Origin of the sequence: Clostridium sp. HGF2 (assembly GCF_964240115.1) — a bacterium.
In the GTDB taxonomy this organism is placed as follows: domain Bacteria; phylum Bacillota_I; class Bacilli_A; order Erysipelotrichales; family Erysipelotrichaceae; genus Clostridium_AQ; species Clostridium_AQ innocuum.
This window is the reverse complement of sequence record NZ_CAXSSO010000005.1, coordinates 230,686-288,356: the sequence shown is the minus strand read 5'-3', so window position 1 is coordinate 288,356 and position 57,671 is coordinate 230,686. Positions and strand designations below refer to the sequence as shown.

54 protein-coding genes and 1 riboswitch (2 of these 55 only partly in view) are annotated in these 57,671 nt (G+C 42.1%); of the genes, 22 read left to right on the top strand and 32 right to left on the bottom strand.

Going from position 1 to position 57,671, the window contains the following annotated elements; all coding sequences use genetic code 11:
* A protein-coding gene (locus ACESPQ_RS11105; RefSeq protein ID WP_373144357.1) for a hypothetical protein crosses the window boundary here: on the top strand, positions 1-536 show its 3' portion. 217 nt of this gene lie to the left of the window's left edge; only the last 536 of its 753 coding nucleotides appear in the window; its start codon lies off the left edge, out of view; its stop codon occupies positions 534-536.
* Positions 530-1,222, top strand: a complete 693-nt coding sequence (locus ACESPQ_RS11100) for an ATP-binding cassette domain-containing protein (protein WP_065530331.1) — start codon at positions 530-532, stop codon at positions 1,220-1,222. The genes ACESPQ_RS11105 and ACESPQ_RS11100 overlap by 7 nt, the downstream gene beginning before the upstream one ends.
* Before the next feature lie 555 nt (positions 1,223-1,777).
* On the opposite strand, the gene purH is transcribed toward ACESPQ_RS11100, so the two are convergent.
* The 9 genes from purH to ACESPQ_RS11055 all read right to left on the bottom strand — a co-directional run bounded on the left by purH (position 1,778) and on the right by ACESPQ_RS11055 (position 13,508).
* Positions 1,778-3,313 carry a bifunctional phosphoribosylaminoimidazolecarboxamide formyltransferase/IMP cyclohydrolase gene (gene purH, locus ACESPQ_RS11095; RefSeq protein WP_373144368.1) on the bottom strand — a complete coding sequence of 512 codons (1,536 nt, stop codon included), beginning with the start codon at positions 3,311-3,313 and terminating at the stop codon, positions 1,778-1,780.
* On the bottom strand, positions 3,310-3,897 hold the full coding sequence (purN, locus tag ACESPQ_RS11090; RefSeq protein ID WP_002606746.1) for a phosphoribosylglycinamide formyltransferase: 588 nt from the start codon (positions 3,895-3,897) through the stop codon (positions 3,310-3,312). The genes purH and purN overlap by 4 nt, the downstream gene beginning before the upstream one ends.
* Positions 3,891-4,922, bottom strand: a complete 1,032-nt coding sequence (gene purM, locus ACESPQ_RS11085) for a phosphoribosylformylglycinamidine cyclo-ligase (protein WP_002606745.1) — start codon at positions 4,920-4,922, stop codon at positions 3,891-3,893. Before purM ends, purN begins: the two co-directional genes overlap by 7 nt.
* A gap of 21 nt (positions 4,923-4,943) precedes the next feature.
* A complete protein-coding gene (locus ACESPQ_RS11080; RefSeq protein WP_002606744.1) occupies positions 4,944-6,551 on the bottom strand; it encodes a flotillin family protein in 1,608 nt (535 codons plus the stop codon).
* Between the two features lie 99 nt (positions 6,552-6,650).
* Positions 6,651-10,346 (bottom strand): phosphoribosylformylglycinamidine synthase, encoded by a 3,696-nt coding sequence (locus ACESPQ_RS11075; RefSeq protein WP_373144356.1) that lies wholly within the window; start codon positions 10,344-10,346, stop codon positions 6,651-6,653.
* Between the two features lie 17 nt (positions 10,347-10,363).
* Positions 10,364-10,864 (bottom strand): 5-(carboxyamino)imidazole ribonucleotide mutase, encoded by a 501-nt coding sequence (purE, locus tag ACESPQ_RS11070; protein ID WP_002606742.1) that lies wholly within the window; start codon positions 10,862-10,864, stop codon positions 10,364-10,366.
* Between the two features lie 186 nt (positions 10,865-11,050).
* Positions 11,051-11,152, bottom strand: a riboswitch (purine riboswitch).
* A gap of 704 nt (positions 11,153-11,856) precedes the next feature.
* Positions 11,857-12,207: a hypothetical protein gene (locus ACESPQ_RS11065; RefSeq protein WP_009588965.1), complete on the bottom strand. Its 351-nt coding sequence runs from the start codon at positions 12,205-12,207 to the stop codon at positions 11,857-11,859.
* The gene (locus ACESPQ_RS11060) at positions 12,176-12,418 is read right to left on the bottom strand and encodes an AAA family ATPase (RefSeq protein ID WP_224720934.1); all 243 of its coding nucleotides are present in this window, start codon (positions 12,416-12,418) and stop codon (positions 12,176-12,178) included. Before ACESPQ_RS11060 ends, ACESPQ_RS11065 begins: the two co-directional genes overlap by 32 nt.
* 166 nt (positions 12,419-12,584) lie before the next feature.
* Positions 12,585-13,508: a DUF1848 domain-containing protein gene (locus ACESPQ_RS11055; RefSeq protein ID WP_002606740.1), complete on the bottom strand. Its 924-nt coding sequence runs from the start codon at positions 13,506-13,508 to the stop codon at positions 12,585-12,587.
* A gap of 243 nt (positions 13,509-13,751) precedes the next feature.
* Between ACESPQ_RS11055 and ACESPQ_RS11050 the strand changes: the two genes are divergently transcribed.
* Positions 13,752-13,955, top strand: a complete 204-nt coding sequence (locus ACESPQ_RS11050; RefSeq protein WP_002606739.1) for a hypothetical protein — start codon at positions 13,752-13,754, stop codon at positions 13,953-13,955.
* Positions 13,956-14,104: 149 nt separating this feature from the next.
* On the opposite strand, the gene ACESPQ_RS11045 is transcribed toward ACESPQ_RS11050, so the two are convergent.
* Positions 14,105-15,340 carry a pyridoxal phosphate-dependent aminotransferase gene (locus ACESPQ_RS11045; protein ID WP_002606738.1) on the bottom strand — a complete coding sequence of 412 codons (1,236 nt, stop codon included), beginning with the start codon at positions 15,338-15,340 and terminating at the stop codon, positions 14,105-14,107.
* Positions 15,341-15,342: 2 nt separating this feature from the next.
* Complete coding sequence (locus tag ACESPQ_RS11040; protein WP_002606737.1) at positions 15,343-16,428, bottom strand: chorismate mutase; 1,086 nt, start codon at positions 16,426-16,428, stop codon at positions 15,343-15,345.
* A 457-nt stretch (positions 16,429-16,885) separates the two neighbouring features.
* Between ACESPQ_RS11040 and aroB the strand changes: the two genes are divergently transcribed.
* The 7 genes from aroB to ACESPQ_RS11005 all read left to right on the top strand — a co-directional run bounded on the left by aroB (position 16,886) and on the right by ACESPQ_RS11005 (position 24,209).
* A complete protein-coding gene (aroB, locus tag ACESPQ_RS11035; protein ID WP_373144355.1) occupies positions 16,886-17,899 on the top strand; it encodes a 3-dehydroquinate synthase in 1,014 nt (337 codons plus the stop codon).
* Positions 17,896-18,993: a chorismate synthase gene (gene aroC, locus ACESPQ_RS11030; RefSeq protein WP_055200952.1), complete on the top strand. Its 1,098-nt coding sequence runs from the start codon at positions 17,896-17,898 to the stop codon at positions 18,991-18,993. Before aroB ends, aroC begins: the two co-directional genes overlap by 4 nt.
* A gap of 44 nt (positions 18,994-19,037) precedes the next feature.
* The gene (aroF, locus tag ACESPQ_RS11025) at positions 19,038-20,054 is read left to right on the top strand and encodes a 3-deoxy-7-phosphoheptulonate synthase (RefSeq protein WP_009588963.1); all 1,017 of its coding nucleotides are present in this window, start codon (positions 19,038-19,040) and stop codon (positions 20,052-20,054) included.
* Positions 20,055-21,317 (top strand): 3-phosphoshikimate 1-carboxyvinyltransferase, encoded by a 1,263-nt coding sequence (gene aroA, locus ACESPQ_RS11020; protein ID WP_373144354.1) that lies wholly within the window; start codon positions 20,055-20,057, stop codon positions 21,315-21,317.
* Complete coding sequence (locus tag ACESPQ_RS11015) at positions 21,314-22,162, top strand: prephenate dehydrogenase (RefSeq protein WP_002606732.1); 849 nt, start codon at positions 21,314-21,316, stop codon at positions 22,160-22,162. The genes aroA and ACESPQ_RS11015 overlap by 4 nt, the downstream gene beginning before the upstream one ends.
* Positions 22,163-22,173: 11 nt before the next feature.
* Positions 22,174-23,115 carry a CPBP family intramembrane glutamic endopeptidase gene (locus ACESPQ_RS11010; protein WP_002606731.1) on the top strand — a complete coding sequence of 314 codons (942 nt, stop codon included), beginning with the start codon at positions 22,174-22,176 and terminating at the stop codon, positions 23,113-23,115.
* 329 nt (positions 23,116-23,444) lie between these two features.
* Positions 23,445-24,209, top strand: a complete 765-nt coding sequence (locus ACESPQ_RS11005; protein WP_373144353.1) for a hypothetical protein — start codon at positions 23,445-23,447, stop codon at positions 24,207-24,209.
* Here ACESPQ_RS11005 and ACESPQ_RS11000 read toward each other — a convergent pair.
* Positions 24,163-24,930, bottom strand: coding sequence for a nucleoside/nucleotide kinase family protein (locus ACESPQ_RS11000; RefSeq protein WP_002606729.1), 768 nt, complete (start codon positions 24,928-24,930; stop codon positions 24,163-24,165). The genes ACESPQ_RS11005 and ACESPQ_RS11000 overlap by 47 nt on opposite strands.
* Before the next feature lie 263 nt (positions 24,931-25,193).
* Between ACESPQ_RS11000 and ACESPQ_RS10995 the strand changes: the two genes are divergently transcribed.
* Positions 25,194-25,589 carry a hypothetical protein gene (locus tag ACESPQ_RS10995; protein WP_233108895.1) on the top strand — a complete coding sequence of 132 codons (396 nt, stop codon included), beginning with the start codon at positions 25,194-25,196 and terminating at the stop codon, positions 25,587-25,589.
* 175 nt (positions 25,590-25,764) lie between these two features.
* Positions 25,765-27,540, top strand: coding sequence for an ABC transporter ATP-binding protein (locus tag ACESPQ_RS10990; RefSeq protein WP_373144352.1), 1,776 nt, complete (start codon positions 25,765-25,767; stop codon positions 27,538-27,540).
* A 97-nt stretch (positions 27,541-27,637) separates the two neighbouring features.
* Here ACESPQ_RS10990 and ACESPQ_RS10985 read toward each other — a convergent pair whose 3' ends face one another.
* Positions 27,638-28,006, bottom strand: a complete 369-nt coding sequence (locus ACESPQ_RS10985) for a nuclear transport factor 2 family protein (RefSeq protein ID WP_002606726.1) — start codon at positions 28,004-28,006, stop codon at positions 27,638-27,640.
* A gap of 69 nt (positions 28,007-28,075) precedes the next feature.
* A complete protein-coding gene (locus ACESPQ_RS10980; RefSeq protein ID WP_118002965.1) occupies positions 28,076-30,019 on the bottom strand; it encodes a BglG family transcription antiterminator in 1,944 nt (647 codons plus the stop codon).
* 331 nt (positions 30,020-30,350) lie between these two features.
* Here ACESPQ_RS10980 and ACESPQ_RS10975 point away from each other — a divergent pair, with 331 nt between their 5' ends.
* From ACESPQ_RS10975 to ACESPQ_RS10960, 4 genes are read left to right on the top strand one after another with little or no spacing between them, the layout of a single operon-like run.
* The gene (locus ACESPQ_RS10975; protein WP_373144351.1) at positions 30,351-32,993 is read left to right on the top strand and encodes a PTS fructose transporter subunit IIA; all 2,643 of its coding nucleotides are present in this window, start codon (positions 30,351-30,353) and stop codon (positions 32,991-32,993) included.
* A gap of 14 nt (positions 32,994-33,007) precedes the next feature.
* On the top strand, positions 33,008-33,322 hold the full coding sequence (locus ACESPQ_RS10970) for a PTS fructose transporter subunit IIB (protein ID WP_109771536.1): 315 nt from the start codon (positions 33,008-33,010) through the stop codon (positions 33,320-33,322).
* 20 nt (positions 33,323-33,342) lie between these two features.
* Positions 33,343-34,380 (top strand): PTS fructose transporter subunit IIC, encoded by a 1,038-nt coding sequence (locus ACESPQ_RS10965; RefSeq protein WP_373144350.1) that lies wholly within the window; start codon positions 33,343-33,345, stop codon positions 34,378-34,380.
* Positions 34,381-34,383: 3 nt separating this feature from the next.
* Positions 34,384-34,827: a PTS sugar transporter subunit IIA gene (locus ACESPQ_RS10960; RefSeq protein WP_002606721.1), complete on the top strand. Its 444-nt coding sequence runs from the start codon at positions 34,384-34,386 to the stop codon at positions 34,825-34,827.
* A gap of 156 nt (positions 34,828-34,983) precedes the next feature.
* On the opposite strand, the gene ACESPQ_RS10955 is transcribed toward ACESPQ_RS10960, so the two are convergent.
* From ACESPQ_RS10955 to ACESPQ_RS10935, 5 genes are all read right to left on the bottom strand, one after another.
* Positions 34,984-35,235, bottom strand: coding sequence for a hypothetical protein (locus ACESPQ_RS10955; protein WP_257327379.1), 252 nt, complete (start codon positions 35,233-35,235; stop codon positions 34,984-34,986).
* Between the two features lies 1 nt (position 35,236).
* On the bottom strand, positions 35,237-35,725 hold the full coding sequence (locus tag ACESPQ_RS10950) for a helix-turn-helix domain-containing protein (RefSeq protein WP_002606719.1): 489 nt from the start codon (positions 35,723-35,725) through the stop codon (positions 35,237-35,239).
* Between the two features lie 473 nt (positions 35,726-36,198).
* The gene (gene nrdG / locus ACESPQ_RS10945) at positions 36,199-36,747 is read right to left on the bottom strand and encodes an anaerobic ribonucleoside-triphosphate reductase activating protein (protein WP_257334070.1); all 549 of its coding nucleotides are present in this window, start codon (positions 36,745-36,747) and stop codon (positions 36,199-36,201) included.
* A complete protein-coding gene (locus ACESPQ_RS10940) occupies positions 36,740-39,085 on the bottom strand; it encodes an anaerobic ribonucleoside triphosphate reductase (protein ID WP_257334543.1) in 2,346 nt (781 codons plus the stop codon). The genes nrdG and ACESPQ_RS10940 overlap by 8 nt, the downstream gene beginning before the upstream one ends.
* Positions 39,086-39,379: 294 nt before the next feature.
* Positions 39,380-40,228 carry a transposase gene (locus tag ACESPQ_RS10935; RefSeq protein ID WP_233108894.1) on the bottom strand — a complete coding sequence of 283 codons (849 nt, stop codon included), beginning with the start codon at positions 40,226-40,228 and terminating at the stop codon, positions 39,380-39,382.
* Between ACESPQ_RS10935 and ACESPQ_RS10930 the strand changes: the two genes are divergently transcribed.
* The 5 genes from ACESPQ_RS10930 to ACESPQ_RS10910 all read left to right on the top strand — a co-directional run bounded on the left by ACESPQ_RS10930 (position 40,229) and on the right by ACESPQ_RS10910 (position 45,539).
* Complete coding sequence (locus tag ACESPQ_RS10930; protein WP_168388919.1) at positions 40,229-40,426, top strand: hypothetical protein; 198 nt, start codon at positions 40,229-40,231, stop codon at positions 40,424-40,426.
* Between the two features lie 810 nt (positions 40,427-41,236).
* Positions 41,237-41,716 carry a PTS sugar transporter subunit IIA gene (locus ACESPQ_RS10925; protein WP_002606715.1) on the top strand — a complete coding sequence of 160 codons (480 nt, stop codon included), beginning with the start codon at positions 41,237-41,239 and terminating at the stop codon, positions 41,714-41,716.
* Positions 41,717-41,737: 21 nt separating this feature from the next.
* Complete coding sequence (locus ACESPQ_RS10920) at positions 41,738-42,574, top strand: PRD domain-containing protein (RefSeq protein WP_008727902.1); 837 nt, start codon at positions 41,738-41,740, stop codon at positions 42,572-42,574.
* Between the two features lie 138 nt (positions 42,575-42,712).
* On the top strand, positions 42,713-44,092 hold the full coding sequence (locus ACESPQ_RS10915) for a PTS transporter subunit EIIC (protein WP_109770800.1): 1,380 nt from the start codon (positions 42,713-42,715) through the stop codon (positions 44,090-44,092).
* 16 nt (positions 44,093-44,108) lie between these two features.
* Positions 44,109-45,539, top strand: coding sequence for a glycoside hydrolase family 1 protein (locus ACESPQ_RS10910; protein ID WP_373144349.1), 1,431 nt, complete (start codon positions 44,109-44,111; stop codon positions 45,537-45,539).
* Between the two features lie 715 nt (positions 45,540-46,254).
* Here ACESPQ_RS10910 and ACESPQ_RS10905 read toward each other — a convergent pair.
* From ACESPQ_RS10905 to tmk, 7 genes are all read right to left on the bottom strand, one after another.
* Entirely contained in the window at positions 46,255-47,904 is a 1,650-nt protein-coding gene (locus tag ACESPQ_RS10905) for a sensor histidine kinase (protein ID WP_002606710.1), read from the bottom strand.
* A complete protein-coding gene (locus ACESPQ_RS10900) occupies positions 47,888-48,568 on the bottom strand; it encodes a response regulator transcription factor (protein ID WP_002606709.1) in 681 nt (226 codons plus the stop codon). Before ACESPQ_RS10900 ends, ACESPQ_RS10905 begins: the two co-directional genes overlap by 17 nt.
* A 64-nt stretch (positions 48,569-48,632) precedes the next feature.
* Positions 48,633-49,328 (bottom strand): GNAT family N-acetyltransferase, encoded by a 696-nt coding sequence (locus ACESPQ_RS10895; protein ID WP_109770797.1) that lies wholly within the window; start codon positions 49,326-49,328, stop codon positions 48,633-48,635.
* 109 nt (positions 49,329-49,437) lie between these two features.
* The gene (gene rsmI, locus ACESPQ_RS10890) at positions 49,438-50,295 is read right to left on the bottom strand and encodes a 16S rRNA (cytidine(1402)-2'-O)-methyltransferase (RefSeq protein ID WP_002606707.1); all 858 of its coding nucleotides are present in this window, start codon (positions 50,293-50,295) and stop codon (positions 49,438-49,440) included.
* A 9-nt stretch (positions 50,296-50,304) separates the two neighbouring features.
* Positions 50,305-51,375, bottom strand: a complete 1,071-nt coding sequence (ricT, locus tag ACESPQ_RS10885) for a regulatory iron-sulfur-containing complex subunit RicT (RefSeq protein ID WP_002606706.1) — start codon at positions 51,373-51,375, stop codon at positions 50,305-50,307.
* A complete protein-coding gene (locus tag ACESPQ_RS10880) occupies positions 51,372-52,349 on the bottom strand; it encodes a DNA polymerase III subunit delta (RefSeq protein WP_373144348.1) in 978 nt (325 codons plus the stop codon). Before ACESPQ_RS10880 ends, ricT begins: the two co-directional genes overlap by 4 nt.
* A complete protein-coding gene (gene tmk, locus ACESPQ_RS10875; protein ID WP_118001658.1) occupies positions 52,342-52,974 on the bottom strand; it encodes a dTMP kinase in 633 nt (210 codons plus the stop codon). Before tmk ends, ACESPQ_RS10880 begins: the two co-directional genes overlap by 8 nt.
* Positions 52,975-53,705: 731 nt before the next feature.
* Between tmk and ACESPQ_RS10870 the strand changes: the two genes are divergently transcribed.
* Positions 53,706-54,356, top strand: a complete 651-nt coding sequence (locus ACESPQ_RS10870) for a YggS family pyridoxal phosphate-dependent enzyme (protein WP_002606703.1) — start codon at positions 53,706-53,708, stop codon at positions 54,354-54,356.
* A gap of 181 nt (positions 54,357-54,537) precedes the next feature.
* On the opposite strand, the gene ACESPQ_RS10865 is transcribed toward ACESPQ_RS10870, so the two are convergent.
* The 6 genes from ACESPQ_RS10865 to ACESPQ_RS10840 all read right to left on the bottom strand — a co-directional run.
* Positions 54,538-55,098, bottom strand: a complete 561-nt coding sequence (locus ACESPQ_RS10865) for a DUF2812 domain-containing protein (protein WP_373144347.1) — start codon at positions 55,096-55,098, stop codon at positions 54,538-54,540.
* Positions 55,076-55,414: a PadR family transcriptional regulator gene (locus tag ACESPQ_RS10860; RefSeq protein ID WP_002606701.1), complete on the bottom strand. Its 339-nt coding sequence runs from the start codon at positions 55,412-55,414 to the stop codon at positions 55,076-55,078. The genes ACESPQ_RS10865 and ACESPQ_RS10860 overlap by 23 nt, the downstream gene beginning before the upstream one ends.
* Positions 55,415-55,729: 315 nt before the next feature.
* Positions 55,730-56,194, bottom strand: a complete 465-nt coding sequence (locus ACESPQ_RS10855) for a hypothetical protein (protein WP_002606700.1) — start codon at positions 56,192-56,194, stop codon at positions 55,730-55,732.
* Between the two features lie 162 nt (positions 56,195-56,356).
* On the bottom strand, positions 56,357-56,575 hold the full coding sequence (locus ACESPQ_RS10850) for a hypothetical protein (protein ID WP_373144346.1): 219 nt from the start codon (positions 56,573-56,575) through the stop codon (positions 56,357-56,359).
* 38 nt (positions 56,576-56,613) lie between these two features.
* Complete coding sequence (locus ACESPQ_RS10845) at positions 56,614-57,393, bottom strand: nitroreductase family protein (RefSeq protein WP_002606698.1); 780 nt, start codon at positions 57,391-57,393, stop codon at positions 56,614-56,616.
* Positions 57,383-57,671, bottom strand: partial view of a tRNA threonylcarbamoyladenosine dehydratase gene (locus ACESPQ_RS10840; RefSeq protein ID WP_002606697.1) — the end only. It continues 452 nt past the right edge of the window; only the last 289 of its 741 coding nucleotides appear in the window; the start codon falls outside the window, past its right edge; its stop codon occupies positions 57,383-57,385. The genes ACESPQ_RS10845 and ACESPQ_RS10840 overlap by 11 nt, the downstream gene beginning before the upstream one ends.

Genomic DNA, 57,671 nt, shown 5'->3' with positions numbered 1-57,671 from the left:
ACTATATCCTGCGGACACTGTTTGATTACCGTCAGGGCAAGACGCGATGGATGCTACTGGCTTATACACAAAAGCCGCGCATTGTCGCAGATGCTCTCCTGTTGGCCATCCTATTGCTTGTCTTTTATCTGATTAGTCTAACAATTTTATATTTTGGATTTCAGTATCACTTACAGCTGCTGGAAAATCAGCATCTGTTTCTCCCTGAGAAATATCAATCATTTACAACAATGCTTTCCATGCAGCTTGCTTTCCCCTTCTTATATCCTACCTCTGTTACATCTATACTGTTTCTAATCAGTTTTTATGTATCTGTTGTTACAGGCGGCACCTCTGTGATATATGCGTGCCGATCAGAAATATCCTGCATGATTGGTTGGCTGTATCCGAGCTATCTGCTGTTGATGTATCTGAGCTATACCTCATGGAAATCATATCTACTCATGCTGTTTATTTCCTTATTGTACAGTGCAATATTTATCATACAACTTAAAAAATGCTGTGATTATAAACAGCCGGGAGGTTACAAATGCTGAAGCTGGAAAACGTAAAAAAGCTGTACTCCAATAACCGGGGTCTGCGCAATACCACTATTGAATTTCAAGAAGGTGAGATTACAGGCATTCTGGGAAGAAACGGCAGCGGTAAGACTACATTGCTGAAAGGTATTCTAAACCTTCTGCCTCTGGATGATGGAATCATTACATGGAATGATAAATCCGTAGAGGAGCAGTTTGACAAGGTTGCCTTCATTACAGAGGATGGCAGTTATTTCCCCTATATGTCTTCAAAGGAATACGGAGATTTTCTATCTCTGTATTATCCTGCTTTCTCCAAAGAACGCTATTTTGAATTACTCGATCAATTTGAGGTAAGCAAAACAGATACTATACGCACGCTTTCCAAGGGTCAGCAGCTAAAGGTGGAAATCAGTGCCGGATTTGCAATGAACGCAAAGCTCATTATTCTGGATGAACCGTTTACCACACTGGATATCTATGCCAAGGAGGATACTGTCAGACAATTGATCGAGCAGGTGAAAGAAGATGTCATCATTTTGATTTCCACGCATAACATAGAAGAGATTGAAGCTGTGATTGACCGCTGTGTTGTCCTAGATGATGGAATGATCAAAGAAGATATCACAATGGATGAACTAAATGAAAGTGGTAAGGATTTACGAGCTCTGCTGGATCCTTATCGACCAGCTGTAAAGAAATAAATATATGAGGAGGTCTGTCTGTGCAAGGTAAAATATTCGCAATCCCCTATGCAGCATGGATTGCTGCATTTGTATTTGATGTCCTGATCATTATTGACAGCTATCCTGCAGCGCTGCTCCTGTTCCTGCTTTTATCATATCATAGTTATAAAAAGTTTTTTCTGAAACAGGCAGGCACCTATAAAATACTGATCTGCCTTGGTGGAGAAATTTTCTTATCACTGTTATGTATTCTCACGATAAGCACATTAAATCACCCCTTATCCACAGACCAGACCACGTTATTATTCTTTCATCCAGCCGCTTGTTGCATATTGTCAGTTTCTGCTTATCTCATTCATAAAACCTTTAAAACCATGGATCACAGTCTTTTGAAAATTGTGAAATACAGATATCTCACAGAGTCAAAAGCTGCGGACAGAAAAAAAGAAGCTGCATCACAAATTCATACACTCTTATAGAAGCTAAGAATTCAATCCGTTTATAGCATACGGCTGTTGAATTCTTTTTTCTATACGTGGAAAGAATCTGTTTTGCTAAGCCTCTTTTTATAATTTAATGCTTAAAGTGTCGTACTCCTGTATAAACCATCGCAATTCCATGCTCATTGCATACGTCAATGGATAGCTGATCCTTAATGGAACCACCAGGCTGAATGATAGCTGTAACGCCTGCTTTTACAGCCTCCTCAACGGTATCCGGCATCGGGAAGAACGCATCGGAGCTCATAATAGAGCCTTTTGCTTTTTCTCCTGCCTGTTCAATGGCAATCTTCGCAGCACCGACACGGTTCATCTGACCGGCACCGACACCAATGGTCATATTGTCCTTTACAAGAACAATGGCATTGGATTTGACATGCTTGACCACCTTCCATGCGAACAACAGCTGTTCCAGCTCTTCCTCCGTTGGCTTGCGGTTTGTCACACAGCGAAGATCCTCTGCTGTAATTTTATGATCATCAATATCCTGCACAAGCAGACCGTCATTTACATTGGTAACCTTGTATTTGGCATTTACCTCCAATGAGGTATCCAACTGCATCAGACGGATATTCTTCTTCTTGGACAAAATTTCAAATGCATCTTCATCAAATGCAGGTGCGATAATAATTTCAAGGAAGATTTTAGACAGCTTTTCTGCCACTGACGCATGAATCGGTTCATTGAAGGCAACAATACCACCGAAGATAGAAACCGGATCGGCCTCATACGCCTTATCCCATGCTTCCTCAATCGTTTTTCCGATACCGACACCGCAAGGATTCATATGCTTCAAGCCGACAACTGCCGGCTGCCCTTCAAAGTCCTTCAAAATTTCAATCGCTGCATTGCCGTCCTGTATATTATTATAGGAAAGCTCCTTGCCATGCAGCTGCTTTGCATTTGCCAGAGAATACTGTGGATTCATTCCCTTATAGAAAGCAGCACTCTGATGCGGGTTTTCTCCATAGCGAAGCTCCTGTACCTTGTCAAAGGTGATGGTAAACTTCTCCGGATATTTCTCGCCTGTTCTTTCTGTCAGATAGCTTGCAATCATCGTGTCATAGCTTGCGGTATGACGGAATACCTTCGCTGCAAGGTATTCTCTTGTTGTAAGAGAAGTTTCCCCGTTTTCACGCAGCTCCTTTACTATAGCATCATAATCTGACGGATCACAGAGAACCGGAATAAACTTATAATTTTTTGAAGCACTGCGCAGCATGCTTGGACCGCCGATATCGATATTCTCAATGATTTCCTCATGACTGACACCCGGCTTCTGTACGGTTTCCTTGAATGGATACAGATTCACACATACCAGATCGATATACTGGATTCCCAGCTCTTCAATCTGTCGTACATGATCAGGGTTATCCCTCACACAAAGCAATGCCCCGTGAACCTTTGGATGCAGTGTTTTTACACGCCCATCCATGATTTCCGGAAAATCCGTTACCTCAGAAATTCCGATTGTCTTGATACCTGCAGCTTCCAGCGCTTTTTTTGTACCACCGGTAGAGATGATTTCATATCCCAGCTCTACCAGACTAGATACAAACGGAACCAGATTTGTTTTATCAGAAACACTGACTAATGCTCGCTTCATTATGCTTCCTCGCTTTCTATCATTTTACATACATGCTTTATTACTTTTGGAAATATGTCATACTCCAGGGCATGCACATGATCTTCCAGGGTTTCCAGTGACCAGGTGGAATCGATCGTAATCTTTTCCTGATGGATGATTTCCCCCGTATCCACACCTTCATCTACAAAATGAACGGTAACCCCTGTGAAATCGACCTTTGCCTCATACGCATCCTGAATACTGTGGGCTCCCGGGAAATTGGGAAGATATGCCGGATGCAGATTGATGATGCGTCTTGGAAAGCTTTCCAGCAGGACCTTACCGATAAAACGCATATATCCGGCAAGAACAATCAGCTCCACCTGATGCTCCTTCAATATACTCAGAATTTCCTGTTCGTAAGGCTCCTTGCCTGCATATGCCTTCGGATTTACGTATACACAGGGTATATGCAGCTTTTCAGCACGCTCTTTCGCATAGGCATGCTCCTTATCGATAATCAGAACCTTGCAGACTGCATTGTTTACATGACCGTTGTTTATTTCCTGAATAATATTCTCGAAATTGGAGCCGTTTCCGCTCGCAAAAATCGCAATATTTACCATTTTACATCCACGCTTCCACTATTTGTAACTTCACCGATGACATAGGATTCCTCATGAATTTCCTTCAACAGGCTCTGTACGGTGTCCACGTCTTTTTTATCGACAGCCATCATAAAGCCGATACCCATGTTGAATACATTGCACATTTCATCCATCGGAATATTTCCATATTTCGCAATCATATCAAAGATAGGCTTGTGAGGATAAGCTGTTGTATCAATGGTAACACCCTGTCCTTCCTTCAGCATTCTAGGCACATTTTCATAGAAGCCGCCTCCGGTGATGTGACTCATTCCCTTGATATCAACCTTGCCTAGCAGATGCTTGATTGCCTTGACATAGATCTTCGTCGGTGTTAACAGCACATCTCCCAGCTTCTGATTTCCGATTTCTTCATACTCCTTATGCAGATCCAGCTTGGCATCCTTTAACAATACCTTGCGGATCAAAGAGAATCCATTGGAATGTACGCCGGTACTTGGAAGACCGATCAGTACATTGCCTTCCTCGATTTTCTGCCCGTCCAGAAGATTGCATTTATCCACGGCACCCACACAGAAGCCGGCAATATCATAATGCTTCACATCATACATATCCGGCATTTCGGCAGTTTCCCCGCCAATCAGGGCACACTCTGCCTGCACACAGCCATCCGCTACACCCTTTACCAGCTGTTCGATTTTCTTCGGTTCATTTTTGCCTACTGCCAGATAATCCAGGAAGAAGATTGGTGCTGCCCCCTGTACCAGAACATCATTGACGCACATTGCCACAGCATCAATACCAACTGTGTCATGCTTATCCATTTCAAATGCCACAAGCAGCTTTGTACCAACACCATCGGTTCCGCTTACCAGAACCGGTTCCTTCATGTTTAATACGGAAAGATCATACATACCGCCAAAGGCTCCGATGGAATCAATTGCTCCCTTCACCTTTGTTCTAGCGACATGACTCTTAATCAGACGAACGGATTCATATCCGGCTTCCAGATCGACTCCGGCTTCTCTATACTTATCACTCATACACGTTCTCGCTTTCTTCTTTTATTTTTCCCAGGACATTTTATCATTGTCCGCTTTCTTTTCAACCGGTTTTTCCTCTACCGGCTTTACCGGTTTTTCAGGCTTTTTTTCATCCTGCTTCCTTACGCTGTCCGCTGCCTGTACCACAACATTTGTATCGTTATCACTGGCTGGGATTCCGGAGAAATTCACATTTCTTGTGACCTTGGCATCATATGTATTCGCTCTGACGATTTCACCAAGATCAATACCGGTCGTTTCCTTCATGGATTCAAACAGCTTCGTCATGACACCGGGAACATTTCCGGCCACAGAATCAATGCTGCTGGAATCATTTCCGGAACCGATAACGGTGATCTTATCAATCTGTGTTAACGGCTCTGCAATCTTACCTGCCACATCCGGAAGAACCTTGATCAGCATTTCCGCCACGGCAGCTCCGGTATATTTCTGGTATGCCTCTGCTTTTTTATCCATTGCCTCTGCCTCGGCAATACCCTTTGCGCGAATTGCTTCCGCCTCCGCTTCACCAACCAGCTGAATACCCTGTGCTTCCCGTTCACGGCTGTATCGGTCCGCATCCGCTTTTGCACGCTGTGCTTCCGCTTCCTGCTGAATTTCGAACTTCTTTGCTTCTGCTTCCTTCTGACGCGTATACAGCTCTGCATCTGCTTTCTGCTGTATTGCGAATTTTTCAGCCTCCGCCTGTTTCTTGACCTCTGCCTCCAGTGCCTTTTCCTTAACCTCTGCCTCTTTTGACTTCAGAAGAACTTCCCGTTCCTGCTTCGCAATATTGGCATCCGCCGAGGTGACCTCAATCGTTTTTCTCTGATTTTCCTTTTCGATTTCATAAGCCGCATCTGCTGTCGCCTGCTTCACATCGGCAACCTTTTTCAGCTCTGCCTTCTGGATACTCAAATCATTGTTCTTGATTGCAATTTCACGCTCTGCCGCAACTCTGGCATCGTTTGCCTGACGATCGGCATCCGCCTTCGCAACAGCGATTTCCTTATCTGCTTCCGCCTTTGCGATTGCGGCTTTTTTCTTGATCTGTGAAATATTATCAATACCCAGATCGTCAATAACCCCGTTTGCATCTGTGAAGTTCTGAACATTGAAGCTGACGATATTCAGACCCATGGCCGCTAAATCCGGCATCGCATTTTCCTTTACCAGCTCAGCGAATTTCTGACGGTCACTCACCATTTCCTCCAGACGCATACGTCCAACGATTTCACGCATATTTCCCTCCAGAACCTCACGGGCAACGCGTGCCATGTAGTCACTGTTCTGATTCAGGAAGTTCTGTGCTGCAAGCTCCAGCTTATTGCTGTCACTGCCAACCTTAACATTTACTGCAGCATCTACCTGAATATTGATATAATCAGCGGTAGGTACCATACTGCTTGTTTTAACATCAATTGGAATCAGCTTCAGACTCAGCTTATCCAAACGCTCCAGAAACGGAATCTTGATACTTGCCTTTCCCACGATAATTTTCTTCCTCAAACCGGAAATGATATAGGCTGTGTCAGGCGGTGCCTTAACATAGCCTATTGTTACGATCAGAAGAAGCAAAATAATAACGATCGCCCCACCGATATAAGGCAGTAAGGATTGTATATCCATAATTGCTCCTCTTCTACGCATTTTGCGTTATCCTATATAGGTTTTGCTTCAATTGCTTCTCTTTTACGCATTTTGCCTATTCCTATATAGGTTTTGTTTTTATTTATTTCTGAAGTAGTTTACACCATTCTGGAAAATATTCTGATATTTATCCCCATCAATATTTTTAAACAATCCGTCTTCATAACGCTCACTGTGTCCCATCTTACCGAAGATTCTGCCATCCAAGGAAGTAATACCTTCAATGGCATAGCTGGAACCGTTGATATTATAAGTACCATTCATCGTTGGATTGCCATCCAGATCTACATACTGTGTAGCAACCTGTCCGTTTTCAAACAGCTGCTTAGCAACCTCATCACTAACGACAAATTTACCTTCGCCATGTGACATCGCGATGGAATGTCCCTGTCCCGGTGTAAAGCTGGACAGCCATGGTGATTTGTTGGAGGTTATTTTCGTTGTCGCCATATGGGATACATGACGATTGATATTGTTTCTGAACAGAGTTGGTGATTCCTCACTCAGCTTGGTAATATCTCCATATGGCAGCAGACCGGATTTGATCAGTGCCTGGAATCCATTACAGATACCGAGAATCAGACCATCATTTGCCAACAGTGTCTGCACAGCCTTGTTTACGGAAGGATTGCTTAAGACATTGGCGATAAATTTACCGCTTCCATCCGGTTCATCCCCACTGGAGAAGCCGCCGACAACCATCAGAATCTGAGCCGATGCAATTTTTTCACTCAGCTCCTTCAAACTGCGTTCAATGCTTTCTACATTCAGATTGTTAAAGACATAGATTTCAGCTTCCGCACCTGCGCGCTCAAACTGCTGTTTTGTATCATATTCACAGTTCTGTCCAGGGAATACCGGAATAATAACCTTAGGCTTGTCTATCGTCTTTTTCGCATGAACACGCTCGTTTGCAGTATACTCCGGTGTTTCAATAACACCCTTTTCCTGATCCACTGTCATTGGATACATGGTGTTGTAGCGCTCACACCATGCGGTGATAGCTTTATCGATTGTGATGCATTCCTCATTGATGCAGATCGTGTCGGCATCCGTCGTTTTCCCAAGTAATACAAAGGCTTCATCGTAAATCGCTTCACTGCTCTCCACAACAATGCTTCCGATACTGAGATCAAAGATATGTTCGCTTGTCTTCACCTCAACACCGATTTTATTACCGAAGCTCATCTTGCATAGTGCTTCCGCAAGTCCTCCGAATTTCACAGTTGCGGCTGAGCAAATCACGCCTTTACGAATCAGCTCACGCACCTTGGCGAAGTTTGCTTTCAGTTCTTCATAATTCGGTGTTTGATTATCGTTCGGTGTATGCTTTATGTAATAGATATGATGTCCGGCTTCCTTGAACTCCGGTGAAATAATATGCTCTGTTTTTTCCGTTGTGACCGCAAAGGTAATCAAGGTTGGCGGAACATTGATGTCGTTAAATGTTCCGGACATGGAATCCTTACCACCGATGGCTGGAGTTTCAAATGCCATTTCCGCTTCAATCAGCCCCAGCAGTGCCTGCATTGGTTTTCCCCATTTTTCAGGATCGGTATGCAGTCGCTCAAAGTACTCCTGATTTGTCAGACGGCAGGTTTCATAGTTGCCACCCATGGCAGTAACACGGGCAAGTGCTTCAACAACAGAATAGCTGGCACCAAGATACGGAGAGTATAGCGACAGCTCCGGATGATAGCCGTGTGTCATGATGGAGCACGTATTGGTAAAGCCGAATACCGGCAGCTTCTGTACACTTCCTTCAGTTTCCGTTAACTGATATTTTCCGCCAAATGGCATGAGGACGGTTGATTTTCCAATGGAAGCATCAAACATTTCCGCAAGTCCGATCTGGGATGCCACATTTGGCTGCTTCAGGTTTTCTTCCACAGAGGTCACTTCGCTGTGGAACGGGTCGGTATCACTCAAGCCTTCACGGATCAGTACATCCTGGAGTCCACGGACACCGTTGGTATCCAGAAAATCACGGGAGATGTTTACGATTTCTTCACCATGGAAGCTCATCACCAGACGGCGCTCCTCTGTAACGACTGCGACAATGCAGGAATCCAGATTCTCTTCATATGCAAGCTGCTTGAATTCCTCAAATTTATCCGCTTCAATCAAAACAGCCATACGCTCCTGTGATTCAGAAATGGCAAGCTCTGTTCCGGATAAACCACTGTATTTTACAGGAACCTTATCCAGGTCAATTCTCAATCCATCCGCAATTTCACCTACTGCGACACTCACACCGCCGGCACCGAAGTCATTTGCCTTTTTGATCAGTTTCGTTGCCTTCGGATTACGGAACAATCTCTGAAGCTTACGCTCGATTGGCGCATTTCCCTTCTGAACCTCACTGGAACATTTTGTAAGAGAGGTATCGTTATGCTCCTTACTGGAACCGGTTGCTCCACCGACACCGTCACGACCGGTTGCTCCACCAATCAGTACGACAATATCTCCGGTTTCCGGTTTTTTACGCACAACATTTTCTTTTGGTGCGGCGCCTACGACTGCACCTACCTCCATACGTTTTGCGACATAGCCGTCATTGAAGATTTCCTTTACATAGGTAGTTGCCAGACCAATCTGGTTCCCGTAGGAGGAATATCCTGCGGCAGCCCCCTTTGATATGCGGCTCTGCGGCAGCTTGTTTGGAAGTGCTTCTTTAATATCCTTTGTAATGTCTCCGGCACCTGTGATACGCATTGCCTGATATACATAGCTTCTTCCGGACAGCGGATCACGAATTGCTCCGCCGATGCACGTGCTTGCACCGCCGAACGGTTCAATCTCCGTCGGATGATTGTGTGTTTCATTTTTAAACATCAACAGCCACTGCTGATCCTCACCATCTACATCCACGGTTACTTCAATGGAACATGCATTGATTTCATCGCTGATTTCCATATCATCCAGCTTACCTGTTTTCCGCAGATATTTACCGGCTATAGTAGCCATATCCATCAGCGTCACAAATTTCTTATTATCATGTACATCTTTTCTCAGCTTCAGATACAGCTCATATGCCTTCTGTATGGTATCCTGCAGACTGCCTGCATCAATCTTTACATTCTGAAGGATCGTTTCAAAGGTTGTATGACGACAGTGATCAGACCAATAGGTATCCAGTACCTTCAGCTCTGTCAGCGTCAGATCACGCTGTTCCTCTTCCCTGAAGTATTTCTGAATATGCTGTACATCCGCCAGCGTCATAGCCAGCCCCTGTTCACTGCGCAATGCCTCCAGACCTGCTTCATCCAGATCACGGAAGCCACTCAGAACAGGTACCGGTTCAATCTCCACATCCTCCTCATACCCAAGTACGGCAAGATCCTTTTCTCTCATCTCTACCGGGTTAATCAGGTATTTCTTGACAGCCTGAATTTCTTCATCTGTAACACTGCCCTCCAGAATGACGATACGTCCGCTTTTGATTACAACATCCTGCTTGTTATTCAACAGCATCAGACACTGCTGTGCGCTGTCCGCACGCTGATCATACTGTCCTGGCAGGCATTCATATGCAATGAAGGTTTTTCCCTTCAGATCAATCTCATCAAAAACCTCATCCGTTACCTTCTCACTCAGAACCTTTTCTTTCAGAAGCTCCATGTCATGTTTATCCCCATGGAATACATCATATACGTTATACATCTGTACACCCTGCAATCCTGCAAGATTCAGATTCTGCTTCAGTTCATGAAACAAAGAAGCGGATTCCACCTGAAATGCTTCCTTTTTCTTCACAAATACGCGATAATTCATAGTATATTCACCTTTCCCTATTCCACTTCAATCACGGAATCTTTGATTACTTTTTCTGCCATGGAAGCCTTGAATGCGACCATTTTTTCAGCCATTGCTTCATCGCTTAACGCAAGCATCTGTGCTGCCAGAATAGCGGCATTCTTTGCGCCTGCTTTTCCGATTGCAACTGTTGCGACCGGTATTCCTCCAGGCATCTGGACAGTGGACAGTAAGGAATCCATTCCACCCAGTGCACTTGTTTGAATCGGAACGCCGATTACCGGCAGTGTTGTGCTGGATGCGATAACTCCACCCAAATGAGCAGCTCCGCCTGCAGCCGCAATAATAACCTTGATTCCACGATCCTTGGCACCTTCTGCCAGTTTGATAACTTCATTCGGTGTCCGATGGGCACTTAATGCGTGTGCTTCAAAAGGAATACCGAATTCCTTCAGCTGGTTGAAACAGTTCTCCATTGTTGGCAAGTCGGAACGGCTTCCCATTAAAATACTGACGACAGGTTTGATTTCACTCATTTGTTTTTCCTCCTTGAAATAAAAAAATACATATCGTTTTCACCAATATGTACACTAAAAACCGTTAAATTGTGTAATTGTTATAGCGTATCTTCTTAAGACCATAAGTAAGACCTCCTATAAAAATTATAAAGACGCACCTGCCTGCAATATAAAAAGCAAACAAGTACGTCCCAGAACAAAAAGAAAGAGTAATTGTTTGCTTGTAGCCCGTTCGTTTACGGTGAACGGCTAGAAACTCCCTGACCTTATTACAGGGTATATACAAGCATGTATGTCAATACATGTCTATTTTACTAGAAACCTGATTTTATTACAATAGATAAAGTGAATTTTCTTATCTGATTTTCTCAATTTCGGATTCCTGAGGAAACTACGGGATATGTATGCGGTTTATTCAGAATATAGGCGTATTCTTTTTCATGCTTTGTAACTATATACTTTCAAAATTATCCTATCCAATTTATTTATCATATCGTATTATATCAACTCCATACGCATCCTATATCCATAAAAAGCATTTTCTTGCATCTTTATTATGATAATTTTTGGATCATAAGACGCAATAAAGAGGTTTCAGAGAACATTATAATTTCGACTAACAAATAAGCGATGAAAAATAGCAAACAATTATTTAAAAAAACCGTGAAACCAGACTTTCTAGTTATCACAGCTTTTTTTAATGTAAAGCATTCAAATATCTTTCAAGGATGTAATTACACAGGACTTTTTATGGAATGCTATTCCATATCCTATAATATCTTCATAGCTATCTGCATACAATCCCTCTATATATTTCTGATTTTTGATTTGTTCACAAGCCTTTTCTGCCATCGGCTTTAGGTCTACAACCTGTCAAAATACCTTTTTCTAAAGCATCATTTGTTTTAAGGGCTGCACTAAACACATGCCTGAGAAAGTCTACCATTTCATCATAGTAGCCATTCAAATATGCAGTCTGTAAAGGAACATCACGCCATGGGCGGGCGCGCCTATTCATCAATCAGAATAATGACTTTTTTCTGAAAATGCAGTTGCATACAAATACTGATTTTAAACAAAGCATCCATTAAGTTGCTTATGGTTGAGGTCTCATTTTGATACTGTGTCAACAAATTTTTCTGTGCAGTATTTAACATTGGACTATTCAGCAATTCCGAATTTGCATTAACAATGTCTGAAATTATAGAACTGAATTTCTCAATCTGCATCTTATAATCAGCTCTTTTCATATCCTTTAAGGTGATAAATACAACTGGATATGCATGCTGATGAAGCAAAGCATCACAATCATTTGAAATTTCAAGATTATCAAAAAGATACGCATTCTCTTTCTCTTTCATAGAAAAGAAATAATATAGCACGCCTGGGCGGGCAGCGCCTACTCATATTTAATGTTTTTCCCGCTACTAGCGCGCCTCTTGTCGGATACCAAAGGTATCGCGATACTATTCTGTGAAACCGACGCGGTCTTGTGTACAGTGCAACTTTTTCATTAAGCACTTCCTTAATGAATAGGGTTTTATCAACATAATAATAACCTTCATCTATCATAGTTTGAAGTTCTCTATACCAATTGGCAAACAATTCATTCTCCCTTGTGTGTTTATTATACCACGCTATGAATCACGAACAAAAAGAAAATGGCATTGATAGAACAAGCTATGCAATAGAAACTTCAAGTTAGGATTTCCTTATCATACCTGAAAATATTTTCGTCCTACAGCAGTGAAATCTGACGGATATGCTTATCCTCCCGTATCGTAATCTTGTCCTCTTCATCAAGGTGTCCCAGCAGGACGCTGCTTTGCGGATCATGGAGCTTCATTCTTTCCGCAATCTGTTTTTCATTATAATTGGCATAGCAGTACCGACAGCCGTGCGGACAACAGTTATAATCACCGATATCAACCGTCGGCATGCAGCCACAGACAGATCGCACACCCTTTCCCTGAATATGATCCAAGGAATGCTGTACCAGTCTCTCAAGCTTTTTACGATCCATACAGAGTCCCTTGTGAATATGATAGGGGGAAAGATCAATATCCTCTGCACATGTTTGTACATGTACAGCATAGCGCTCAGCGACACTGCCCAGTGCCTTTCCGACATCCAGCATATCCTGTCGGCGCATTTCCTGTAGCTGCATACGCTTCTGATTGCCTGCCGTATTCTTATACATATCCACAAATGAAATGATAATTGTGTCCACATAGCTCTCCAACTGGCTGCACAGCTTTTCAAATGCCCGCCGATGGTACTCCACGGTATACTTGGGAGTAAGCAGGATCGGGTCATAGCGAACGATTATACGATCCTTTCCCAGTCGCAGTGACATTTCTCTTACCGCATTTACGATTTCCTTTTTGGATGCTACATGTTCCTCGATATCCTCATGATAAGGTGTCAGCGTAATCTGAAACTGATAGGGAAAGGGTACTTCCTCCAGTCTGTTCATCATGGGAATCGGATTTTTTGTACAAAACAGAATACCATCAATATTTTGTTCATTCAGATAAATACGACTGATTTGATGAGGATTGAACGGGTTTCTAACATCCACGAAGCCTTCCTGAAGCCGATTGAAAAACCATGTGCTGTAGAATGCCGGTATATCACAGCGTCCGCTTACAAAAAGTATCATGCTATCCCTCATTTCTTTTCTTATACTATACCATAACCTTCATTCGAACTGCACGAATTTGGTTTCTATGATGTATATTCTGATTTACATATTCCTTCGAATACTGAAAAGATGTGAAAATTGTAAAATTGAAATTATAAATGGTTGGTAAAGCTGCAAAACTACGTCATTATAAGGGTGGAAAAGTTACAGGAAGCTGAGAAGTACTGAACGATAACAATGACTCTGATGAAGGAATTATGTATGGGAATAAGCGTTCATGGTGACTTGTCCCAGACAGACAGACAACAACAGGCGTGTTTGATTTTGTCATATATAACAGCTCCGTATCTCCATGATAGTAATTCAGAAAAGCAGCAGGAAAAAAACGGCACTTTTTACAATGTCTTACCGGATTTAGAAGATGGTATTCAGGATGCAGCTTTTAAAGTCAGAATGCGAAGATAATTACAAAAAGCGATTTACCGATTATATTTTTTGAACTGAAAAAAGCTAAAAAAACGATATACAAAGTGAATACATCGGATTACGAAAAGCGTAAAAGCAGACCGCAATACCCGGTCTGCTTATCTATTTCATGCTAATGTAATATGCTTCTATTTACATGTATCAAGTATTTCCTTCATGCGCTTCGCAAGCCCTCTGCATTTCTCACTGCTTAGGGAGCACACCGCAACACGAATGCCCTTATTTACCTTTACTGTATAAATATGCTGCTTCATCAGGCTTTCGTGGAAAACATCACGCAATGCATTGTCCTCGATTCTCACAGTTACGAAGAAGCCCTCTTTATAAGGATAGTAATCCAATCCGCAGGCATCTGCTTCTTCTGTAAAGATGTCACTTCTCTTTTTCAGAAGCTCCACATACATCGCCTTTTCCTTCATATATGCATCATAATTGGTTGTTGTAACATATGTGAAATTTTCCATAGCAGCATTTGGCACATTGCTCCAGGTAGCTCTGGCCGCCTTCTCAAATACGATTTCCACATCGCGTACGGCTTCCTTTGTCTGTGCTAACAGAATAGCGGCACCACAACGCAAGCCATAGGAGGTCAGCGCCTTGCTGCAGCTGAAGGCAATTACAGCCATAACATTTTCTGAAAAATCATTAAATGTCTTTATATAATTTCGGCAATGCTCTAAATCATAAGAAAAATCAATATAAGCAATGTCATTGAGAAGCACCACCGGCACTTCCTTTCCACATTCGTTCAGGAATGCCACAATCTCCTGCCATTCCTCCATACTCATAGAGTAACCAGTTGGATTATGACATGGATCATTGATTACCAGCAGCAGCTTCTTCTGCGTTTTCATAACCTCACGGCAGGCTTCCTTTAAGGACTCTACATTGAAATGATCTCCCTCAAACAGAGAATAGGTTTTCACCTTCAGATTATCCATGGTCGCCATCAGCCTATAGCTGCCCCATGCGATTTCAGGGAGAATAACTGTTTCCCCTTCATCCAGTATTTCCTGCATGGTGATCGCTACTGCCCCGGTTCCCCCCGGTGTGGCAATCACACTGTGTGCCAGAGTTGAGCCCGTGCCGCCTACGATCCATTCATAAACCTGCTTACGGAAAGAATCATTGCCGACAAAGCTGGCCGCGTAGGCAGCCTTTGTTTCCTTTGCTATTTCGTTATAAGGTGTAAACACGCTGTCAAAGGCAACGATGTTCCCTTCTTCATTATATAAAGAGCCGATGGTCGCATCGACAACCTGCTCTGCACCGATGGCAGCCTTGGCTTCCTTTGCCTTTTTCACAATAGCGAATACTGTATCTTCGATTGGCGCCTTATTGACGTTCTGTTTCACAAAACTCATATTCATCCCTGCTTTCTTTCATCATTTTGATATGCTCCGAGTATCTTTACCTCTTCACATGCTTCCTTTAAATCGTGGATCAGATGCTGTTCCTTTGCATCCTTCAGATTTCCTTCTATTTCCACATAGAAATAGTATTCCCATGGACGTTCCTTTATCGACCTGGACTTAATACTCTGCATGTTAAATCCATACTGAGCGATAATATTCATCGCATGTACGAGTGCACCTGCCTTGTGGTGTGTTGTAAAAGCGAGCGAGAAGCGATTGCCCTGCTGTATCAGCTGTTTACTGATGATGATGAAGCGTGTCGTATTCTGTTCACTTGTATTGATATCCTCCGCAAGTATATCCAGACCATACAGCTCTGCATTTTCCTTCGCGGCAATGGCAGCCTTGGATTTATCATTTTCTTTCGCAACATACTCTGCCGCAAGCGCAGTGTTCGGATATGGTATCAGCTCATAGCCGCGTCCCTCTAGAAATTTCTTTGACTGATATATCGCCTGATCCTTGGAATACACCTGTTTGATATCCGCTAGAGATGCTCCCTTTACACCTAGCAGATTCTGTGATATCTGCAAATCGTATATATCATTGATATATACATCATAACGCATCAGAAGATCCAGTACCTCTCCCACTTCACCAGTATATGAATTTTCAAACGGAATGACTCCATAGGCCACTTCCCGCTCCGTTACTGCATGAAATACGTCTTCAAAGGAGGCATAGCTTTTCTTTCGGTGATCCAAAAACACCCGCTCAGCAGCAATATGGGAAAATGCTCCTTCTGTCCCGGAATAACCGATAAGATCCCGGTTGATGATCGATCGCTGATATTTTCTAGAGATTGCCATCATTTCACTGATAAATTCTATGTAGCTGTCCCTGTATTCCTCACGCTGGATAAATGCTGTATTATGTTCAATAACATACTGTTCTCTTGATGTATCCAAAACCTTCATCTGATGCGCCTGTTTGTAACGGATAACATCTTCAACCGCCTGCATGCGCTGTTCAAAAAGTTTTGCCATTTCCTCATCAATCGCATTGATCCGTTTTCGGGCATCATCCAATAAACTCATAAACTCACCCCTGTTTCCTCAATATTATACAATATTTCCATTTAAGTTCCTATCATAAATCCAAAACTTACATAAATTTATGAAAAGTTTTACAAATTGTGTGCAAATAGTATCATCCAAAACTCATTGTGCTGTAACGGATAGCTATATAGAGTCCTCCTATACCGTCTTAACTCTGTCATCAGCAATAGCGGCATCATGTTTTCATTACATTTTCATAAACTGAAATTATTTTCATAAATTTGTGTTTTTTTCTTGTAATTATGCATAAAGTATATTATCATATTGGTAATTGGAGTGATTTGACCATGATACAGAAAGCATACTTTTATTACTTTGAATAGTCCGTTATAAAGCCATTGAAGAAGTCATGGTTATTTTCACTTTATAACGAGCACACAAAAGCATCTGCGATACACACAGGATGCTTTTTTTTCATAAAAGGGAGGATATTGTTATGAAATTACACGTTGATTTAAAGGAGAACGGATATGACATCCTGATGGAACACGGGATACTGTATCGTTTAAATGACTATATTGATTTAAACCGCAAGGTGATGATTGTTACAGACAGCGGCGTACCGGAGGCCTATGCAAATATCGTACGGGAACAATGTAAGAAAGGGTATGTGCATGTCATAGAACAGGGGGAGGATTCCAAGGACCTTGCCGTCTTCAAGGAAATCAATGAGGATCTGCTGGCACACAAGTTTTCCAGAAAGGATTGTGTAGTCGCTCTTGGAGGAGGAGTTGTCGGTGATCTGGCAGGTTATGTGGCAGCCTCCTATATGCGGGGAATCGACTTCATACAGATACCGACAACCACACTTTCACAGATAGACTCCAGTATTGGTGGAAAGGTTGCTATCAATCTGGATGAGGTTAAAAATATCGTCGGTGCCTTCTATCAGCCGAAAATGGTCTTTATCGATCCGGAAACATTGCATACGCTTCCCAGAAGACACTATATCAACGGCCTGATGGAAGCACTGAAAGCCGGACTGATCTATGATGCCTCCCTGTTTGCATTGTTTGAGCATGGAGATATTGAAAAAGATCTGGATACGATTATTGAAAAAGCTTTGTATGTGAAAAAGAGTGTTGTCGAGCAGGATGAACGGGAACAGGGACTGCGTAAGATTCTGAACTTCGGTCATACCATCGGACATGCCATTGAAAGCTATTATCACCTGAGTGAGTATCTGCACGGGGAATGTGTTGCTTTGGGAATGCTGTATTTTATCGAGGATGAACAGCTGAAGCAGCGTGTTATAAGCGTGTATGAGCGTCTGGGTATCCCCACACATGTGGACTATGACCCGGAAGCGGTATATCAGCTTTTATGCAGAGATAAGAAAGCGGACGGTGATCATGTAACGATCGTTCATGTTCCAAAGGCAGGAACAGCGGAACTGATAGAAACCCCGCTTGATGAAGTACGTACTATATTGAAAGGAACACAAGCATGAAAAATACATTCGGACATAATTATTCTGTGACAATTTTTGGAGAAAGCCATGGGGAAGCCATCGGCTGCGTGATTGACGGTCTTGCGCCGGGAATTAAACTGGATATGGATTTTATAGCCTCCGTCATGGAAAAGCGAAAAGCAAAGGGCAGAATATCCACACAGCGAAAAGAGGCAGATGAGCTGCATATCGTCAGTGGCTATTTCAATGGTCATACAACCGGTACACCGTTGACGATTCTCATTGAAAATACAAACACAAGAAGTCATGATTACGAAAAGACGAAATATCGGCTGCGCCCTTCTCATGCAGACTATACTGCCAATGAAAAGTATATGGGCTGGCAGGACTATCGCGGTGGCGGTCATTTCAGCGGCAGAATCACTGCACCGCTGGTAGCGGCAGGTGCAATCGCTATGCAGGTACTGAAGGAAAAGGGAATTCTGATAGGAAGCCATATTCAGAAAAGCAGAACCATAGAGGATATTCCGTTTTCTGAGAATATAGAGGAATTACAGAAACAGATGGAACGTGTCAATACAATGGATTTTGCGGTACTGGATGATACAGCAGCTGCAGATATGAAAGCGATGATAGAGGAAGCGGCAAATGAAGGCGACAGTGTGGGCGGTATTCTGGAGAGCTGTATTCTGAACGTTCCGGCAGGTCTGGGAGAACCGTTCTTCGATTCGCTGGAAAGCACACTGAGTCATCTGTTATTCAGTGTTCCAGCGGTAAAGGGAATTGAATTCGGTCTGGGCTTTGGATTTTCGGATGTGTATGGAAGTGAAGCCAATGATCCGATCACCTATGACAAGGGATTTCATACCGCTACAAATAACAATGGTGGAATCAATGGCGGGATTTCCAATGGAATGCCGATTCGCATCCGTACGGTTATCAAGCCGACAGCGTCTATATATAAGGAACAGAATACGGTGGATTTAAAGACTCACGAAGCAGTGAAGCTTCAGATTCAGGGGCGTCATGATCCGGCAATTATCCATCGGGCAAGAATCGTCGTGGACAGTGTGCTTGCCATCGGCATTCTGGATCAGCTGATGGAGCGATCAGCAACCCTGACAATGAAATAAAAAAAACACCGGCACAGTAACATATATAAGAGGAGGAAGCAGATATGATTATCACAATGAAGAAAAGTGCAACAAAAGCAGATATTGAGCATGTCATGAAGCAGCTGAAGGATAAGGGACTTCAGATTCATGAGAGTATTGGTGAAAACCTTAATGTCTTCGGCGTTGTTGGAGATACATCACAGGTTGACCCGAAGCGCATTGAGGCGAACAAGCATGTGGAAAGTGTTGTCCGCGTATCATCCCCGTATAAGAAGGCAAGCCGGATGTTTCATCCGGAGGATACGATAGTAGAGGTAAACGGCATTCACATCGGTGGAAAGGAAAAAATCGTTGTCATTGGCGGTCCCTGCTCTGTTGAAGGGAAAGATATGATTTGTCATATCGCTCATGAGGTAAAGGATGCAGGAGGAGTGATGCTTCGTGGGGGAGCCTACAAGCCAAGAACAAGTCCGTATGCATTTCAGGGTATGGGAACAGAAGGAATTCTCGCGCTTGCACAGGCAAGAAAGCAAACCGGGCTTCCTGTTGTTACTGAGCTGATGAGTGCCGATAAGCTGGATGAATTTGTAGAGCATGTCGATGTCATTCAGATCGGTGCCAGAAATATGCAGAATTTTGACCTTTTAAAGGCTGTTGGAAAAACAAACAAGCCGGTACTGCTGAAACGTGGACTGGCCAATACGATTGAAGAATGGATCATGTCCGCAGAGTATATTCTTTCTGAAGGAAATACGAATGTCATGCTGTGTGAGCGCGGTATCCGCACCTTTGAACCTTATACACGAAATACCCTCGATTTGAGTGTAGTTCCTATTATCAAGAAAAAAACACATCTTCCGATTATCATTGATCCAAGTCATGCGACCGGTGATTGGGAGCTGGTGGAGGCAGCTTCGCTTGCAGCAATCGCAGCAGGGGCCGACGGACTGATTGTGGAGGTACACGATCATCCGGAATGCGCATGGAGTGATGGCGCACAGTCTCTCAAGCCGGATAACTTTAAAGAGCTGATCCGCAAGGGAAAGGCTATCGCAGGTGTAATCGGGAGGGCGATGTAAATGAAAGCCCATGTAGCACCATCCATCTGCAGTGGTCATGTTGTCATTCCGCCAAGTAAAAGCATGGCACATCGTGCGATTATCTGTGCCTCTCTGGCGAACGGCACCAGCGTCATAAAAAACGTTGCCTATTCGCAGGATATCAAAACCACGATTGCAGGCATGCAGCAGCTTGGTGCCGATATCCGCATAGAAGCAGATCAGGTTACTGTTACCGGAATCAAAGATTTTACAATAAAGAACAAAGAAGTGTTTTGCTGTGAATCCGGCTCCACTCTTCGTTTCTTCATTCCGATTTTCTCTCTCTGCAATCAGGAAATCACCTTCACCGGTCAGGGCAGACTGCTGCAGCGCCCGCAGAAGGTTTATGAGGATTTGTTCCACGCGCAGGGGATCACCTTCCGACAGGAAGCATCCGGTATCACGATCCGTGAATGTCTGAAATCCGGTGATATTACATTACAAGGTGATGTCAGCTCACAGTTTATCAGCGGATTGCTGTTCACACTGCCACTCCTGCAGGAGGATTCCACCATTCACATCCTTCCGCCCTTTGAATCCAGAAGCTATGTTGATCTCACGCTGCAAATGCTGAAAACCTATGGCATACAAGCTTCCTTCAAAGATGATCTGACCATTCATATTCCGGGCAATCAGCAGTATACAGCATGTGACTATACGATCGAAGGAGACTATTCCCAGCTTGCCTTCTTTGCTGTGCTTGCCGCATGCAATCATGATCTTACCATTACCGGTGTTCATCACGAATCCAGGCAGGGAGATAAAAAAATTCTCTCGATACTGAAGGACTTTGGTGTACGCATTGAAGAGGTAAAAAACGGCTACCATATTTATAAAAGCAGCCTGCATGGCTGTAGAATCGATCTTGCGGACTGCCCGGATCTCGGACCGATCCTAACTGTCCTTGCTATGTATTCCCCGGGAAATACCAATATCTACAATGCAGGCAGACTGCGTATCAAGGAAAGTGACCGCATTGAAGCAATGGAACAGGAGCTGCGCAAATTCGGTGTGGATATTCATTCCACAGAGGATGAAATCTTTATTACCGGCAACTCCTCCTATACCTGTGCGAGCGAGCTTTCCTCCCATAATGATCATCGTATCGTTATGGCGCTCAGTGTCGCAGCGACCTGCAGCAATACCTCCTGCATCATTGATGGTGCTCAGGCAATCCAAAAAAGCTATCCTACATTCTTTGAAGATTTACAGTCCATTGGTGGAAAGGTGGAGCTGCTATGATACAGGAGAATACACGATTTCTTATTGTCGGATTAGGTCTGATCGGTGGCAGCTATGCCATGGGCTTAAAGAAAAACGGCTATCATGTTGATGCCATTGAAATCAACCAGCTCAGCATTGACTATGCAATCAAGCATAACATCATCGATCGCGGTTCAACATTTGATATTGACTATATAAAGGAAGCTGATATCATAATAAGCGGACTATATCCAAATATGACGGTAGACTGGATAACCACCTATCAGAAATATTTCAAGCCCGGTGCTCTGATTACAGATGTAAGCTCTGTGAAAACAGGTGTTGTAGAACCCATTCAGAAAATCATTCGCAGGGATGTGGAGTTCATAAGCTCCCATCCAATGGCAGGTAAGGAAGTCAGCGGAGTAAAATTCGCAGACGATTCCATCTTCCATATCGCCAACTTCATTATTCTGCCTACAGAAAGCAATACGAAGGAAGCAGTTGCGACCATGCGCCAGTTTGCCGAAATACTCGGATTCAGTAACATCTCCGAGCTGACCGTTGCACAGCATGATGAAATGATCGGCTTTGTTTCACATCTGACACATGCTATTGCGGTTTCTCTTATGAACACCAATGACAACACCCACCTGGTAGAATACACCGGTGACTCCTTTCGTGATCTGACAAGAATTGCGAAAATCAACGAGAATCTGTGGAGTGAGGTATTCTTTCTGAATAAAGAGAACCTGATTCGGGAAATTGATGATTTCATACAGGAGGTCAATCATCTGAAAGCAACCCTGGAGCAGGATGATGTGGAGGGGCTAAAGGAGCTGTTTATTCAATCTACCGCAAGACGTAAGCTCTTTGACCGATAGGAGGTATCCGTATGGAACATGAGCCGTATCTGGAAGAGGAACATAAAGATCAGCTATGCAAAGAGGACTGTAAACGTATAGCCGGCTCTCTGCTTTTCTACTATATTTTATTATTTGCCTGTGCCTTTACCTTAGGAATCATAAGCAGTGCATACATCATGTCAGGCGCTTCGCAAACAGAGCTTGAAACAATCACAAACATCTTCAGTATGATAGCAACCTGCTTTGTAACGATTTTAACGCTTGTAATATATAAAAAGAAGCTGCATGTAACAATACCGTACTCTCTATGCAAGGAGTGGAATTTTCTTTCCATCCTTCGCTATACGATTATCGCTATGGGATTGTCTGGAGCAGCAGGAATCCTTATACAGCTGATAAATCAGATCCTCATCCATTTTGGCTGGGTCATGACAACGCCGGATTTCTCCATGAAGCCGGATATCGCCTACAATCTAAGCATTGTACTCTCCGCCTGTATCATTGCGCCGATCATGGAAGAGCTTCTCTTTCGCGGATTGATACTGCAAACGCTGAAAAGATATGGAAATGTCTTCGCTATTCTTGTGACAAGTCTGCTGTTTGCATTGCTGCATGGAAATCTTCCGCAGAGTGTCCCTGTTTTTGCTCTCAGTATGATGATTTGCTATGTTGTTTTAACGTCGGGTAGTATCCTGCCAGGTATAGCGATTCATTTTCTGAATAACGCTTTCGCAATCATGGAAGTCTCACTGCTTTCAGACAATGGCCAGATTTCTACAGTCTTTCTTATACTGGAAGCGCTGTTTCTACTGTATGCGATGTTTACTCTCTATCAGAAAAGACTGATCATACGGAATTATATAATTCATAACAGAGGTTCCCGTGTTCGTACCTTTTTCAGTAACTGGATATCGATCCTCTTTCTGGTCTTATGTGTTTTCATTATGATTACAAGCTTTCAACGAACATAAAACAAGGATGCGCCTGCCTGCACACTCACGACAGAAAGGAGCATCCCTTTTATTTCTTTCTTCGCGGACATGTGTATAACAGAATTGATAGCCGCAGTATGCTGTTATGATTTGAGTTTCTCAATTCTGCATGAACCATAAAGCGGGTATGCAGTTTATCAAGTGAAATCATGGAACGATCCCTATGTATCACAAGGGTGAACATACAGGAAGGAAAATTGCTAAGCAGTATGGAATACCTCCTGATTCAATGCTGCTTCCAGTGAAAACACTTTTTTCTATTGCAGTTTCATACTATCGTGTCCATACTATAGGCAGGAGGTGATTGCATGGAGAATTTTCTGAATGCGACGGCATGGACACTGGCTGAGCCAAAGCCCTATGGACTATTTCATATCGTTATGCTGCTAGTTGGTATCCCTGTGTCTATTGCGCTGGCATGGAAGCTGCGCAGGGTGAGTGATCGCAGCTATCACCGTATATTGTTTGCTATTGCAGTTATTTTACTGCTTTCCGAATTATACAAGCAGCTCTTTCATTTTTATGTTATGGATAACAAAACCTATGACTGGTGGATTTTCCCTTTTCAGCTATGCAGTCTTCCTATGTATCTTTGTGCAATTCTTCCCTTTATGAAAAAAAGCAGATGGCTGATTCCTCTGGAAACCTTCCTGATGGATTTCAATCTGCTTGGCGGTCTTATGGCGCTGCTGGTTCCGGATGGCCTCATGCATCCTTATATCACCTTGACGCTGCATGCCTTTGTCTGGCACTTTCTTCTTCTGTTTGTCGGCTTTTTCATCGGCTTTTCAAGACACGGTGATACCTCTCTTTCAGGGTTTATAAAAACCCTTCCGATTTTACTTATCTGCATAGGAGCTGCCACACTGCTCAATGTTTTATTTCATTCCTACGGGGATATCAATATGTTTTATATCAGTCCTTACAAAATCACTACCCAGCCTGTATTCTCTCAAATTATGAAGCGTACCGGCATATGGATAGGCAATCTCCTTTATATCACGGCAATGTGTATCGCTTCCTTTCTCATTCACAGAATGTTTGCCACGATTCGTCGAAGCTGCGAGAAATGAGCCGATACCCTCCATCTGTACAAAGCTTCCACACCTCATCACTATTCAAACGGTTATGTAAGACACGCTGTACATTGCAGCGATCACTTTTTTCATAAAAAACCTCTGCCTGCTCATTGCTTAGCCCGCCGCGGCTTTTTCTGTCAATGAGTCTGTCACGCAGCAGGTTTTCCTCCGCTTGAATAAACACACAATAGTCGCATAGTGCAGAAAGGGAGCGATAGGGTTTCTCGTCCAACAGAAGATAATTACCTTCCACAAGAAGAATACTGCCTGTAATATGCAGCCTATGCTTCAGCGGCTCATGCAGATTACGGTCATATACCGGCCACCAGGTATCGCTTCCTTTTGTTTCCTTTATCAATGCATACATTGCTTCTGCATCAAATGTTTCCGGAGCACCTTTTAGTTCCTTTAGTTTTTTTCCATCCTGAAAATGGTTATCGAGCCAGGCATTCGTATAATGAAATCCATCCATACCGGCATACTGCATATCCATACAGCCCAATTCTCTGGCGAACTGACAGAGTGCTATCGCAAGTGTGGATTTCCCTGTTGCAGGAGGAGCCGCCAGAAAGACTATGAGTCTTTTTCCTGATTCCTTTTGCAGCTGTATGACATGTTGAAGAAATGGCATAAATACTGTTTTGATATCCTCTTCCTTGTATTTTGCCTGTATGTCATACCCATTCACGTTGATTGTTAACATTCGTATGCCCATCGTATCACCCTTCTTTTCATTATAAGGGGTTTTTGATTATTTTCAAAGTAAATACTTAGATCTTTTTATATTGCATGCAGCTCTCATTTTATGCAAAAAGACTTGCCTGAAACAATCTTAATAATGCTTAAATGGAGTTTAATCCCTATAGACGGTATGCTATGATGATTACGGTTGAAATGATTACTGATGATTACACAGCTGTATACAATATATTTTCAGAGGCTGTAGATCGCAGTCAGGTATTCATAGAAAGGAAAATCATGAATTTAGAGAAAAAGTACCGTATTATTAAAATCTCTTTCATCCTCGTATCCTGCTTGTTTTTTACCGTGCTGTATGCCATAGGCACCTATGTCAGTGAACGCAAGGAAGAGCATCGATTCGCAAAAGGTATCCGTGGAACCTATACCAGTGCCGATAGCTTTACGAATATCAGTCTGGATGATGAGGATCAGCTTTATTATTTATCTGGTGATCGTGTATCTCATGGTACATATAAAAAGCTTAATGAACAGGTTTTCAAGCTGCTATCCGGGCATTTGAAGGATGCCTACATCGTTAAGGATTCCAATGGCGATATCATTCTTATCGAACAGGATACGTCTGCCGCCAGATTTAAAAAATACGATAATCATATTACCATTGTATCGGAATGAGAAATCTAAACTGCATGATTGCATGCGTATGTTTTCACAGACCGCATGCAGAAGGGAGATATCTCCTTTTTTGCTTACAGCTGTTTTTATACGATTTGGAATCAGTGGATATGAATTGTAAGCCGCTTCTAATTCGTGTATAATAATGCAGTATGCGAAACGGAGGGATTTTTGAATGGAAGTTATGAAGAAATTTATAAGCTATTATAAGCCATATAAGACTGTGTTCTTTCTTGATATGTTCTGTGCACTTGTGATAAGTGCGGTTGATCTTGCATTTCCGCAGATTCTGAGCTATCTGAATACTACATTTTATATTCAACCAAAGGATATGATTATGGACAGTCTGCTTCTGCTTGGGGCAGGACTGCTTGTGATGTATATCGTTCGTGCAATCTGCCGGTATTATGTAACAGCGCAGGGACATATTATGGGAGCACGTATGGAGAGCGATATGCGTCAGGATCTGTTTGATCAGTTTGAGCGCCTGTCCTTCTCCTATTATGACCGTAACAATACCGGGGAAATGATGAGCAAGCTGGTTTCTGATTTGTTTGATATTTCAGAATTCGCGCATCACGGACCGGAAAATGTATTTATCTCGCTATTGAAAATTATCGGTTCCTTTCTGTTGCTGCTGTACATCCACGTACCGCTGACCCTGATTCTGATTGCGGTAACGCTGGTCATGCTGATTTTCAGTATGCTTCAGAATAAGAAAATGCAGGCAACCTTTATGGATAACCGCCGTAAGATTGCCGGTGTCAATGCAAGTCTGCAGGATTCTCTGGCCGGTATCCGTGTTGTCAAATCCTTCGCCAATGAAGACATTGAGCGTGATAAATTTTCTCACAGCAATCAGCTGTTTCTGCAATCCAAGACGAATAACTATTACCGGATGGGACTGTTTCATGCAGGAAATAATTTCTTTCAGGGGATGCTGTACCTGACGATTCTGGTTGCGGGTGGATATTTTATTGCCAACGGAACACTCGATCCAATTTCTCTTGCGACCTATGCCCTGTATATCAACATCTTTGTTGCTCCGATTGAGGTGCTTGTTGAATTTACAGAGATGTTTCAAAAGGGCTATTCCGGGTTTAAACGATTCCTTGAAGTCATTGAAACAGAGCCGGATATTCAGGATGCACCGGATGCACAGGAGCTGAAGAATGTTCAGGGTGTCATAGATTATGATCATGTGACCTTCTCTTATAATGAGGAAGAGCATGTTTTGGATGATGTTTCTATACATATCGAAGCAGGCCGTTCCATTGCTCTGGTTGGACCAAGCGGCGGAGGGAAAACGACAATCTGTTCCCTGCTTCCAAGGTTTTATGATGTGAAGAACGGAGCTGTGCGTGTGGATGGTCAGGATATTCGAACGCTGACACTGGAAAGCCTTCGCAAGGCAATCGGTATCGTTCAGCAGGATGTATATCTGTTTACCGGAAGTGTAAAAGAAAACATTGCATATGGAAAACCCGGATGCACGGATGAGGAAATTTTCGAAGCAGCCAAAAAGGCAAATATTCATGATTTCATTATGGGACTGCCGGATGGCTATGATACCTATGTCGGTGAGCGTGGCACACGACTGTCCGGAGGACAGAAGCAGCGCATCAGTATTGCCCGCGTCTTCCTGAAGGATCCAAGAATATTGATTCTGGATGAGGCCACAAGTGCACTGGATAATGAAAGTGAACGGCATATTCAGAAAAGTCTGGAAGAGCTGGCAAAAAACAGAACCTGTATCACAATTGCGCACCGTCTTTCCACCATACGCAATGCAGATGAAATTATCGTTATATCTGAAAACGGCATGGAAGAAAGAGGAACACACAATGAACTGCTTGCGAAGGGCGGCACCTATGCCAGTTATTATCATATGCAGTTTGAAGGTCTGGATTTTGATGAACAGACTCGTGAAACACTACATTCCAGACAATAGAAAAAGCACGGTTGTGAAAAATCGTGCTTTTTTCTTGTTCTGCTGTTCAGCCAATATATCGATATATACGAATGTTCACAGGTGTTAACGCCATGCCTTACGGCAGTCTGGAATAATGCACATGCACCAGCTTTTTCCCCTGCGGATAGCTGCGGTAAATCTGTGTTTCCCTTCCCTTGTTCATGATATGTTCCCCGCTGTCCTTCATCGTCGCATACAGCGTCCAGTAAAAGCGTACAATTGTAATATCACAGAATTCCTGAACCTTAACATCATCCTGTTGAAGGTCGCGCGTTTCATACTGAGCCATCGCTCCGTGATAAAAGGAAGCAAGGATAGCATCCAGTCCTTCCACTTCCCCTTTTGGAAATATCATGGAGCATTCATCCTGATCACTCCACACCTCACGAATCAGCGAATCACTGCAGGTATTGACGGATTGTATATAGCTTTTTAATTCTTTCATAGTAACCACCTCACCTCACCATAAATCCTACACGCAGCTGAAAGGATTGCAAGAGCAAATATAAAAAGCTTATGCTTTTTGTTCGGTATCAAACAGATATTTTCTGATTTCTTCAAGACTGTTACAGCTTTTCAGCATGTGCGTCTGCTCATCATCAGAGACAATCCGTACAATGCGGCGAAATATTTTACTGTATTCCGTACTGATATCCTCACCGATGGCCGCAAAGAATACAAGATCAACAAGCTGATCATCCCATGTGATCGTATGATCGAGTTTGATAATTAAAATAACGGAATTCTTCACTGCTTTTTTCGTACCGTGAGGGACTGCAACACCACGTCCGATTGCTGTTGAAGAATACTGAATACGATCATAAACCGACGCCTCAAACGCTTCTGTAACATATCCGTTATCCTCCAGATATGTGCAGTATTTATGAATGAGACTTCTGCGATTTTCACAGCTGTCCTGAAAATAAGAAAGATAGCTGTCAAACTTTGTGCGAAGCTCCAGCGTATGCTTGATTTCTCTTGCAAAAATCCAATGACGAATCTGCGAACAGGATGCTTCTGTAAACAAGTGATCGATATTTATAATATTGGAAGCATGCAGACGGTTCGTTGTAGCATTCAATATAAGATCATGCTGGTGCCCCGTTTCTTTTTTCATTTCATCACTGCCTATAATGTTCACAATTTCTATTTCACGAAAGGATGTTTCAACCATGCTTTTAATATAGGATTCAAAGGTGATTCCGGCATCACAGATCAATAAACAGCGTATGGAACGGATATTCCTGGAGCGGTTTAAGGCTCCGACGATATGCAAACAGATAAAGCCAAGCTCATTGGCGTCAAAATAGATGTGTTCCCTTTCCTCTATCTTATCAATCGTTGTCATGATTGCGACATAGACCTCCGTGTATTTCGTTTTGATTGCTTCCAGCAGAGGATTCTCACTTGAGATACCATACTTCATTCTCCGGATTGCCGGCTTCATATGATTGCAAAGGTTTTGTTTGAGCTGTTTATCTTCTGACAGATCGACATTCAGACGTTCCGATACCAGATAAATGAATCTATCCAGCATGGCACTGTCCAGCTCCTGAAACTGTTCCTGGTTTTGCTGCTTGCGGGTTGAAAGAATCACCCGTTCCAGATAATATATTTCCTCTTCGGGTAGGCTTACATGAAATGTCTGCTCCATTTTCAGCTTCATGATGGTGGCTACATAATATTCCTGTAGATCAGTGCTGATGGTTGTCTGCTTTTGAACTGACCTGTCAATCTGACAGCGCGTAAGTAATATACAGCATTTGAGAATCAGCATACCGAAATCATAATCACAATAATGAGTATTCAGATTGATTTCCGATGATTTTACAATCGGGATAATCATACGAATCATCTGAACATCAAATACCATTTTCATTTTTTCATATAATGCATCCGGCAGACGGACATCCAGATCATTATGCTGATATCCCTGCACCGGAAGAGTGTCTACAAAACGGTAAAAAAGATTTCGGATATCCTCTTCGTGTCCTTCCAGAGACAGACCATAGTTTGAACGTTTTCGAAGTCTGCAGTCATAGTTCTCAGCAAGTCTCTCAGCTTCCTCAAGAACAGTGGTCAGTGAGGACTTTGAACGGTATAATGCATCTGCAAGATCCTCCATACGGATCGCATCCCTATAAGTTAAAAGCATATGCAAAACCGTATGCAAATCATTTTCCTTTTCCAAGGGGACAGATGTCTCAAAGCGATTTTTTTGAAGCAGCCGGTAAATCGCCTCTCTCTGTTTTTGTGTACAGTGAAGACGTATTCCGATGTTCGGTTTTTTTATCAGCTCGGCACCATGAAGGAGCTGTAGAAAACTGGTATCCTGCAAATCGCTGTGTATCGTTCGTGAAGATACTGCGACCTGTTCTGCAAGCTCTGCCACAGTCTGAAAATTCTGTTCCTCTACAAGTATATTCAGAAGTTCCATCCACCTTTGTGTTTTTTTCATGATAAGCCTCCAGTTCACTGTCCTTTTTTTTATCACCCATTATAGTATGCCAAGAGCCTTCCATACGGTATCTATCTCGATCCTGCGGAAAAGATACAGATTTAATTTCTGCTTTTCTTTCGGAACGCATACCGAAGGTGAGAGCTGTATGCCGAAAATAAACAGCATCTGATATCCGCTTTCTTCCATAGAAATTATATCATAATTTCTATATACAGCTGTCTGGAAAAAATTGCAGGAATACCTGTAGATGTTGAAAAAAGGAAGTGCCGTGCTCTATTGATTGTTGAAGACAGCGGTTGATATAGTAAAGGTGCAAGGAGGAACAGCAATGAAGAAAACAGCACATTGTATTCATCATACACATTGGGATCTAATCTGGTATTTCACAGCACAGGATGCAACCGTTCAGCTGTGCTATAATATGAAGGAGATGCTGGAAGGCTTTCGAAGCGGAAGAATTACAGATTTCTTTTTCGACGGACAGAGTGCGCCGATGGATGAATACAGAAAGCTTCACCCGGAGGACGAAGCATACATACGAACTCTCGTAACGGAAAAAAAGCTCGTAATCGGACCCTTTCACTCGCAGCTTGACTGCTTTATCTGCAATGGTGAATCTGTCATCAACAACCTGAGACTCGGCATGCAGTCTGCCGAAAATCTCGGATATGTTTCCAGGGTTGCATATCTGCCGGATTCCTTTGGACATTCCTGGGATTTTCCCAAGATATTTCATCAGTTTGGAATTAAGGATTTTGTCATAACACGCGGTGTTGGAGATGATTATAAGCTTGGCAGCGAATTTTACATGAAATCAAATGACGGCAGTGAGCTGCTGGTATGCACAATGATTGCAGGCTATGGATACGGATGCTATGCATTCCGTAATGGTACATTGTTTGATGAATCAGCTCTTGACTACAATAAAATCAGTGTACAAAGTCTGATTGACCGGCTCCTGTCCTATTCCACACTGGATCACGAATTTGTATTTCCGCTGGGCTTTGATCAAAATCCGGCAATGCTGGATATACCAAAACGAATAGCAGAGTATAACGCACAGCAAACAGACATTGCATTTGTATCAACAACATGGCAGAACTTCTGCAATCGTGTAAGAGAACATGGTCACAATTTAAAATGCCATGAGCATGAACTGTTCTCGACGCAGTATCATCGGGTTCACCGTTCCATTTTCTCCGCACGCGCAGATATCAAAGCACTGCAGGATGCCTGTGAGCGAAAAATCACATACGGTCTTCAGCCTCTTATGTCCATGCTGGATGCACAGGGTATCCCGTATGACCACGGACTGATCGATGAAATATGGAATCGTCTGCTGCGCTGCCAGACACATTCCTCTGCGACACTGACAGATGAAACAAATGATTATATTCAGCAGGAAACACAGAATGCTTACAATCTGATAACCTCTCAAACGGTATTTCTGATGAAGCTGCTTTCTCTTTCTGTACAGAAGAAGGAGGATGGATATCCGCTGCTGGTATGCAATACGCTGCCAAATACAAGAACACAGACACTGCATACAACTGTACAGACTGGAAAACCTGATTTCCGAATCCTTCTGGATGGAAAGGAGCTGCCGTATACGCGTGCAGAGACAGTAAAAAAGAACTGTGGTGTTTTACGTAAAGATATCCGTGATATGGATCCTAAGGGCTATTTCTATGAAACAGAAATCATATTGCAGATTGATCATATGAAGGGCTTTTCCTATCGCACATTGTATATTCAGGATATTGATCAGCCATCTGTCAGCTATGAACTGGCGCAGGTTCCTTATATTGAAAATAACCGTTTCCGTATTCACAAGGATGAAGAGGGTGTACATATCTTTGATTACAGGAGTCATAGGGAGCATCGCAGCGCTATCTATCTGGAGGAATCCGGGGATGAGGGAGACAGCTTTGACTATTCTCCTCCAGAATATGACTGGATTCTTACAGATTACTTTGAACATGCAGAAGTTTCCTGCGTACAGAATATGACTTACAGCTGCATGACCCTGACAGGTACCATGGAGATACCTCAGAATCTGAAGAATAGAAAAGATAGAATACGAAATTCCGGTATGCGATATAAAATTAAGCTTGAGCTGATAGATAAGAATAGTATCCGTATTTCGGGAACGATTGATAATCATGCAATGGATCATCGTGTACGTCTGGTTTTCACCGGACAGGCACCGCATACGTATTCACTTGCAGGGACACAATACAGCTACATCAAACGCGAAAGCACTCCGGCAGCTTTAAAGAACTGGAAGGCGGATGGCTGGTTTGAAGAGCCCAGTCCAACATGGCCGTTATTGAATTATGTATCGGTAGAGGATGATGAAGTCATGACTGTTATGACGAAAAGCAGTAAGGAATATGAGCTGATAGACGAAGGTAACAAGGATATCGCTGTAGTATTGTTTCGTTCCTATGGTGCTATGGGCTATCCGGATCTGCATCGTCGTCCAGGCAGGCCCAGCGGTCTGGACTACATGATATTCCAAACACCGAAATGTCAGATGCTGAAAGAAAGCAGCTTTGATCTGGCCTTAACGTGGTATGAAAGCTATGACGGTAATCGTATCTGCCAAGATTACATTCAATATGCCTGCCCGCAACTCTGTTTTGAAGGACAGCATTTTGATAAGTCCGTGCATCCGATATCCTATTTTCCTACCAATCCACCAGAGCAGAGACTTCCGGATTCCTGGAGCTTTCTGAATATGGATGAGCTTCAGGGCTGCTTCGGATCATTGGTGAAGGAAAAAGATTACTGGCTGCTTCGTCTGTATAACAATGAAATAGAGCCGGTATCCTGCGGCATAATACATAGTGATGAAGCGCTTGTTTACACACTGACGACACTGAATCATACAATACACAAACCGCTGTCCAATGAGCTGGAGCCTCTGCGTAAGGGTGAGCTCAGAATGATACAGATAGAAAGAACATAAAGGAGGACTTGTTTATGAAACGCATTATCGGAGTATGTGCCTGCCCGGCAGGAATTGCCCATACGTATATGGCCGCTGAGAATCTGGAGCGGCAGGGTAAGAAACTGGGCTTTCAGGTAAAAATTGAAACAAATGGTTCCGGAGGTGTAGAGAACCGATTATGTGAGGAAGATATTAAGGAAGCAGACTACGTTATCATTGCGGCAGATACCCGTGTGGAAATGGAGCGCTTCAGAGGGAAAAAGCTTCTGGAGGTTTCTGTAACAGATGCCGTTAGAAAAGTAGAAAGCGTATATGAAAAACTGAATGATGCACTAAAAGAATATTAAATGAAAAAGAGGAGAAAATTATGAATTGGAAAAAAAGCTATAATCATCTGATGTCCGGTGTTTCTTACTTCCTGCCATTTGTTGTAGGTGGTGGAATTATGCTGGCATGTGCCTATCTGTTTGATTTTCAGAATGCCAACACAGCGACCTTCGGCTCATCCAATGTTTTCGTTTCCTGGCTGAATCAGATTGGCGGGCTGGCTATGGGGTATATGTTTCCGATTATGGGAGCTTATATTGCCTATTCCATAGCGGATCGGCCGGGACTGCTGACCGGTATGGTAGCCGGTGCTTTGGCAGCAAACGGCGGCTCCAGTTTTCTTGGCGCTGTGATCGGCGGCTTCGCAGCGGGTTATATCATTCTCGGTTTGAAAAAGTTGACTGCCGGGATACCTCGATCTATGGAGGGAATCAAAACACTGCTGATATTCCCGATACTGGGGCTTGCATTAACAAGTCTTGCCATGCTGGCAATCAATTCCGTCGTTGCCCCTGTCAGCAATGCGCTTACAGATTTCCTGTCCAGTCTCAGCGGTACAAATGCTGCACTGCTTGGGGCAGTAATCGGCGGTATGCTGGCACTTGATCTTGGCGGTCCCATCAACAAAACTGCATATCTGTTCTCTGTTGCAACACTGACTGCAGCAGATGGAGGAACCGTACCGTCTGTTGTCATGGCTTCCTGTGGCTGCAGTGCCATGGTAATTGCTACAAGCTGTGCTGTCGCCTGTACGCTGTTTCCTAAAAAGTTCAGCGAAAATTTACGGGGGGCAAAAATTGCTGCATATATTATGGGACTCAGTTTCTTTGTTGAAGGAGCCATTCCCTTTGTAGCAGACCGGCCTAAGAAAATTCTTCCTTCCTTATGTGTTGGAGCAGCAGTAACAGGAGCCTTGGTAGCCATGTTTGGAATTACACTATCTGCACCGATTGGCGGTCTGGAAACATTGCTTCTTGTCAGCAATATCCCATTATATCTGTTATCGTTTGCAGCAGGAACAGCAGTTGCTGTCTGTATGATTTATTTCTTTATCAGAAATGAACCGGATCAGGAGTAAGACATGAAGTTGATCAATGAGAATCTGATTCTCCTTGATATGAATCTGCAGTCCAAGGATGATATTATTTCCTGCATTGCGGATACACTGGAGAATAATCAGCGGCTGTGTGATAAGCAGCAATATATAGACGATGTTTATTCAAGAGAGGACGAAATATCTACAGCCATGGGCTCCAGCATCGCTATACCGCATGCATTGTCATTGGGCGTCAGGCATACATCTCTGGTCTTTCTTCGACTACAAAATCCAATTCAATGGGATGATGATCAGGTTCAGATGGTATTCGGTATTGCTGTACGCAAGGAAAACAGCGGGAATGAGCATCTTAGAATCCTTTCCAACCTGGCAAGAAAGCTGATGGATTTGGGATTTACAAATGCGCTTCTTCATTCAGACAATCCGGACGGCTGTCTGCAGCTGCTGGAAGAATGCAGCATTAGCTGAAGATAAAACTACAGCTTTGCATGTTACATAATCAGTAAAAGATAGGAAGTAGCTTAGAAACAGGTCAACGGCACCTGTTTCTTTTTTTCAAAATGCTTCTCTTCTTTGTTCAGGAACACAGGTGTAAACAGAAAAAAGATCATAGCCATGATCCTTTTATAATGTTATCTGCACAATTTCCCCATCAGCCGTTTCTACATCAACGATGGTTAATCCCCTGTATTCCTTACTGAAATGCTTTAGAAGCCGCATCATCTTTCTTGTGGTCTCCTTATCCATTGTCCATGCTATTTCCGTATTCTCCTGTATTTTCTTTCTAATCACTGTACAGGTGAGCGTATTATAAAGCATGCTATCGGGAATGCGAAGATTTAGACGGCAGGACTGTGCATGAATCCGTATCTTCATGCTATTCGACAATCACTTCGACATGATCTCCGTTTGCAGAATCGACTTCTACAAGCTTCCCGATCACACCACTCTCTATCAGCTGCATAATCATTCCCAGATCGATTTTCTGCATCATTGGATTGTCTGTCATCTGCGGGATGTCCAGCCCCATATCTCTGGCCATTTTTACCAGAGCCAGCGGCAGGTTGACACGTACTCTGTCTCCATTCTCTGAATCCACATACACTCTCAAAAACATCTGTTCGATATCCTTTCGCTTATCTTCCGGAAGCAGTTCGACTGTCTGCACCTTTTCTTTTAGAAAATCATCCAGAGAAATATGGAAGAAGTCTGACAGCTCAATCAATACTGGAAGATCCGGCATAGAAAGATCATTCTCCCATTTTGATACAGCCTGCGGCGAAACTCCCATTTTATCTGCAAGCTCATCCTGTGTCATACCCCTTGCTTTTCTCAATTCACTTATTTTGGTTCCTAATGCTTTCATATAGTGTTCCACCTTTCTTCACACCCTCATTATAGAAATGATTCCTTCCTAAAGGAAGATAGAGCTGGTTGAATGTCACAACTGCTCGTTGTCTGCTTCTCAACCAATAGTAGAATTCCCCATATTTCCTTTTACAACAGCCTTTTACATTATATTCGTATCAACACACTTATCTGTCATGCAATCTATTCCTTAAAATCTTATGGAAGAACTTCCATTGCATATATGCAATCTTGCTGCTGTCATCTTCAGTGCCTGCATAGTTCACACATCAAAATAATTATCTATAAAGTTTTCTGTATCATAATAACAAGGGCACAAAGCATCTCCTTTGGAAAAAGGCATGCAATACTTAAGAACAGCCGCATTCCCTCTTCCTTTTGGCTCATATGACGCTGTTTGCAGTTTCACAGAGAATCGATGATTCAGCTATTCCTCTTATGCTATAGAAAGAGATAAAAGAAAGGATATGGTCATGCATTGATCATATCCTCTACCTTCAGCTTCTGATTCTGTTCATCCTTTTCTGACAGGATGACACTGCCGCTTTGCAGTGATTTCTGTACATCGATGATTCTCTGATTCCGGCTTCCCTTAAAGACAAGACGGTAATCCTTCCGCTCATTCACAAACTTACCGTCAACCAGCACATCAAGTTGCACAAGCAGCCTTTTCCTACGCTCATCCGCAAGAAGCTCTTCATAGGTGAACCCGCTGTAAGCCCAGATGTTCAGCTGTTTTTCCTTTGCCGTTCTTACGATTTCCAGCAATGGATCAACCTGCAGAAACGGCTCTCCACCTGAAAGTGTCAGACCGCTCTGCAGCTGTGCATCACGAATCTGCTGCTGCAGCTGTTCCACGGAATACAGGGTGCCGCCTTCCGTATCCCAGGTTTGCGGATTGTGACAGTTTGGGCAGTGATGTCTGCACCCCTGCGTCCAGATAACCATACGAACACCGGGACCATCTACAAAGCTGTCCTCCTGCATAGGGGAAGCCAGTCGGATGGTTTTGTTATCCATGCTTTACACGATCCCGTTCTTCAGATGCCTTTGCATCATTGAAACGGTCTACCGTACCTACCAGATAACCGGTAATACGGCGAATTTTCTCAAACTTATATTCTTCCTCACGCTCGTCTCTTCCGCATTTTGGACAGACATGCCCTTCAATTACACCACTGTAGCCGCAGCATGGATCACGGTCTACCGGATGGTTGATGCTGCCGTAACCGATTCCCGCATCCTTCATACAGCGAACGATGGATTCAAATGCTTCCAGATTATTGGTAGGATCTCCATCCACTTCCACATAGGAGATATGTCCGCCGTTTGTGAATTCATGATAAGGAGCTTCCTTCTGAATCTTCTTAAATGCTGTTATGTGATAGTATACCGGTACATGGAAGGAATTTGTATAGTAATCCCGATCTGTAACACCCGGTATGATACCGTAGATTTTCTTATCAATCCGTGTAAATCTTCCAGACAGACCTTCTGCAGGAGTTGCAATAAGAGAGAAGTTCAGACCGTATTTCTCTGTAGCTTCATCACACATTTCACGCATATGCCCTACGATTTTCAGACCGAGCTTCTGCGCTTCTTCACTTTCTCCGTGATGTTCTCCGATCAGCGCCTTTAAACATTCCGCCAGACCGATGAAACCAATCGTCAGCGTTCCCTGCTTGATGATTTCCTCCAGCGTATCCTCCCAGCTCAGATTCTCACTGCCGATCCAGACACCCTGTCCCATTAGGAACGGGAAGTTTTTCACTTTCTTTCTTCCCTGAATTTCCAGACGCTCCAGCAGCTGCTGAATAACGATTTCCATCTTTTCATCCAGCTCATTAAAGAAAGCAGCCTCATTGAAATCACCATTTACAGCAACTCCGTGCTTGATTCCAAGACGCGGCAGGTTGATGGAGGTAAAGGAGTTGTTTCCTCTTCCTGTCGCAATTTCCGGACCGTTGATATTTCCCATAACGCGGGTACGGCATCCCATATAGGTTGTTTCTGTTTCCGGATGTCCTTCCTTGTAATACTGTTTGTTGAACGGAGCATCCATAAAGCTGAAATTCGGAAACAGACGTTTTGCGGATACACGCATTGCTAGCTTAAACAAGTCGTAGTTAGGATCCTCAGGATTATAGTTAATGCCTTCCTTAACCTTGAAAATCAGAATCGGGAAAATCGGTGTTTCTCCGTTCCCCAAACCTGCTTCCTGTGCCAGCATCAGATTTTCACTGATCAGTCTACCCTCCGGTGTCATATCCGTACCGAAGTTTATACTGGAAAACGGTACCTGTGCACCGGCACGTGAATGCATGGTGTTCAGATTATGTACAAAGGCTTCCATTGCCTGATAGGTTTTTCTTCTTGTGGCAACGTTTGCTTCTTTATAAGCGAATTTATTGATCAGCTCGATTTGTTCCTCACCAAGACCGAAGGTTTCCTTCAGCATGGCATTCAGGCTGTTCAGGAAGCTGTCGTCCATGATCATAGCTGCAGTTTTTCCTGTTTCCTTCTCCACTGCCTTGAACGATTCTCTCACATCAGCATCCAGATTGATAAACAGCTCCAGCGCTTTGTTGAGATTACTGATATATTCCTTGCGGAAGGTTTTTGCGACACCCTTTGCCAGGTAGAAATCAAAGGCAGGTATACTCTGACCGCCATGCTGATCGTTCTGGTTACTCTGGATTGCGATTGCCGCAAGAGCTGCATAGCTGGTGATATCCTGCGGTTCACGCAGATGCCCGTGACCGGTTGAAAAACCGCCGTCAAACAGCTTTTCCAAATCAATCTGACAGCAGGTCAGCGTCCCCATATTCATAAAATCCATATCATGAATATGGATATCTCCGTTTTCATGAAGCGCCGCATGCTGCGGATTCATCAGCTGACTCATACAGAATTCCTTGGATACAGCACTTCCGTACTGCAGCATGGTACCCATTGCCGTATTTCCGTCAATATTGGCATTCTCACGCTTGATATCCGCATCGTTGCTGTCCGCAAACGTAATTTCCTCAATGGATTTCATCAGTCTTGTCTTCATGCTGCGGATTCTTGTACGTTCTGCACGATACAGGATATATGCTTCACTGGTTCTCGCATGACCGGTTTCAATCAATACCTTAATAACTGCATCCTGCACATTTTCCACGGTTGGTGTTGTGCCCTGGTATGTATTATTCAGAAGATTTACGACTTTCTCCGTCAGTATTTCCGCTGTTTCATAATCTGCTTTGCTGCCTTCCTCCTGTGCTACTCTGCTTGCTGCCAGGAAAATAGCTCTTGTGATTTTTTCTGGAGAGAAATGTATTTCACGTCCGTCCCTTTTCTTAATGCTAGTGATCATAGAATCCTCCTTAACCTAGAACAATGACAATAGAAAATACACGCGGCATTTACGTGTATTCAGATTGTTTATGTTGTAGATGAACCTTCATCTCTATTTGCTCTGACACTTATTATACCTCAATTTCAGTGTTTGTGGGACTGTAAATGCTTTTTTTTATTTACATGAAAAAGTGTAAGCATTTTTCCTGATATTTTTCTTCCATTTACGTGATGTTTAGTGAACTACCGCCAGCTAAAGAGCAAGCGGCTTCTAATGAAAGCCTGCACATTCATCAAAACTTTTTGTCCGTGTTCAGATACACGTAACTGGTACGTTCACAGTACCTCTACTCCATCGCTCTCGCTTTGGCATACATGGATATACTTTTCGTATGATATTGCTTGCTCCGTTGATATCAGCATTCATTAGAATGCCGTTTTTGCTTCTGTACAATCCTCGTTTAATTTTTTTCAGCTTCTTCCAACCCGCATGATTTCCTACGACGATAACTTCGATTCCTTCCTCCACACATAGATCTATTATTTTTCTTGATGCTTTGTGTAGGATATCCTTTACACGTCGATTTCGCTTTTCGCTGATACGTTTCATTCGTTTTGTTTGATGGATCCCTTTGCTATCCTTCTTTCCGATTCTTAGCAGTGAGCGATAATGTGCGATCTGTTTGTTATAGTATTGATTGACTGCCTTTATTTCATTTCCTTTTATCAGCACAGGGCGGTGTCCGCTCGTAAACGCAATCGCTGTCAGATTATCGACACCAATATCTATGCCGGCTACTCTGGTTGCCTCATGGATTGGTATCGCCGGTTCCTTGATTTCTATCTCGCATACGATTTCAAGCTTGATAGTATCTTCATTGGGAATCAGACGTACTGCCTTCAGCTTCTGTTCATGCAGGTCCATCCTACCAAGATCATATCGGTCACGTATACACCCTGTCTGCAGCACTGCCTTAGGAAACTTTACATACCAACCATGTTTGTCTTTTCTCAGTTTGCATATCTGATTGGTGAAGATCAAGGGTTTATAACCGTCTTTATCTGCATATCGAGGAATATGAGGGACTGCTTCATATTTGTCAGGATGTGCTTTGTAATCCGCTAAAGCAGCAAAAAAGCTTTTCCAGTCACGATACAGCATATGCAAAACATTCTGATTTTCTTGCGCAGGAAGAGCACGGTAATCGATCTGGTCACGCAATTTGAAAAAACCATCCAGATGCTGCATGGAAACAAAGCGATGTTCATGATCAATGATGTGGAATGGTGTGCTATGATGCTTTTGACGTATGACATTCAATTCATCAACGACACCATTGAGTTCTTCCAGAACCTGTAACTCATGTGGAAAGCGATCCTCATTTGATTTGATGGAAGCACTGTACGCATTTCTTATATAGAATGAAGCGATGTTGTACAGATTTTTAGCACGATGCGTAAGAGCAGAAAAGCCGGGGGTTTTGCGGGTGATTAGCAGATAGGATACTAGAATATGTACGATATGATTTCATGTTGGAACCCCTCCTTTTGTTGACATCATTATACCACGAACGTAAGAAAAGCTTAAGGAAAGATTCGTGAAAATAGAAAGAAAACAGGGATGAAAAGAAAGATGGCTGCATTCATCCCCCACCTGTTCATCGACCACTGAGGTGGGGGTATTCTGCCTGCTTTTTAGATAAGAAATATCCGTAATTTTCAGACAAACTATAACCGCTCTTTCCATGATCTCAGGATGCTTAAACAGCTATTTTGTTACTTTTATATGCTTACCCCTTCCCTAATTAATTTAAAGGTATGTGATTTGTATGACTTTCTACAGGATGTCAATTAAAATATTGAAAATATATACAGACTCTTTATAAGCTGTAAAATAGTGTCCTTTGCATAAAAAGAACATTTTGTTTCTTTCTTTTTTTCAGCTTGATGAATGGGTGAATAGTAAAACATCCTATTACATTTTTACTTTTTTACATTTTTACATTACCAAAAAATATTATTGACAACGTTTTCATCGAGTGCTAAGATATAGGTGCAAATAAGATATTGGATTGTAACTCTTCGGGAGGCATTACCTTAAACAGGATTAAATCTGTTTTTTGTGTAAGCAGCTGAAGAGTTTTTTATTTGTCAGAAAGGAAGGAATCCTATGTTTAGTGTATTTAAAAAGAAAGAAAATATCACATTATATGCTCCAGTTACAGGAAAAACAATTGCAATCACACAGGTTCCTGATAAAGTGTTTGCTGAAAAGATGATGGGTGAAGGCATTGGCTTCCAATTTGAAGATGCAATCGTCTATGCACCTTGTGACGGCATCATCGCAACGGTCGCTCATACCTCACACGCAGTGGGAATTACAGCAAAAAACGGTGCGGAAATACTTATTCATATTGGACTGGACACAGTGAATCTGAATGGTCAGGGACTGCATGCATTCGTGCAGACAGGGGACAAGGTAAAAAAAGGGACACCATTGATAGAAATTGATCGAGCATTTATGAAAGAACAGGGCGTTAATCTAACAACACCAATGGTTGTGACGAATACCAGCGAATACAAAATGACTATCGAAGACGCTGGAGGTCATGTTATAATGGGGGAGGATAAAGTTATTTCATTTGATTAGGAGCAGAAGGGAGAAATATTCATGAAGGTCATTAAGAAAATCAACAACAATGTAGCAGTTTGTATCGATAATGATGGACATGAATTGATCGCCTTTGGAAAAGGAATCGGTTTTCCTAAAATCCCATATGAGCTTACAGATTTGAATAAAATCTGGAGGACCTATTATGGTATCAATCCCAGCTATTTAGGATTGTTGAATGAGATTTCGGAAGATGTATTTGCATTAAGCATAAAAATTACAGATCAGGCAAAAATGCGAATTATGAATGAAATTAATTCGAATATTGTATTTACACTTGCGGATCATATCAATTTCGCAATTGACCGATATAAAAAAAATATGGATATCAAAATGCCGTTTGTATATGATATTCAGTATTTATATGAAAATGAAATGTATATCGGCGAGTTCGCCGTTAAACTTATCAATAAAGAAATGAATGTTCATTTATCGAAAGATGAGGCTGTCAGTATTGCTTTGCATTTCATCAATGCTGAGAATATGCAGAGAAATGAAACAGACGAAGTCAATGAAAAGCAGATTATTAACGATCTTACGAATATGATAGAAGAGGACTTTGCTATTCATATCGATAAGGAAGGCTTTAATTACTCCCGATTCGTTTCACATTTGCAGTATTTACTTAAGCGCAGAGAAGAAGACACAGCAATAGCAAGTGAGAATAAAAAAATGTACGATTATATGAGAGAAGCATATGAAAACACATTTCATTGTGTCCTTCATATTAAGGAATATTTGATAGAAGCATTGGATTGGACCCTTAGTGAAGAAGAGTTATTATATCTAATGTTACATATTAATCGATTATGTAGCAGAGAGGATTGTAACCATTAAGTTGGGCATTACCTCAACATAAGAACACAGTATTTTCATGTGTTTTTGTGTTGAGGTTTTATTTTAGGCAAATTCAATGTATTATCGCGCGAAATACATTGTTTGCATATATATTCAGAAAAAAAAGGAGAAAGATTTATGGCGAAGAAAGAAAAATACGAAGATTTAGCAAATAGTGTTATTGATCTGGTGGGTGGAAAAGAAAATATAACATTTTTCACCCATTGTATTACACGTTTACGTTTTAATGTAAAGGATAAAAGCTTAGTGAAAAAAGAAGCTATAGAACAAGTACAGGGGGTTATGGGTTGTCAATGGTCTGGTGAGCAATTACAAATTATTATTGGTCAAGCTGTAGGTGATGCTTATCAGCTGATATGTAAGAAAACAGGGTTGGCACAACAGGATGCCGTTAACGAAAATTTGGATGGTGAGAAAAAGAAATTCAGCTTTGCCGCAATATTAGAGGGTATCACAGGTTCTATCATACCTTTGATTCCTATTTTCATGGCAACTGGATTGATTAAGGTTTTAATGGTTCTGGCGAATCTGGTAGGTATTCTTCCGGCAGAATCCTCCACCTATCTTGTTTTAGGATATGCAAGTGATGCTCCATTGTATTTTATGCCGATTTTTGTAGCATATACAGCAGCTAAGAAGTTTAAGACCGATCCCAGCCTAGCGATGGGCTTATGCTGTTTATTAGTATTTCCTTCTCTGATGAATTCCTTTACAGAAGGTACATCAGTTACATTGTTTGGATTGCCTGTTTATGCAGCTACATATACGAATATGATATTCCCATCAATTATGGTTGTATTTGTAATGAGCTATGTAGAACGGTTCTTTAAAAAAGTGATGCCGGAAATCATTAGAATTATGATGGTTCCTCTGTGTACTGTTATTGTTATGCTGCCTCTTACACTTTGTCTGATAGCTCCCGCAGGAATCGTTTTAGGTGATGGAATCACTTGGATTGTTGAAGAAATCTATAACAATGTCGGATTTTTAGGAGTAGGTATTTTATCAGGAATATATCCTATTCTAATCGTAACAGGAATGCATTCTACATTGGCTCCGGTCTGCATGTCATTCTTTACTAAATTCGGCTATGACCCATTGATAATTCCAGCTTGTTATATTGCGAACTTTACACAATCTGCTGCAGCGTTTGCGGTAACCATTAAATCCAAAAATAGGAATACAAAAGGTGTTGCCAGCTCTGCATCCTTAACTGCCTTTCTGGCCGGTGTTACAGAGCCTGCGCTTTTCGGGGTCAATTTCAGATTTAAAACGCCACTTATCGCATCTGTTATCGGCGGCTTTATTGGTGGATGTTATGCGGGAATCATGGGTTCAAAACTAGTCGCAATGAGTGGTTTGGGTGTATTCGCCTTGGCAGGATTCATGTCAAAAGATATTATGAACATTGTAAATTATATAATCGGCGTTGTTATTGCTATGGTTATTACATTTGTTTTAACCCTGATTTTATTTAAAGAAAAAGAAAATTATTAGTTAGGAGATAGAGAACATGAGAAAAAACTTTTTATGGGGCGGCTCAACTGCTGCTAATCAGTTCGAAGGAGGCTGGAACGAAGGAGGAAAAGGTCCGAGTATCTGTGATATGATGACGAACGGCTCATTGAAGGAGCCTAGATATATCACAAAAACGATTGACGAAAACTTGTTCTATCCAAATCACAAAGCAAGTGACTTTTATCATCATTATAAGGAAGATATTGCATTGATGAAGGAGATGGGATTCAAGGCATTTCGTATGAGCATTTCTTGGAGCAGAATATTTCCAAAGGGAATTGAAGAAACTCCAAATGAGGAAGGTTTACAGTTTTATGACAATGTTTTCGACGAACTGATTGCGGCTTCCATAGAGCCAATCGTGACCATATCACATTATGAAAATCCGTTTTATTTAACAGAAACGTATAATGGATGGGTAGATAGAAGATTAGTTGATTTATATATTAAGTATTGTGATACTATTTTTAAAAGATATCAGCATAAAGTTAAATTTTGGCTGACATTTAATGAAATCAATGCAGGAGTATATTCTTTTGGTGGATATCTGGGATTAGGTATCCTTAATGAAGGAACAACCTCTAATTATGATCAGGTAGACATTCCACAGCAGAGGTTTCAAGCATTGCATCATCAGTTCATCGCTTCAGCAAAAGCTGTTCAGTTAGGACATAAAATCAATCCTGATTTCAAGATAGGGTGTATGGTGGCTTTAACAGCGAATTATGCTTATTCCTGTAATCCTGAAGATCAATTAGCAAATCAAAAATCATGGGAATACTGCAATTATTATTGCGGGGATGTACAGGTAAAAGGGAAATATCCTTATTTTGCAAAACGAATATGGCAAGAACATAATATAGAAATTAAAATGGAGGAAGGAGATACCGAAATTTTAAAGGCCGGTACAGTAGATTTCTTTTCCTTCTCCTATTATATGAGTAACTGTATTTCAACGGATAATTCCCTTTTAAAAACAAAAGGAAATCTATTTGGCGGTGTTAAAAATCCATATTTAAAGGCGAATGATTGGGGCTGGCAAATCGATCCTTTAGGGCTGCGTTATACACTGAATGAACTTTATGCAAGATATCAAATACCACTTATGATTGTGGAGAATGGCTTAGGAGCCATCGATGTAGTAGAGGATGATAAAATTCATGACAGCTATCGTATTGAATATCTGAGAGAGCATATTAAGGCTCTGAAGGATGCTGTTGATATAGACAACGTAGATTTAATCGGCTTTTGTCCATGGGGATGTATTGATCTTGTCAGTGCCGGTACAGGAGAAATGAAAAAGCGTTATGGGTTTGTTTATGTGGATGCAGATGATAAAGGGAACGGAACTTATAACCGCAGCAGAAAGGACTCCTTTTATTGGTATAAAAAAGTAATTGCATCCAATGGTGAGGATCTGGATTAACAGAAGATGAAAATATTGCATAATCTGTGCAAATTGATAATGAGAGGATACAGGGACGCTGCCTTTAGGCGTTACCACTGTATTCTCTTTTTCTATTCATGTACGTAAAATGATGATATAGATATTGATAATCCTATCGAAACAGCACACAGATATCAAGCTGTAAAATCAGAAAAGAAAACATGATTGAGCAAATGTTTATGAATCTATATGTAATATATAGCTTTCAATTTCACTATTGTAAGAATGGTATTTTTATTTAGTCTGTTCAGCGATTCACCAAGCCAAGCATATCTCAAAGCATAGGACAATTTCACAGCTTATCAAAAGCCTTTTCTTATCACATTTTATTTAACAGTCCTTTCCTATTGGACCATACCGTTTTTATACCAGTAAACAGAGTTTCTATAACCTTTCCACCTATAGAATAATTGTAATTTCAATTTTCGTGTGCGAAACCTTTAAGCTTCGTTTTCAAACCTGCTTTACCTGTACAGCCTGCAAGTTATCTATCATAAAAAAGTATTTCTTTCTTGTTGCTATTTCAGACAAGCTTTTCTGAATCTCTATCTTGAGGTTTCATTTCATAAAAAAGCGTATAGTACTCATACGAGTATCATACGCTTTGCTAGATTATAATCTGATACATGCTCTTATTTACGGTGATTTCCCATTGAAATTTTGGAAACAGGATATTACCGCAATAGTAAAGCTGCTATTTCCTTATTTCTGCATTTTGGCTTTTGCTGTAAGGCAGAGAGAACCAGAAGGTACTTCCTACTCCTTCTTCACTAAGTACGCCGTATTCAGCCTTATGAAGCTCCAGAACAGCTTTAACAATGCTCAGACCCAGACCGCTGCCAACCCGGGAGCGCACATGCGTCTTATCCACCTTGTAATACCGTTCCCAGATATACGCAAGCTTATCCTTTTCGATACCCGGACCATGATCGATTATTTCGATACGAACCCTTCCCTGTTCAAGAAGCTGCTTCACGATGACCTGATGATCCTCTCCGCTGTAGTTGATGGCATTGTTAATCAGATTATAGATAACCTGATCAAGCTTGATTACATCTCCCTGAATTATGACATCTTCTCTATATTCAAAGCGAATATCATACTCATCCTGCTTTAAAAGAGTTTCATAGCGTTCGATGATGCTGCGGATTTCATCCGTCAGATTCATGGAAACCGCATGCAGCTCCTGTACACCTGCCTGCAGCTTGGATAGATCCAGCATATCATTCACCAGATTGGTCAGACGTTTTGTCTCATCAATGATAATCTGTACATTCTCCGGTGTGTTCTCACCGGGGATATCCCGCATAACCTCCCCGTATCCGCTGATCATTGTCAGCGGTGTTCGCAGGTCATGGCTCATATTCGCAATCAGCTCACGCCGCAGATTCTCCACCTTCCTCAGCTCTCTGGAAGCATAGTTCAGCGTATTGCTCAGCTCCTCAATTTCCAGATATCCCTTACCGCTGAAGGCAACATCATACTGACCGGTCGCAAGCGTTTTCGCTCCGTTGTTAATGGAGATGATGGGACGTGCAATCTTTCTTGAAAGATAAAAGGCCAGCATAAGCGCCACTACAGTCAATATTGCCGCAATGATGATAAACTGTGTCTTGATTGTTTCAATCGTAGCATTTACCGGTGTCAGCTGTGCATTGATCACACTGATTTTCATATGGGAATTGCTTCCTGTGACCACACTGATGTAGGTCATATTCTGCACACCCTTGGAAATTTTCATATTCTGTTTATTCCTGCCGTTGTCTCTGATATCCGATGTAAGCCGTGATGGAAATGCCTCCGGACGCGGTATCATAAGACCTTCCTTTGTCAAAGAGAAACGAAAGGATTCAAAGGGCACCTCCACCTTGGCAGTATCCTCAATCAGTCTGGAAGCTATTCCATTCTTCTGTGACAGGGCTTCCCCCTTCAGTTCATCAATAACATCTGCATGGGCAGCATAGCTGGCAGATTTGCTGAGCATACATTTGCCATCGCTTTCATTGCCCATAATCGGATCCTTGCTCGTATCCTCATCATAAACGATGACACAGAAATCCCCATTGCGGGAAATGTTTGAAATTTTTGTTTTATAGGATTCCATATCCAGTGAGCCATCCAGCTTCTGCGTAATGACTTCATTTACTTCACTGGCGGCCTTTTTTACGGAATTGGATTTGATAAACATATAAAATTTTTCCAGAAAAAATACCTGAAAAAACCATAGTACTGCAATGATAATGACAATAAAGAACACCAGTGTGACAAAAATCTTCCACTTGACGCTGATTGGTTTTCGCTCTTTTCTGTCGACGCCTGCCACCTGTTTATTTTTCAGCTTCAAAACGATACCCTACTCCGCGCAGTGTAATAATCAGGCGGCTGTAACCCTGCAGACTTTTTCTCAGCAGCTTGATATGCGTATCCAGCGTTCTGTCATCCCCATAGAAATCATACCCCCATACATCATGAATCAGCTGTTCTCTTGTCAGTGCGATTCCTTCATTGCGTACCAGATAAAATAATAGAACATATTCCTTTGGCGACATCTCCACCTCTTTATCATCAATAAAGACCTTGCGTGCCGTAAAATCGATTTTCAAGCCTTCATAGGTATAGATATCCTTTTTTCTGGTGTTTACATCACCATGATATCGCTTTAATATGGCACTGACACGCATCATCAGCTCTTTAGGAGAAAACGGTTTTACCACGTAATCATCAACACCGATTTCAAAGCCGTGGATTCTATCATATTCCTCTCCTCTTGCGGAGAGCATAATGACAGGAGTCTGCACATCCTTACGGATTTCCTTTACCGCAGAAAAGCCGTCCAGATTTGGCATCATGATATCCATAATGATTAGATCATATTCCGTCTGCTTACACTTTTCGATGGCATCCATTCCATCCACTGCTTCCTCAATTTCATGTCCCTCAAATTCACCATACTTACGAATCATGCTTCTGATACGTTCCTCATCGTCCACAACCAGCAGTTTGCTCATGTTATCACCTCTATCTGTATTATAACTTGAATGCCATACCCTTATGTGATGATTTTATGAATATTCAGGGAAAATACCAGTAGGTAAGCTTTTCATCTGTAATCATCCCTGCTTTTTTCTGAAGCCGGATACTGGCAGTATTATCCTTTACAATTTCACCATAGGGCAGTCTGCCGCGCTCCAGCTGTTTGCCAATCATCACCTGCTCCAGAGCCACAGCAAGTCCTTTTCTCCGCCATTTGGGATGAACCTCCAGAATTCCGATACTTTCCTGCTCATGTACTCCGATAAATCCGCATAGCTCACCTTTGTAAAATGCACCATACATACCATCCTGCAGACATTCACCGATATACTGTTCATTTGCCAGAGATTCCATTGAATGCCTGTATAATGCAATGATTTTCTGTGTATGTGATGCATCCAGCCTATTTATTACAAAGCCTTCCGGCAGGGCTACTGCAGGGGGTTCATCCTCAACATATACACAGTGAACACACTCCAGCTCGCTTTCCAGCTTTCGCATGGATTTCAGCCAGGGATCCGTATAGGTGTCATGGGCAACCAGTATGCCAAACTGCTTTGGCAGGTGCTCCACGATTTCTTTCCCTGCCTGATTATCTGCCGCAGCACTGTATAAAATCTTTGAAATTCTTCCCTGTAAAAGCAGGGTTGTCTCTGTTTCATATAAAACTAACCCGCCTGCATTCCTGCACTGCAGCATATCCGCATACAGACAGGGTTCCTTTGTTAAATTCATGCTCTTCTCCTTTTAAAAAAGGATTAACTCCTGTTTCATACAGAAATCAATCCTTATTAACAGCTCAATAACGTAGTTCAAACAATTGATTCACTTACGTTCAGGTATTTTAACATAATCCGTGGTACTGCTTATATATTTCATTTTTACTGAGGCCGCGCTCTCTTGCGACACGCTTGATTGCTTCATTGGTAGTCAATCCTTCTTTAATATAGGTATTGATCTGTTCATGAACAAGCGGCATTGCGGAATCCTCTCCCGGATCCTTGGTTTCTCTGGAGCCCTCCATAACAATTACCATTTCACCCTTAAGCTCCTCCGCAATTTCCAGAATTTCTTCGATAGTGCCTCTCAGAAACTCCTCATGCTTTTTTGTAAGCTCACGAGCCAGACAGATATTGCGGTTGCCCAGTACCTCAAGACAGGAAGCAAGCATTTTTTTCACACGGTGCGGTGCTTCATAAAAGACCATGGTAAACGGATAGTATTTTAATTCATACAATTCACGAATCCGTTCCTTTTCACCGGATTTCAAAAATCCGTAAAACAGAAAATGTCTGGTGTCCATGCCACTGGATACCAGGGCATTCAGCATCGCATTGCTTCCGGATATCGGAACGACATTAAAGCCCTCCTCGATTACCTTCTGTGTTACAACACAGCCCGGATCGCTGATCAAAGGATAGCCGGCATCACTCACAAGCGCGATATCCTGTCCCTGACGCAGCAGCTCCAAAAGACCGTTTGCACTTTGAGCCTCATTGTGCTGATGATGGGAAATCAGTCTGGTATGAATACCGAAATGCGTTAACAGCTTCAGTGTGTTTCTGGTATCCTCTGCCGCAATTACATCGACAGACTCCAGCACTTTCAATGCTCTTGGTGTCATTTCCTGCAGATTCCCGATTGGCGTTGCCACCACATACAGGGTTGCTTTCTCGTTTTCGAAGCTCTTCTGACGATTCATTTTGTTCACCTACCGATCGGAGAAATCTATATCCGGCCACAATTCCTTAAAGGAAAGAAACTGTACATCCTCTTTATTTTCAATCTTTACCTGCTGAAGCAGTACATTCATACTGGTAATTCGATATCGGCTTCCCTTGTATTCAATCTGGGAATTCATTTTCGGCAGACCCTCACGCAGCCGCTTATACTGACTGTCTTCAAATTTCAGACAGCACATCAGCTTGCCGCACTGTCCGCTCAGCTTTTGAATATTCAATGCCAGCAGCTGATTCTTTGCCATATTGATAGATACGACATCAAAGTCATTCATAAATCTGGAACAGCAAGTTTCCATACCGCAGGTTCCCAGACCACCAATGATTTTTGATTTGTTACGGGGACCGATCTGACGAAGCTCAATGCGGCATTTAAAAATACTTGCCAGCTCCTTGAGAAGCTCACGGAAATCCACACGCTCATCCGCAACATAAACAAAGATGATTTTACTGCAATCCAGCGTATACTCCGCTTCAATCAGATTCATATCCAATCCAAGCTTACGGATACATTCCGCACATATCTCCATAGCCTTACCGGCCTTTTCAATATTTTCCTGTGCCTGCTTTAAATCACGCTCTGTTGCTTTGCGTGTGATTGGCTTGATCTCCATTCCGTTGGACAAAAAGGTTTCTGTTTCCTTAACGATTTTTCCAAGCTCCAGACCACGAATCGTTTCAACCACCACATCATCACCCACCCGGTACTCATCCACATCGGTACCGAAGGTATAGATTTTTTTTGAATCCTTAAAGGATACAAACGCGATGTATTTATAAACTCTGCCTTCCGGCTTGCGCTCATTGTGGTTTGCCTTCTTGTGCTCCGGCTTTTGTGCAGGCCTTTGTTCCTGCTTCATTTCCTTCTTTACTTCCTGTCGTGGTTCCTTCGCTTCCGACTTCACATTGGGTTTTCCATCATGCTTGGGATGATGCTTCATATCCCGTTTCTGTTCAAAGCCTCTGTCATGATGCTTTTTTTTATCCTGCTTCGGATTCGGATTTCCTTTTGAAATCCCGTTCCTGTCTTCCGACTGATTCATTCTGTCACCTCTTTCATTCTGTATAGCATCTGATCAACGAGCAGCTGCAGGTTGACCGAACGCAGTAATGTATCCTTCGTCTGCATGAGAATCTGCAGAATTGCTGCCATATCCATGTTTTTCTTCTGATATTCCTTCAGCATATTCTGATACCATGTATCCGATTGCCGACGACTGCCACGCAGACAGTCACGGAAGAATATAGTAAGCATATCAAGCAGATAGAGCATTGCCTGCTTTCCGTGCTTTTTCTGTTTTGAAGGAAAGCCTTCCAACTGCAGAAACAGCAAAGCATCATATGGTGAGGAAAGATAACGCTCCAGCATTCCCTTCATTAAAAAGCGGGCATGCTGATAATCCTCACTTTCCGAAGCCTCCAGAATTTCCGACTTCTGGCGGATCATGCTGCTGAGCAGATAGGCATCCAGCGCCTCCAGATCTTCCTGTACCGCCGCATAGCACTGTGATGCGCTCAACGGGGTAAAGGGGATATTCTGACAGCGGGAAATGATGGTAGGAAGAACTCTGTCCAGCTGTTCCACAATCAGTATTGCAATCATATCACTTCCCGGTTCCTCCAGAAATTTCAACAGGGAGTTTAATGCATCCGGTGTCGCATTTTCCGCATGATCCAGCACATATATTTTCTTTCCGGTTTTTTCAAGACCAGTTTTTGCGAATGCATGCTGCAGCTTCAGAATATCGTCCTTCTTAATGGAAACACTTGTTCCGTCAAGATATATCATATCGGCATATTCGTTGTGTGCAATACGCTCACACGTATCACATACCTCACAGGCGAAGCCTGATTCCCTGCATACCAGACTCTGGGCCAGCAGATATGCAGTTTCTTTTTTGGGCGTACCGCTGGGACCGCTGAACATATAGGCATGCGCAAGACGGTTATGCTCCCGAGCATTTCGCAGAGTGTGATATACCACCGGCTGCTGTTCTCTCAGAATATCTTTAAACATGGTTTTCTATAATCTCCATAAGACAGGCTACTGTATTGTTCAAAACTGTATCCACATCAGAATTGGCATCCACAATATGCATACGTTCCTTAAATTTGTCTTTGATCAGCTCATAGCCCTGTGCAACCAGCTTATGGAACTCCATACTTTCATTGTCCAGTCGATCCTTATTGCCACGGCTTGTGACACGGGACAGTCCTGTTTCAAAATCAACAGAGAGAAATACCGTAGCATCCGGCAGATGCCCTTCAATTGCGAACTGATTGATAGCAAAGACCTCCTCAACACCGATACCTCTGGCAATTCCCTGATAAACCAGAGAGCTGTCCACGAAGCGGTCGCAGAGAACGATTTTTCCTTCCTTCAGCGCAGGCAGTACCTTTTCTATAAGATGCTGGCGGCGGCTGGCGGCATACAGCAATGCCTCACAGCGTTCATCCATTGCCGTATTAGCCGGGTCCAGTATGATGCTGCGAATCTGTTCCGCAATATCTATGCCTCCCGGTTCTCTTGTATATAGTACAGGATACCCCATCGCTTTCAGCTTTTCATATGCAAGCTTACTGATGGTTGTTTTCCCGCTTCCGTCATTTCCTTCAAATGTGATAAACAATCCCTTGTTCATAGCCTGACACTCCTTTAACTAGACCCTATCATTATAGCATAATCAGCTATTGCACTACAAAGAGATTTCTCATGCTATTTACAGCATTGTGTACTGATAAGCTGCAGAATATGTTTTCAGACATAATTATGAACTCATACTGAGGAGTAAGCTTTGAATTTTCCATCATAAGGAAAGCCTCCCAGCTTTTCTATTAAGTTCTTTGCTCTGGTCTAATCTGTACCGGTTCCGATGAATGATACCTGGATACAATACACATGGATAATAAAAATACACGCATAGGCTTTTATATTGTCACAGTACAGACTTAAAAATGCATAAAATATTACTAGTTTGCTCCTGCATTCTCTTTTTTCTTTATCGATCAAAATTTTCGTATAAAACACCAGTCCCTGCATAAGATAGTGTTAGGGAACTTCATTCATTCCCTTCAACATACAGGCAGCATACCTGCCAGATGGACAGAGTCAATAGATTCTGTCTTTTCTGTTCTCTGATGTTCGCCTCTTCCTAATGTCTTTTGCCATTTCATATATTGAATTTTTCTTTGCAGTATACATTCACTGCCTATCCTATACAAAATAACTGTAAAATAAAGGATTACTGCAAACGCGTATAAGCATAACTTTTTGGTAATCCGATAACTAATTTCTTCTTCATTTCCCGCATATGAAACAGATTCTTTTCTATCTATACAAAATAGTGCTATAATATGATACAGGTGATGCAAAATGGATAAAAAGAAACTTCAGGAAATACAGAAACATCTTCCGGATCATGTTACACTGATCGCAGTAAGTAAAACACATACGAAAGAAGAAATTGATGAAGCCTATGCCTGCGGATGTCGGGTGTTTGGTGAAAATAAGGTACAGGAATTAAAAGAAAAATATGATGATCGCTATCAATGGCATATGATTGGTCATTTACAGCGCAATAAAGTAAAGGATGTTGTTCCTCTCGCTGATATGATCCAAAGTCTCGACAGTCTGCGTCTGGCTGAGGAAATAGAAAAGCAGTGTGCGAAAATCGATAAAATTATGCCGGTACTGATTGAAGTAAATATATCAAGAGAAGCAAACAAGACTGGTGTGTATATGGAAGAATGTCCTGCCTTTGTAAAACAGTGCATGCAGTATAAACACTTGGATGTTCAGGGACTGATGTGTGTTGGTCCACTGGATGCGGATCGTGACCGTATTGAGGAATGCTTTGAAAGGATGAACATCCTCTTTCACAAGCTGCAGAGTGAATATGGCAGTGAGCAGATCCGCTATCTGTCCATGGGGATGAGTGATGATTATCCGATTGCTTTGAAGCATGGTTCGAATATGATTCGCCTGGGTACTGTGATTTTCGGTAAGCGAAATTATTCTATATAAGCATATCATATTCATAAAGCCTGTTGATTATTATACTGATTGATCTCACGTAACCAGTAAAACAAATACTCCTGAGCATAAGTAATACAATTATAATAAAAACCAGAGAACATTCATTATGAATAAGCTCTGGTTTTTTCATAAACACAAAGTAACAGATTATGAAGCATACTGCATCGCCTTAAGTGCTTTCCTGCTCCTTCTTTGCCGCATATAATTTCAGCGTGCATCTTATTAAAAACAGGAGTTCAAACAGCATAATACCGGAAATCAAAGAATATACAACAAGAAACCATGGATCTCTGTCAAACATTTGTAAAGCCTTCCACAGACCGGGAACTATGATAATAGAAAATATGATTGCACAAAACAAGGTAAGAAATACACTTCGCTTATAAATAGACTCACAATATTCCCGCCGCGTTTCACGATCACTGAAAATCTCCGAATTGTTTTCTTCCCCATTCTCTTTTCTGCGAAAATAATAGAAGGAATTAAACATCATGACATATTCCCAGCCGCAATCCTGAAACAGCTGTATATAAGCATTCAGATCCTCTACTTCATCACGATAATCCAGTTGATAAATCCAGTTTTCCGGTATGCATTTCTCAAAGACATCCCCCCTGAAAACCGTATAGCTTTTCAGCTTCCAGCCCTTTTGATGCATTTCTTCCAGAAACTTCTGTTCTTCGCCATATTCCGCAAGTGAGAAGAATCTAAAGATTCTCTTTGTTTCCATGATAGCATCCTCCTTTACTGTTGATATATAAGCGGTTAATACGGGCCAGCTCCAGCTGCAGTACCGTACTGCCAAGCTCTGTAATTTGATAATATTTTCTTTTTTCTTCCTCTCTTGTAAACCTGATCAGCTGATCCTTTTCCATTTTTGAAAGAGTTCCATACAAGGTTCCTGCACTTATAATGATTTCGTTATCTGTAATTTTTTTCACATATTGAATTACATGATAACCATGGCGTTCCTCCTGCAGGGAAAACAGAATATAAAAACCGGTTTCTGTCATCGGCACATAAACACGTCTTATTTTTTCATCCATAGATAACCTCCACTACATTGTATCTCTATATATCGAATCTCTATATATACTATATCGCAGTGCTATCTATATGTCAATAGAAACTGACTCTGCTGTCTCAAAGGCTGCTGCATATTTCATTCCTTTTATTCATTTATAGAACAATCAGTGATCATAAGGCTTTTCTATAACAACAAGAAATTAAGCGAACATAATAAAAAGAATCAAATATCATAAACTGATAAATTTGATTCCTTATATGTTATATTTTTAATATGACACAGAGTACCCTGCATCCTTAACAGCTGTTCCTCTTCTCATCTGCTATGGATCGCACTACATGCAAAGCTTCTTTGACATTACAATAATATTATCAGCTAATTTTTCCGTTCTGCTGTACCCATATTTTTCATATACCCAGTATGGATTGAATCCATCCCTCCATTCATAAATACCGATACCTTCGAGGTATTTCCGATGGAAGAGCGGATATACCTTTTCCAAGTTCTCCATCAGAGCATCCAGCATTTCAACCCGAGGAACACCATATCCAACCTCGAAGCAGCCTATTGTCAAATAGCTGTCGCTATTCCCTGCTGTTCCTGTCATATAGCCGTATTTTTGTAAAATCTCTCTTGGCATTACCTCCAGTAAGCCAATTACCCTATCATCCAAAACTGCGAAAATTCCAGCAATATCTTCCTTTTGCCATACCTCTGAAAACACCTTGGATTTTAATGATATACAGCTTTGATGATATTGTTCAGAGGGATTACCAAAGGGATAATTGGTAAGACACATCGACATTTCTCTGAGATAATTATGTTTTGTGATAGGTATGAATGAAATTTCATCCTTATGTAAACAATTTTTAAACTGCTCAGCTGTCAAACCATTCCACTTTGAGAATACAGGTTCTTCATCCTCTGCATTTCTTTCAATCTGCAGGGCTGCATACAGCTGTTACTTATGCAACGGTACCGTGTCTATTTTTCGACCACGATCGTATACATCGATAAAGCAATTTTCACATTTTCGCAAATTTTTTTTATCCGATGGCAGCTGATGATATGGAATTAAATTGATTTGTATGTCTGTGCCCTCCAGCCAGATCCGAAGCTTTTCAATCATTGCAGCTGTAGCTTCACACATCGGCGAATAGACAACATCTATTTGTCTCATAATATCCTTTCCAAATAAAGTCTGTTAGCGATAAGACGTTATTTCCCTGTCCAGGCCTTTAAGGCTTCCTTTACACTTCTAGTCATTTCCTTACTGAAGGAGGCTCCCGTTTTTCTCGCATAGAACTGCTGTGCATAGTTTTTCGCTGCATATTTATTCTGTGTCAGAAATTCCTTTTCCGCACGCTCGGCAAACATTTGCTCATATTCCTCTTTTTGCAGCTGCCGATAGGAATCCTCAAATACCACAAACCTTCTATCAAAGCGTTTTCTAAACACCTTTTTGTGCTCTTGTTTATAATGTCCGTAGCATAGCATTGCGATGGGGAAGGTCTCATCGGGAAGCTGAAGCAGTTCCTTTACCGTTTCATAATTTTCCAGTATATCACCAATATAACAGGAACCGATTCCCATAGATTCCGCAGCTATGACACTGTTTTGCGCTGCAGCCATCGCATCCTCCACCGCAAGCATTAAATCCCCCTCCGCAGGTGATGTAAATGATAATCCGTGCTTTTCCGCATACCTCTTTACGCCGTTCATGCGATAATAATCAAACCAGCGGTGATGATCTGCGACAAATACAATAACAAGCGGGGCATCCTGTATAAACATCTGATAGTCACAAAGCTTACTTAGCTTCTTTTTCTTTTCCTGATCACGGATGATGATCATGGAATACAGCATCTGATTTCCAGCAGTAGGGGCAAGAAGAGCACTCTCGATAATGGCATTTTCTTCTTCCTCACGCAGCGGTTTCGCAGCGTAGGTACGCAGGGATGTACGGCTACGAATAACCTTCAGAGTTTCATTGTCCATGGTGTTCTCCTTTCTCAAGCAGTATGCGCATAGCATAGGAAGCCGCTGCAAGACCGGCAGCACTCGGAACAAACGGTGAGCTGGCAGGCGGCATTTTCTGCTTTCTGGTAACACCGTTTTCATTTATGATTTTGGTTTGTACGCTGGGCTGTTCGCTGGAAAACACAACCGGAATCTTTCCTTTTATATGATGCTTCCGAATCAGATTTCGCATAATTTTCGCAACAGGGTCATAGCTTGTTTTCATAAGCTCACAGCACTCCACCTTTGTCGGATCC

Bases quoted from the DNA above. Each gene is read 5' to 3' on its own strand.
- ACESPQ_RS11100 (WP_065530331.1), top strand. From the start codon at position 530: ATGCTGAAGCTGGAAAACGTAAAAAAGCTGTACTCCAATAACCGGGGT.
- purN (WP_002606746.1), bottom strand. From the start codon at position 3,897: ATGGTAAATATTGCGATTTTTGCGAGCGGAAACGGCTCCAATTTCGAG.
- purM (WP_002606745.1), bottom strand. From the start codon at position 4,922: ATGAGTGATAAGTATAGAGAAGCCGGAGTCGATCTGGAAGCCGGATAT.
- ACESPQ_RS11080 (WP_002606744.1), bottom strand. From the start codon at position 6,551: ATGGATATACAATCCTTACTGCCTTATATCGGTGGGGCGATCGTTATT.
- ACESPQ_RS11075 (WP_373144356.1), bottom strand. From the start codon at position 10,346: ATGAATTATCGCGTATTTGTGAAGAAAAAGGAAGCATTTCAGGTGGAA.
- purE (WP_002606742.1), bottom strand. From the start codon at position 10,864: ATGAGTGAAATCAAACCTGTCGTCAGTATTTTAATGGGAAGCCGTTCC.
- ACESPQ_RS11065 (WP_009588965.1), bottom strand. From the start codon at position 12,207: ATGAAAGAGAAAGAGAATGCGTATCTTTTTGATAATCTTGAAATTTCA.
- ACESPQ_RS11060 (WP_224720934.1), bottom strand. From the start codon at position 12,418: ATGATAGATGAAGGTTATTATTATGTTGATAAAACCCTATTCATTAAG.
- ACESPQ_RS11055 (WP_002606740.1), bottom strand. From the start codon at position 13,508: ATGATACTTTTTGTAAGCGGACGCTGTGATATACCGGCATTCTACAGC.
- ACESPQ_RS11050 (WP_002606739.1), top strand. From the start codon at position 13,752: ATGGGAATAAGCGTTCATGGTGACTTGTCCCAGACAGACAGACAACAA.
- ACESPQ_RS11045 (WP_002606738.1), bottom strand. From the start codon at position 15,340: ATGAGTTTTGTGAAACAGAACGTCAATAAGGCGCCAATCGAAGATACA.
- ACESPQ_RS11040 (WP_002606737.1), bottom strand. From the start codon at position 16,428: ATGAGTTTATTGGATGATGCCCGAAAACGGATCAATGCGATTGATGAG.
- aroB (WP_373144355.1), top strand. From the start codon at position 16,886: ATGAAATTACACGTTGATTTAAAGGAGAACGGATATGACATCCTGATG.
- aroC (WP_055200952.1), top strand. From the start codon at position 17,896: ATGAAAAATACATTCGGACATAATTATTCTGTGACAATTTTTGGAGAA.
- aroF (WP_009588963.1), top strand. From the start codon at position 19,038: ATGATTATCACAATGAAGAAAAGTGCAACAAAAGCAGATATTGAGCAT.
- aroA (WP_373144354.1), top strand. From the start codon at position 20,055: ATGAAAGCCCATGTAGCACCATCCATCTGCAGTGGTCATGTTGTCATT.
- ACESPQ_RS11015 (WP_002606732.1), top strand. From the start codon at position 21,314: ATGATACAGGAGAATACACGATTTCTTATTGTCGGATTAGGTCTGATC.
- ACESPQ_RS11010 (WP_002606731.1), top strand. From the start codon at position 22,174: ATGGAACATGAGCCGTATCTGGAAGAGGAACATAAAGATCAGCTATGC.
- ACESPQ_RS11005 (WP_373144353.1), top strand. From the start codon at position 23,445: ATGGAGAATTTTCTGAATGCGACGGCATGGACACTGGCTGAGCCAAAG.
- ACESPQ_RS11000 (WP_002606729.1), bottom strand. From the start codon at position 24,930: ATGGGCATACGAATGTTAACAATCAACGTGAATGGGTATGACATACAG.
- ACESPQ_RS10995 (WP_233108895.1), top strand. From the start codon at position 25,194: ATGAATTTAGAGAAAAAGTACCGTATTATTAAAATCTCTTTCATCCTC.
- ACESPQ_RS10990 (WP_373144352.1), top strand. From the start codon at position 25,765: ATGGAAGTTATGAAGAAATTTATAAGCTATTATAAGCCATATAAGACT.
- ACESPQ_RS10985 (WP_002606726.1), bottom strand. From the start codon at position 28,006: ATGAAAGAATTAAAAAGCTATATACAATCCGTCAATACCTGCAGTGAT.
- ACESPQ_RS10980 (WP_118002965.1), bottom strand. From the start codon at position 30,019: ATGAAAAAAACACAAAGGTGGATGGAACTTCTGAATATACTTGTAGAG.
- ACESPQ_RS10975 (WP_373144351.1), top strand. From the start codon at position 30,351: ATGAAGAAAACAGCACATTGTATTCATCATACACATTGGGATCTAATC.
- ACESPQ_RS10970 (WP_109771536.1), top strand. From the start codon at position 33,008: ATGAAACGCATTATCGGAGTATGTGCCTGCCCGGCAGGAATTGCCCAT.
- ACESPQ_RS10965 (WP_373144350.1), top strand. From the start codon at position 33,343: ATGAATTGGAAAAAAAGCTATAATCATCTGATGTCCGGTGTTTCTTAC.
- ACESPQ_RS10960 (WP_002606721.1), top strand. From the start codon at position 34,384: ATGAAGTTGATCAATGAGAATCTGATTCTCCTTGATATGAATCTGCAG.
- ACESPQ_RS10955 (WP_257327379.1), bottom strand. From the start codon at position 35,235: ATGAAGATACGGATTCATGCACAGTCCTGCCGTCTAAATCTTCGCATT.
- ACESPQ_RS10950 (WP_002606719.1), bottom strand. From the start codon at position 35,725: ATGAAAGCATTAGGAACCAAAATAAGTGAATTGAGAAAAGCAAGGGGT.
- nrdG (WP_257334070.1), bottom strand. From the start codon at position 36,747: ATGGATAACAAAACCATCCGACTGGCTTCCCCTATGCAGGAGGACAGC.
- ACESPQ_RS10940 (WP_257334543.1), bottom strand. From the start codon at position 39,085: ATGATCACTAGCATTAAGAAAAGGGACGGACGTGAAATACATTTCTCT.
- ACESPQ_RS10935 (WP_233108894.1), bottom strand. From the start codon at position 40,228: ATGCTGTATCGTGACTGGAAAAGCTTTTTTGCTGCTTTAGCGGATTAC.
- ACESPQ_RS10930 (WP_168388919.1), top strand. From the start codon at position 40,229: ATGCAAAACATTCTGATTTTCTTGCGCAGGAAGAGCACGGTAATCGAT.
- ACESPQ_RS10925 (WP_002606715.1), top strand. From the start codon at position 41,237: ATGTTTAGTGTATTTAAAAAGAAAGAAAATATCACATTATATGCTCCA.
- ACESPQ_RS10920 (WP_008727902.1), top strand. From the start codon at position 41,738: ATGAAGGTCATTAAGAAAATCAACAACAATGTAGCAGTTTGTATCGAT.
- ACESPQ_RS10915 (WP_109770800.1), top strand. From the start codon at position 42,713: ATGGCGAAGAAAGAAAAATACGAAGATTTAGCAAATAGTGTTATTGAT.
- ACESPQ_RS10910 (WP_373144349.1), top strand. From the start codon at position 44,109: ATGAGAAAAAACTTTTTATGGGGCGGCTCAACTGCTGCTAATCAGTTC.
- ACESPQ_RS10900 (WP_002606709.1), bottom strand. From the start codon at position 48,568: ATGAGCAAACTGCTGGTTGTGGACGATGAGGAACGTATCAGAAGCATG.
- ACESPQ_RS10895 (WP_109770797.1), bottom strand. From the start codon at position 49,328: ATGAATTTAACAAAGGAACCCTGTCTGTATGCGGATATGCTGCAGTGC.
- rsmI (WP_002606707.1), bottom strand. From the start codon at position 50,295: ATGAATCGTCAGAAGAGCTTCGAAAACGAGAAAGCAACCCTGTATGTG.
- ricT (WP_002606706.1), bottom strand. From the start codon at position 51,375: ATGAATCAGTCGGAAGACAGGAACGGGATTTCAAAAGGAAATCCGAAT.
- ACESPQ_RS10880 (WP_373144348.1), bottom strand. From the start codon at position 52,349: ATGTTTAAAGATATTCTGAGAGAACAGCAGCCGGTGGTATATCACACT.
- tmk (WP_118001658.1), bottom strand. From the start codon at position 52,974: ATGAACAAGGGATTGTTTATCACATTTGAAGGAAATGACGGAAGCGGG.
- ACESPQ_RS10870 (WP_002606703.1), top strand. From the start codon at position 53,706: ATGGATAAAAAGAAACTTCAGGAAATACAGAAACATCTTCCGGATCAT.
- ACESPQ_RS10865 (WP_373144347.1), bottom strand. From the start codon at position 55,098: ATGGAAACAAAGAGAATCTTTAGATTCTTCTCACTTGCGGAATATGGC.
- ACESPQ_RS10860 (WP_002606701.1), bottom strand. From the start codon at position 55,414: ATGGATGAAAAAATAAGACGTGTTTATGTGCCGATGACAGAAACCGGT.
- ACESPQ_RS10855 (WP_002606700.1), bottom strand. From the start codon at position 56,194: ATGTGTCTTACCAATTATCCCTTTGGTAATCCCTCTGAACAATATCAT.
- ACESPQ_RS10850 (WP_373144346.1), bottom strand. From the start codon at position 56,575: ATGAGACAAATAGATGTTGTCTATTCGCCGATGTGTGAAGCTACAGCT.
- ACESPQ_RS10845 (WP_002606698.1), bottom strand. From the start codon at position 57,393: ATGGACAATGAAACTCTGAAGGTTATTCGTAGCCGTACATCCCTGCGT.